The sequence below is a fragment of the Posidoniimonas polymericola genome (genome assembly GCF_007859935.1).
In the GTDB taxonomy this organism is placed as follows: Bacteria; Planctomycetota; Planctomycetia; order Pirellulales; family Lacipirellulaceae; genus Posidoniimonas; species Posidoniimonas polymericola.
In genome coordinates, this window is sequence record NZ_SJPO01000007.1 from 1 (window position 1) to 55,765 (window position 55,765).

Sequence of the window (55,765 nt, forward strand, 5' to 3'; positions counted from 1 at the left end):
ACCTCGACTAGATCGCCTCGCAGTGACGAATTGGCGTGCGCAAATCGCGTGCCGAACAGTATTGGGACAGGTCCAGTTTGCATAAACGCAATGCTTAAGAGCCCCACCCGTAGCTGCGTAACTGGACCTGTCCCCGTTTTACTCCAACCTCGACTAGATCGCCTCGCAGTGACGAATTGGCGTGCGCAAATCGCGTGCCGAACAGTATTGGGCCTGTCCCCGTTTTAATCCCGTGCTAAATTCTGCGTGGTTTTCGGCGGAAATGAGCCACCCGGTCGGCGAAAATGCAGATGCAGTGTGTACGCATCGGTACATTCGCCATTGAAACCCCAACCACAGGGAGCGAGCATGGGTCGGCCACGGGTGCTGGATGAGGGGAAGCAGCGGGAGGTTTGTGCGTTGCTCACGGCGGGGATGACCGTCGGTGAGGCGGCCGCGTATGTCGGCTGCTGCGAGAAGACGATCCGGCGGGAGCAGCGGCGCGATGAGGACTTTGACGAGCGGGTGCGGCGCGCCCGGGTGGCGGCGCGGCTGGGGCCGCTGCAGGCGGTGCGCAACGCGGCGGCGACCCACTGGCGGGCCGCGGCGTGGCTGGTCGACCGACAGGATCGCCAGGAAGAGCGCGAGCGGCGGGCGCGGCGCGATCGGGCTAAGCTCACGCAGCAACGGGCCGATGCCAAACCGACCAAGCCGCCCCAGCCGTGGAACCTCGAGCAAGAGATCCAACAAATCGCTTCCGCCCGGCCGCCGGCAGTTAAACCGACTCCCCACAACCGAACGTTGCCTCCCACGAGCCCCCGGCCTGAGCCGGGGGAGCCGGTCAGCGCCGCCACGCCGCCTCCCGCCCTCACGAAGAAGCGGCCTTCGCCGGTCGCCGCGGCGCTCAGCGAAATGGCCAGCCAGCTCGCCGCGTCGGCCAACAGGCAGTTGGACGGTCAGGAGAAGGTCGAGTCCCAGCGAGCGGCGGCGCCTGTGCGTCGGACAAAACCCGCAGCAGGTGGTTCGGCCGGGACCACCATAGAGCCGACCGTCGAGCCTCGGGGAGAAGGCAAGAACGAACCGAGCGAAGGCTCCAGCGGTCGGAGTTTTGTCCCCTCGCTGCGGATATTCGGACAAAACGCGGGCGACCCAAAAACGTTGATCTGCCCTGAGCCTCCGGCGTTAGCCGGGGGAGCCGAACCGAAGCCGGCGGCGTGCCGAGCGGGTCGTTGCTCCGGGGGCTGACGCCCCGCGGCTCTTGTTACGCGAGGATCAGTGTTTGTCGGAATCAGTCGTCAAAGCGGATCTCGAGGACCTCGAACTTGTTGACGCCCGCCGGCACTTCGATCTCGGCCACCTCGCCGACCTTCTTGCCGATCAGGCCCTGGGCCAGCGGGCTGGTGACGTTGATGCGTCCCTCGTCGATGTCCTCCTCGCCGGCGCCGACCATGGTGAACTCCTCGGTGTCGCCGAAGTCGAGATCCTTGACCTTCACGGTGCAGCCGAAGACGACCTCGTCCTTGGGGAGCCGCGACATATCGACGATCGACGCCTTGGCGAGCTTGGTCTTAAGCGAGTTGATCTTGGCCTGCAGCATGCCCTGCGACTCGCGGGCGCCGTGGTACTCGGCGTTCTCCTTGAGGTCGCCCTCGGCGCGGGCCTCGGCGATCCGCTTGGTGATCTCCGGCATCTGCACGTCTTCCATCTGTTCCAGCTCGGCGCGGATCTTCTCGTAGCCGGCGCGGGTCATGGGAACGGCGTCGCTCATAGCACAGCTCACTCGGTCGGGTCGCAATCGGACGGTTCAAAAAAGAAGCAGGGCCTTCTCCGTCAGAAGGCCCCGCTGGTGGAATCTATTTTGGGGGCTGCCCGGGCCGCTGTAAAGGCCGATCGGGCGGGGTTCGTGGGGCCGGCGGCGGCAGAATGGGGGTCTAATCCGCCAGGTAGAGCACCGCCCCGCACGACTGGCAGAAGGCCGGGCGGGACATGGCCAGCGTGTTCTGCATGTTGAGGGTGACCTGATTCCCGCAGCCGGTGCAGGTCTTGTTCTCAACCGCCGACATGCCGCTGGCGCCCTTGGACTTGATAACCCGGCTGTACTCGGCGCGGAAGTCGCCCGGCAGCTTTTTTTCGGCCGCAACGCGTTCGCCCTCGATCCGGGTGATCTCCGCGCGGATCGAGTCGGCCGAGTCTTCGACGTGCTTGGTGACGCGGGCCAGCTCCTGCTTGCCCTGCTCGAGGTTGGCGTCGGCCTGGCCGGCGGCCTCGACCAGGGTGTCGACCCGGCCGAGGGCCTCGAGGATCTCGTCCTCCATGACGCTGTTGGCCATCTCGGCGGCGGCGATCTGCTCGGTCAGGGCGTGGTACTCCTTGTTGCTGGAGCACTCGTTGAGCTTGACTTTCCAGTTGCCGATCCGGTCCTCGCAGCTCCGCAGGTCGAGCTGCTTGGCGTCGGCCGCCATGCGGGTCTGCTTGACCAGCTCGTGGGCGGCGGCGGCGGCGGCCTCGAGCTTCGCGACGCTCGCCTTGTGCGCCTGGATCTGCTTGGGGCCGCGCTCGAGCCGGCCGCTCAGGTCGGCAAGCTGCTCCAGCAGCCGGTGCAGCTCCTGGAGCGTTTCGGCGGGCACCGTGGTTGTCGACATCGAGAAGCCAATTTCGGAAGGAGGAGTGGCCGGCAACCGAGCCGGCCTCAAGTAGTAGTTTTAGGCTCTGGGGCTCGGGTTGCCAATCGCCGACGCTACGGTGGGGCAAATCCAATCGTGGCCCGCAGGGGGCGGTGGTTGGATCCGGCGGCGTCGCCGACCCAGGTCGACTCGCACGCCAGGTCGGTCGTCAGCAGGCACTGGTCGATCGGGATGCCGATCAGGCGGCCGACGATCGGCACATCGCCCGGGTAGGTGTAGGTCAGGCCGCGTTGCAGGGAGGTGTCTCGCAGGCCGGTCTGGGCGACGAACTCGCTCAGCCGCGGGCACCACGGCGTTTGGTTGCAGTCGCCGACCAGCACGGCGGGCAGCGGGCTGGCCTCGAGCCACTGCTTGACTACTTGTGTGCGGTAGTCCTGGCAGTGGCAGCCAAAGCTCGAGGTAGGCCGCGTGTCGTGGGAGCAGAGCAGGCGGATCTCTTGCTGCTGGAACCGCACCACCGCCGCCAGGCAGTTTGGCGGTCGTGGCAGCCCAGAGGTGAGCAGTTCTACCGGGCCTCCGTTGCGGACCGCGACCGCGTACTCGTCGTGCACCCGCGTCTGGTAGCCAGGGATGTCGAGTCGCTGCTGCTCCCGCAGTTCGTCCGGCAGCTCGCAGAGCAACGCCACATCAACGCCGCTGTCGCGCACCGCCGCGATCGCCGCGAGGGGGTCCGGGTGATCGCGCCAGGTGTTCCACGAGAGCAGCGTGAATGTGGCGTCGGGGCGGGCGCCGCTGTGGGGCGTCAGCCACGGCCAGATCACCCACAGGTTAACAGCAACGGCCGCCAACGCGACGAATCGGGTCGGCCAGCCGCTACGCAACCACCACGCCGCGGCGGCCAGCCCCAGGCCGAGCAGCATCAGCTGCGGGCGGAACGGCGTCACCATGCGTGCCGACCAGTGGTGCTGGTCGCAGAACGCAAACACCGACGCCGCCACCGTTGCACAGGACAGCAGCAACACCAGCCACTTGGCGAGCCACGGGAGCAGTCGGAAGGGGGGGCGGTCTGGTTCGGGCAGCGGGGGGAGGTCGTCCGGCATACCGCGGCTCGGCTAACCCAGCAGCCGCTTGACGCTCTCGATCAGCCGGTCCATCGGGAACGGCTTGCGGAGGTAGTCGTCGACGCCAAGCATCTCGGCGTAGGCCTTGTGGCGGCTCCCCTCATTGGCCGTGATCATGATCACCCGCGGCGGGTCTTCGCGTGTGCGGCGGAGCTTCTCCAGCACCAGGAAGCCGCTCCGCTTCGGCATCATCATGTCCAGAATCACCAGGGACGGGTTCTCACGCTCGGTCAGGGCCAGGCCCTGGTTGCCGTCTCGCGCGACGAGGACCTCGTAGCCGTTTGACTCGAGGGCGAGCCGCAGCGACTCAATAATCTCGGCGTCGTCGTCAACCAGCAGCACGCGTTTGGCTTCGCCGTCGGTGGCGGATTTATTGGCCATTGCTTTCCATCGTAGGCGTCACAGGAACCACGCGGCCGCCGGCGCCGCCGGCAGGTCCTCGCAGGGCCCCTAAATCAATGCGGGGATAAGCCTTTAGATATATCGGGTGGGGGGCCGTTTTCAAAGGCGCCTGCACCCTTTGCGAGCGGATTTCCGCGATCCGCTGGGCTAGGCCGCCGCCCGGACCGAGCCCAGGCCGAGCAGCCCGGCGCAGATTTCAGCGATCCGCAGGGCGGCGTCGGGCCGGGAAATCGCCTCGCTGGCCTTGGTCATCTGGGCCCGCCGGAGGTCGTTTGTCAGGAGCTCGGTGAGTTGACGTGACAGGCCAATTTCTAGCGGCTCGCTGGCATTCTCCATCGCCGACACCGCACAGCCGGCCGCGACGTGATTCGCCGCGTTGGCCGCCTGCTGGTTCTCGGGGGCCGCGGGGTCTGGCACCAAAATCGAAGGCAGCCCGGCCGCGGCCAGCTCTGCCAGGGTCGACGCCCCGGCCCGGCAGATCGCCAGGTCGCTTGCGGCAAACGCCGTAGCGATCTCGTCGAGCTGCGTCACAACCAGTGCGTCGAGGCCCGAGGCCTGGTACGCCTGCTCGACCTTCTGCAGCTGGCCTTGGCCGGCCTGGTGGACGATCCGCCAGCCCTCGAGTTGCTGCGGGACCTGCGTGAGGGCCGCGACCACTCCGCGGTTGAGGTTCTCGGCCCGTTTGCCGTTCGCCCCGGCCATGACGAGCAGCTGTTTCTGGCCGGCGTGTTCGGCGACCAGACGCGGGACGCCGTCGAAGTCAGCGCGGGTCGGCGTGCCGGTCACGACCAGCGGCGTCTCGACCGGCATGCCGGTCTGCGACTCGGGGTGCGACAGGCAGACCGCCTCGGCGAAGCCGCCGAGCGCGCGGGCCGTGCGCGACGGGCGGGCGTTGGCCTCGAGCAGCACGAACGGCGTCCGGCGGCTGTGGGCGGCCCGCGCCATCACGGCCGAAACTGGCCCGCCGAGCGCCAGCAGCAGGGAGGCGTTTTTCTCGCCGAGCAGCCAGCGGGAGGCCCAGTAGCCCGCCGCGTTGTCCGTCAGGTAGCGGATCCCCTCGAGCGGGCTCCGCGGCATCGGCTGGGCCGGCACCGACAGGTAGTTGTGGCAGACCGTGAGCGCCTCGTGACGCTCGCTCGGCTCGCCGCTGCCGACAAACGAGAGCTCTAGCTTGGGGCAGAGCTGCGAGAGCTGCTTCGCGACGGCGAGGCCCGGGTACAGGTTTCCCAGGCAACCACCGCCGGCAAGGACCAGGTGCGGGCTTCGGATCATGGCGGCAGGCAAGGACAAAGGAAAAGGGCCGGGCGAACGCCCGGCCCAAGGGGGGTGTATCCGCTGAGTCGCCGGGGCGGCAAGCCGCCCCGGCGCTCAGCGCGTAAGCTTCATCGTGAAGCACCACAAGGAGCGGTTGACCCAGTTACCGCGGTCCCTTGTGGCAGCAAGCTCCAACCCAGGGGAGGGTGGCGACGCTAGACCCCGCAATCTGGCGCCGGCCGACGATGAAGCTACAGCATGGTTTGTGTTGCGGCGTGTGGCCGCGTTATGGCATGGTGACCGGCTCCCGGGTGTTGGCGATTCGCAGCTCCAGGAGTTGCTTGACCAGCCCCTCCTCGGCGCGGCGGCAGGCGGGCGGCTTGGGCACACCCGCCAATACCACGGTGTCGCCGGGATCGGCCAGGCCGAGCGCCAACGCGATTGCGCTGAAGCGGTCTTCGACTTGTTTCGTTTGGCACGGCTCGCCCGAAGGCTCGCCGTCGCGGGGCAGGATGACCATGTCGCCCAGCGAGGTCGCCACCGTGCACACCGCCGCGGGCGGGTTCTCCGGCAGCACCACGATGACCCGTCCGGTCGTGGTCCGGCGGGCGGCGTTGAGCGCGGCCCGGACCCGCTCGGGCGTGGCGCCGCGGTCTAGTTGGACAGTGAACGACTGGCCGCACGTCGTGGGCTGCATGATCCCCGGCGGGTGCGGCGCCGCTTCGGCTCCGGTCGCGGCCTTGTCAAGCGCCAAGCCCAGAGCGTGGGCCGAGGCGATTGCGGCCAGGTAGTCGAGCGCGAACGCTTCGCCGCCGATCGGCAGGCTGACCGCCGTGGTCGTGCAGCCGATGGTGACCATCAGCACCTGACCGCCGGCGCTGGATTCGATGATCGTGCCCTGCACGTCCGCCGGCTTGTCGAGGCCGTACGTCATGGTCAGCCCGTCGCGCTCGGCGGCCAGCTTGACGCAGTGGGGGTCGTTGACGTTGGTGACCAGCGTCGCGAACGGCGGCAGGTCAGCGACGAGCCGCGCGGCGAGCTGCCGCTCGTCCTCGGGGGAGCGGCCGCTGGAGCGATCGAAGTTTTGATTGGTCAGGCAGAGGAGGCCGAGCCGGACGCCGGCGTGGCTGTGCTGACGCAGCGAGCGGGGCGAGAGCTCGAGCACGGCGGCCTGGCAGCCGTCGGCGTCGCAGTCGCCAAGCCAGCGGGCCAGGCGGGCGGCGCCGGGCGCCGGGTGGTGGTTCTCGTTGGCGACCGAGCCGTTGAACTCGAGGTTGTCGACCAGGCAGCCGCAGCGTGTGCCGGCGTGCTTGAGGATGCTCGTGAGCAGCCGCGATACGGTTGACTTGCCGTGGGCCCCGGCAACGCCCGCCAGCGTCAGCGAGCGGCTGGGGTCGCCCACCAGCTGTTGGCAGAACTCGCCGTAAGCGACGCGGGCGTCCGAGACGACGAACTGCGGCACGTCGAAGATCGGCAGGTACTGATCGGTGACGATCGCCTTGGCGCCGCTCTCCACCGCCAGCTTGGCGGCCGCCGCGACGTCCTCGACGAAGCTGTCTACGGCGAAGTAGACGTCGCCGGGACGCGTGTCGGTGGCGTCGGTGGTGCAGCTCTCAGCGTAAATGCCCCGATCGCCGAACACCCGGGCATCCGCCAGGGTTTCGAGCAGGCATACGCCGGCCGGTTGTCTAAGACTGGTCTGCACGCGCGGCCTCCTTGCCTGCGTGAGTGGCTGAATTGATGACCCCGTCCTTGGGGTGCGTGGATGTTCCGCGAATCCCCTACTGGCGTCAAGGGAAGTTCTTCGTGATCGCGAAACAATCTCTCAAGTCGTAGTTTGGCAAGCACTTGCGAGTCGCTGGCGCCGCAGTCCGGCGACAAAAAAAGCCCGCCCCGGCGGGCTGCCGGGGCGGGCTTGGTGGACGCTTGTCCGCACGGAGTGGTCGTTACTTCGTTGACGACCAGATGCTGGCGTCGGACTTGATGTGACGCGGTGCGGGGGCCGGACGCTGGACCGCGGCCGAAACCTGCTGGACCCGGTTGTCCTGCTTGTAGACGGCGTTCCACACGGGGGCCGAAGGCGCCCGGGTCACGCGGTCGTTGCCATTCGGGGCGTACAGCTCGGGCGCGCGGAAGTAGGTCGCCTCGTCACCCTCAAGGACGCTGTCCTCATTCGGATTGGCCTCGGCGGGCGGCTTCTGACGCTGCTCGCGCACCGCGGCGTTCGGATCGATCGCCGGTGCGGGGGTCGGCTCGTTGCCGTACGACTGGCCGTAGTCTTGGCCGCCGTAGTTCGACGGCGACTCGGTGTAGATCGCCTGACTCGCGCCGCCGGCGCAGTTCGGGCAGCTCGACTCGTAGCCGGCCTGGACCGCCCCGCCGCAGCTGCTGCACGCCGAGCAGCCGGTGTCGCAGCAAGGGCTGACCGGCGAGAGCGTCACCGCGCGGTAGCCGGCCGTGTAGCTCGTGGGTGCGTAACCAACGCTGTAGCTGGCCGGTGCGTAGCCTGCGTTGTACGCCGTGGGGGCGTAACCAACATTGTACGAGGCGGGCGCGTAGCCAACGTTGTAGCTGGGGGGATAGGTCGGTTGGTAGGCGGCGGTGGCGTACGTGGTGCTGACGGCCGGGTCGCCCATGCCGAACAACCGACGCAGGTACATCCCGGGGTACCAGCCAGGAGTGGTCGTGGTTTGGTAGACCGGCGAGTACGCCGGCTGGGCCGCGGGCATGTAGGCGGTTTGTGCCACGGGTATGTACGCGGTCTGGGCCGCGGGGGCGTAGCTCATCGCTGGTTGTGCGCAGGTCGAGCACTGGGCCGAGGCGACGCCGGCAGAAGCGGCTACGACAATGGCGACGCACAAGGCGGCGAGGCGGCGGATCGTGGCGGCGCTGGAAAGCATGGTTCGAGCTCGTAGCATGGTGAAGGCAGTCTTTCTCATATATTGATGTAACCCCCAAACCACCCCTTGGGCAACCGATTACTGCCCCGGCTTGAACATTTGGAAGCAGATTTGTTCTGCACGGTTTGGGCCGGATGTAACGGTTACCGACAACTCGAGGGCCAAGGAGCACGCGGCGAAACCCAGTTTACGCTGGGACCTGCCGCGCAGGTAAAGATTCCTCATCGCTCCGCCATGCCTGCAGAGCATTAACCACCGTCCAGAGCGGGGTTACGCGTTCGCCCGACCCCTGAAAGCGGGGCGAGCCAGCACGCGACATTCCTTGCCATCCTCTGCTACGCACCGGCCGCCGAAGGGTTCAGATTTCTCTGCCGCTGCTCGTGCCGGTCGTAGAGGTCGAACCACACCTCCCGCACGTTCCCCTCGTGCCGAGCGAACGCGTTACGCAGGTCCGTTCGGGTGACCGGCGTGCTGCGGTCCTGGGTCAGCAGCCCAAAGCACCGCTCGATGTCGGCCAGCGTCGGGCGCAGCTCGGCCAGGGCCGGCAGGCGGTCGCGGCCGTGGGTCGTGACCACCACGCCCCACGGGTGGCGGCGCCACTGCCGCCGGCGCCAGCGGCCGAGCTCCTCGAAGCTGTCGATCAGGCATACCCGGCCGCGGAACTGGGCGGCGGTCGCAGGGGCCGCGTCCCGCCCGCCACGCAGCCACGCCGTCGGCACGCCGGCCTCCTCCAGCGAAGCCTGCAACGCCCTCAGCAGCGTGCTCTTGCCGGCTCCGTGCGGGCCGACAATCTTGCCGCGCATCCCGTTCCCTCGCAGGACCGCCAGGCAGTGGTCGACGCTCGCCTGGTCGGTGGGAAGGAAGGGCAGGGCGCCGGGCCGGGTCCAGCAGGTGGCGAACGGGTTGCTCGCCGCGGTCGGGATTGGGTCGGGCCGCGTCACGCCGGCGCCTTCGCTTGCGGCGCGCCGACCGCCCCCAAGCGGAACGGCGCCTCAGTGACGTGGGTGCGGTAGCCGCCGAGGCTCAGACGCAGCCTCACGCTCCAGCAGATCTTGACGCTCACGCCGTCGTACGAGAGTGGGCTGTCGGGCAGGGTCGCCTCGATGAGGTACGGCTCCGCGAAGGCGGCGGCGTCGCCCAGCAGCCGCTCAAAAAAGTGGACCTCGAGGTCCTCGTCCCCCTTGCCGACCGTCCGCCAAACGACCGACACCTCGGCGCTGCGGCACTCCAGCTGATCGGCGTTCAGCACCGAGACCGACGCCGACAGGGTCTCGCCGGCGTCGAGCTCCCGGCGCGAGTCGGCAAACCGGATCACCACGTCGGGCTCGAGCGGAGCGGTCGGGTTGCTGCTTAGCTGGGTCACTTGCGGCGCCTATCGGTCTGCTGTTGTCAACGGGGGCTCCGCCGCGGCGGCGGCCTCCTGGCGGGCCGGGTACACGCACACCAGGTAGCTGCGGCGGAACGGCGGCCACCGCAGCGGCGTGACCCGCACCTCGAGCGACCAACGCACCTCGTTGTGCGGGGCCTTGAACGAGTGCATCGCCCCCACGGGGATCTCGAAGCCGAACTCCCGCTCCAGCGGCTTGCTGGTGCTCACCTCCGACCGCGGCTCCTGCAGCACCACCTGCCGGAACACCTCCTCGACGCTGGTGCGGGTGTCGGTCCCCTCGCAGAAGGTGGCGATCTCTTCGCAGATCAACGCGACGCTCAACGCCCGGAACTTGAACTGGCCGGTTTGCATCATCAGCCCGCGGTACCGCCCGCCCGGGTAGAAGGGGTGGTCGCTGACCTCCACGCTGGTCAGCCCGATGCCGGTGGAGGAGCGGGCCTCGTGGTACAGCAGGGCGACCATGTAGACGCCGCCGATCGCCAGCGGCGCGATGGCCAGCGACAACGCCCACTGCGGGCGGCCCATCCAGAACTCGATGCCGAGCCCGGTCATGAAGAACACCACCAGCAGGTTCCAGGCGACGCAGATCGTGGCCAGCGTGGCGATCCGCCAGCCGGGGTCGCCGAGCGAGGGCAGCCGGTACCGCTGCCGCACGCCGGGGCTGTCGGTCACCTGCGAGGTGTCGGGCAGGCCGGTGCCGACCGGGCTGCCCGATGAGCCGAAGGCCGCCTCCCAGCGGCCGGCCCGCTGCGCGACCGACTGCCGCCTCTCGGGCGAGACGCCCGCCGACATCAACGAACGCACCATGCCGACCACGCCGAGCACCATCAGCGAGAACGGGATCAGCGTCACCAGCCAGATCCACCACCGTCGGTGCTGCGTCAGGGTGACCGTCTGCGGGTTGTCGGGGTCGAACCAGCAGGGGTGCTCTGCGCCGACCTCAAACCGCTCGAGGCTCTGCTCGGCGTCCGCCCGGTTGGGCGAGGGCTCGTCGGCCATCGCCCAAACCGGCGGGAGCCAGCTCGTCGGCTGGAGGGGGCCCTCCTGCCGCAGCTGCACCTGGCACTCGGGCTGGTGCTCCAGGCCGGTCGGCCCCTGCTGGGGCTGGCACTTTTTCTGGACCACGCGGCAAACGCTTGGCTGGTACTCGGCCAGCTCGCTCCGCAGCACCCAGTGCGGGATCAGCACGTTCTGCACGTGCAGCCACAGGGCCACCGCGCCGACGCCGACAAACACGACGTGGTACAGCAGCTCGGCGGCGAGCGCGGTGCGCGGCGAGCCGCTCCGCCGCGCACCACGCTTTTTCAGCCACAGGCGGAATCGAGAACGCATCGGCGCGGCCCTGGCGGAGGGCGGAGTCAGAGGGCGGCGTCAGTGGGGGCGACCCGCCACAGTCCGACGAGCCCTGCCGCGTCGGGCGGGGCTACTTGGCCTTACGCTGCGACGGCAGCGTGGCGCGGCCGGGGCGGTAGAAGCCTACATTCTCTAGTGCCTTGTAGACCTCTTCAAGCGTCTTCTCGCCGAAGTTCGAGATGCTCAGCAGGTCTTCCTGCGTGCAGTGCAGCAGGTCGTGCACGGTGAAAACGCCCTTCTCTTCCAGGCAGTTCGTCGTGCGGACAGCCAGGCCGATCTCGGCCGTGCTCATCTCCAGGCGGTCCTTAAGCTCTTCCGACTGCGCCTGAGCGCGGTCCAGCGGGATGCGAGTAGCCATCGTTCGGGGTCCCTCCCAATGTGTGCAGACGGTCCTGTCATCAGGACCGTCGTTGATGCAATCGGGTCCTGCAAAGGGCCGCCCTCCAGACTCATGCAAGACCGTCTTGGCCTCGATGGCGTGCGTCTGGCGTCGGGCGATCCGTTGCGCCGATGCGGGGGAGTATAGCGAATCAAGTCCAGAAAATGTAAGGATTACGGCAAAAAATCGGGCGACTTATCGCCACGTGCTAGCACTTGCCGCGGCCGGCGGGCCCGTCCCACCGCGGGGTCGCCGCGGTAGAATGGTGGGTTCGCCCCTCCCGCCCACCGACCGCCAACGCTGCCCACGCCGTGGACCCGCTCCTTCAAAAACTCAACGCCGCCCAGCGCGAGGCGGTGCTGCACGTCGACGGCCCGCTGCTGATCCTCGCCGGACCGGGCAGTGGCAAGACGCGGGTCGTCACGCACCGCATCGCCCACCTGCTCAAGCAGGGCGTGCACGCCTCGCAGATCCTGGCGCTGACCTTCACCAACAAGGCCGCCCAGGAGATGCGCCGCCGCGTCGAACAGCTCGCCCCCGGCGAGCGGGTGTGGGTCAGCACGTTCCACCGCTTCGGCGCCCGCCTGCTCCGTGAGCGGGCCGACCTGGTCGGCCTCGGCCAGAACTTCACGATCTACGACACCTCCGACTCGCGGCAGACGCTCAAGCGGGTCATCGAGGCCGAGAAGATCCCGACCATGCACTACACCGCCGACCGCATCGCGGCCGGCATCAGCTCCGCCAAGAACAAGCTCATCACCGCCGACGAGTACCAGCCCCGCAGCAGCAGCCCGCTGTCGAGCGTGGTGGCGCGGGCGTACCCGGCGTACCAAGAGCGGCTGCTCGCCTCCAGCGCGGTCGACTTCGACGACCTGCTGCTGCACGTCGCGAAGCTGCTGAAGGACAACCCCGAGGTCCGCGCCGAGCTCGACAGCCGCTTCCGCTACGTGCTGGTCGACGAGTACCAGGACACCAACCGGGCCCAGTACGTCATCCTCCGGGCGTTGTCGCTCGACTACCCCAACCTGGCCGCCACCGGCGATCCGGACCAGTCGATCTACGGCTGGCGTGGCGCCGACCTCAACAACATCCTCGACTTCGAGAAGGACTACGGCCAGGCCAAGGTGATCCGCCTGGAGCAGAACTACCGCAGCACCAAGGCGATCCTCCGCGCCGCCGACATGCTGATCGGCCACAACCAGCGCCGCAAGAAGAAGGCCCTGTTCACCGAGAACGACGAGGGCGCCCCGATCCGCCTGGTGACCTACGCCGACCAGGACGCCGAGGCGTCGGCCATCGCCCAGCAGATCCGCGCCGCCATCGACTCCGGCGAACGCAAGGCGAGCGACTTCGCTGTCTTCTACCGCATCAACGCGCTCTCCCGCTCGGTCGAGCGCGCGCTGCGGGCCCACCGCGTGCCGTTCCAGATGGTCCGCGGCCAGGAGTTCTACCAACGCAAAGAGATCAAGGACGTGCTGGCCTACTGCCAGCTGATCAACAACCCGAAGGACGACGTCGCGTTTGTGAGGACGGTCAACTCGCCGACCCGCGGCATCGGCAAGAAAACCCTCGACGCGCTGAACGACCACGCCTACCGCTACGGCACGCCCCTGCTCGATGCGGCCCGCGAGGCCGGGCTGATCGAGGGGCTGGCTAAACGCTCGGCCACGAAGCTCTCGCAGTTCGTTGCGCTGGTTGAGAAGCTCGCGAGCCGCGCCGCCGGCCCGGTCGAGGAAGTCATCGGCAGCGTGATCACCGAGTCGGGCTACCGCCAGCGGCTCGTCGACAGCGACGACGAGGAGGACGCCAGCCGGCTGGCCAATATCGAGGAGCTGCTGACCGACGCGCGGCAGTTCGACGAAGAATCCGAGGGCGAGTTCGAGGGCGGGGCCGGGCTCGAGGAGTACCTCGAGCGGACCTGGTTGGTCAACGAGACCGACAACTGGGAGGACGACTCCGACAAGGTCACGCTGATGACGCTGCACGCCGCTAAGGGCCTCGAGTTCCCGGTGGTCTACCTCGTGGCGGTCGAGGACGGCATCCTGCCGCACGAACGCAGCTCGATGGACACCCAGCAGCTGGAGGAGGAACGCCGGCTGGCGTTCGTCGGCATCACCCGCGCCGAACAGCAGCTCCAGCTCAGCCTGGTCCGCCGCCGCGACTTCCGCGGCCAGCGCCGCATGGCCGTCCCCAGCAGCTTCTTGATGGAGATGCCGACTGCCGAGATGGACACCGACCACGGCGGCCAGACGTTCGAGATCGACCCGTGGGAGCAGTTCGAGCTGCCCCCCGAGGAAGAGGTCTGGACCGACCCCAACGCGGCCGAGCCAGAGGAGTCGAAGCCGTCGATCTCCGCGGCGATCACCACCGCCGCGGAGCTGAGTGGCGAGGCCGCCCCCAAGCCGTCGCACCCCCCCCAACCGCACACCCGGTTCTCGCCCGACGACTTCTCGCTCGACATGACCGTGCGGCACCCCGAGTACGGGCTTGGTAAGATCAAGTCGCTCAGCGGCGCCGGCAAACGCCGCGCGGCGACCGTCGAGTTCGCGCTCGCCGGCGAGCGACGCATCGTCCTCGCCCACAGCCCGCTCGAGCCGGTGGGGAACAAAGGCTGATGCCGCCGAGAGACCGAGGGCCCATAGAATTCCCCTCCCTCGCAGGGAGGGGCTAGGGGAGGGTGAAACTGTCGCCCCGTCAATCCGTCCCCAACCAATACCCAACCTAGCCTACAGCAATGGCCCAACGGGCAGCGCTACGTAGCGCGCCCCTTCCGGGCTTCGAAAAAACAATCCAACCCCTACCCAGGGCTACGCCCTGGGCTGTGAAAGCGCGCCCCGTTGGGGCTCAACCACGAAGACACCCCCGATGCTAACCAGCCAGTACCTCTTCGCCGCCTGCCAGGCAGGCGCCCAGAACGCCCTCAAGCAAGAGGTCGAGTTCCGCGCGCCCGAATGGCGGCTGTCGTTCAGCCGCCCCGGCTTCGTCACGTTCAAGGCGCCCGGGCCGGTCTCGCTCGCCAGCGAGGAGATTCCGCGCATGACCTTCGCCCGCACCCGCGGGCTGTCGCTCGGCAAGGCGACCGGCACCGACCAGCTCGACGAGCTGGTCGGTCAGGTGTGGGCGTCCGAGCAGGTCCAGCAGCTGGTCGCCGAGCACGCGCCGCTAGCCGTGCACGTCTGGCGGCGGGACGAGGTCGTGCCCGGCGCCGACGGCTTCGAGCCGGGCCGTGACGAGCTGAGCGCGATGGTCCGCGCGGCCCTCTGCGCGGCCGCGCCCGAGGGCGCCCTGCACAACCCACAGACCCCGCCGTCCGAGGGCGCCGTGCTCGACGTCGCGCTGGTGGCGCCGAACGAGTGGTGGCTGGGCGCCCACCTGATGAAGTCCCGCGTCGACCGCTGGCCCGGCGGCGTGCCGAACCTCAAACTCCCCGAGGACGCCGTCAGCCGAGCGTACCTCAAGATCGAGGAGGCCCTCCGCTGGGCCGCCCTGCCGACCCACGCCGGCGACGTCTGGGTCGAGATCGGCTGCGCCCCCGGCGGCGCCAGCCAGGCGCTGCTCGAGCGCGGCATGGGCGTGATCGGCGTCGACCCGGCCGATGTCGACCCGCTGCTCGACGAGCACCCCGACTTCATGCACCTGAAGATGCGGGCCGGCGACGTCCGCCGCAAGGAGTTCGAACCGGCCCGCTGGCTGGCGTGCGACGTGAACGCCGCCCCGCAGTACACGCTCGACGCGGTCGAGCCGATCGTCTCGCACCGGGAGGTCTCGATCCGTGGCATGATCCTCACGCTCAAGCTGCCCGACTGGTCGCTGGCCGAACCCGCCGCGCTCGACGCGATCGTCAAACGCGTGAAGGGCTGGGGCTACAAGGACGTGCGGCTCCGGCAACTGGCCTTCAACCGCCGCGAGTTGTGTTTGGCCGCGCTGCGGAGCCGCGGTCAGCGGCGGCTGCGGCGGTAGTTTTCCGGCCGGCTCATTCTTTATAAGGGTGCCGGGGGCGCTCCCGTCAGGGCAGCCCCCGAGACGTACTAGCCGTCGCTCGCACACAGCCGGGGGCTTCCGCTACCGCGGAGCGCCCCCGGCAGCCGTCCTGCAGTGAACTGAGGCAAACTAGAATGCCCCACGCCAAACCGAACCTTCCAACCAAATCCTGCGCCCACTGCGGCAGGGACTTCGCTTGGCGGAAGAAGTGGCAGCGGTGCTGGGAGCAGGTACGGTACTGCAGCGAGCGGTGCCGCAACGCGGCGAAGGCAGAGCGGCGCTAGTCGTTTCGCAGCACTTGCTTCTCGGCGCGGCGCCAGTAGCGGCTGAAGCGTTTGAGGTCGACGCCCTCGGGCAGGGTCACGATTGGCTCGGGGTCGATCCAGTCGACTGTTAGCTGCGTTGCTAGCTGGGCGCCCTGGCGTTTGAGGCGGGGCAGGGGGCTGCGGGCGGTGACGATGCGGGTGGCGTGGTGCTCCTGGGCGAATCTCGTGACCTCGGCGACGACGTTCCCCTTGCGGATCTCGACGCCGGGCATCTCGAGCAAACACTCGTACATAAACACGATCCGTTTGAGCGAGATCTGCTCTGTTTCAATCCACTGCTCGTCGAAGATAAACACGGACGGCGTTTCGGGCGACTGCCACGCGGGGCTCAGCATCTCGTCGTGGACCCAAGTGATCGCGTTGCTCATTGCGGGGTGGCTCCTGGGAACAGCCGGGCGTTGAGTTCGTCGTAGCTGTCGGCGAACGGCGAGGCGCCGTCGGCGTCGGCGCCAGTGAACCGGCCGCAGGTGACGTGCTGCAGGTTTTCCTGGTTGAAGATGTACGGCTTGGCCGCGAAGGTGCTGGCGACCCACTGCCACGACAGGTTGTTCGAGGCGAGGTCGCCGTCGAGCAGGTGCGACAGCATCCAGGCGGCGCCCGCCTGCCAGCGGACGCGCCGCCAGTGGACCAGGTAAGCGGCGATCTTCATCCGCAGCTGGTTGTGCAGGTAGCCGGTCTCGTGCAGCTCGCGGACGACGCCGTCGACGAAGTCGTTGCCGGTCTCGGCGTTCACGAAGTCATCGGGCAGGGAGTCCTGGTAGTAGTCGGCGTCGAAGCCGGTCTTGTACGGCTCCTGGTCCTCCCACACGTCGTCGCCAATCTCATCAAGCACCCTTCGCCAGTAGTCACGCCAGGCGAGCTCCTGGAGCAGCTTGTAGGCCGACTGGGGCGAATCGACCTGCTGCTTCACGCGGCTGATCGTCTCGGCGAGCCCCAGCACGCCGTGGCGGAGGTAGGGCGACAACCCGGTGACCGCCCCATCGAGCGAGTTCCGCGTCCGCCCGTAGGCGACCGGGTCGACGGCGTCGAACTGCTGCTCGGCGGCTGCCAGGCCACCGCGGATGTCGGACACGAAGTCCGAAACCGCCGCTGCCTCCGGAAACTCCGTGCGGACGTAGTCGATGAGCTGCTCTCGGTTTTCGAAATCGCGTCGCATATCGCGTGCTGCTCTTGCTGCTGCCCAATTCGCTGTAGTTCCCAATCATAGGCACGCGATGGCATTCGGCGACCCGCCGGCAGTTTCTCGCTGCGGCGGCAGGGAGCGGCGTGTGCACGTGGGGGCCAAGTTGAACAGGCATGCGGTCCATTTTGCTGTCGAAAAGAGCCACCCGGCGCGGTCCAATTGGGGCGTGGAGAGTGCTCGAACAAGCATGGTCCAGGCGCGTCTCCGTCGCATAGCTACCGGTGGAAGCCGGCAGCTTGTGCGGTTGCGCGTTGCGGGACGCCTCACACCCCGGCTTCCGCCGGAGGTTGCTTCGAGGCGCCTGATGCAGCGATGGTGCGGGGTCGCGAAAGACTTTTGTCCCCGCTGCGTGCAAGATCGGACAAAAGTCGGAGCGTAGAACGGGAGGGAAAGCTCGCAGCCACTGCTATAGCAGGTTCAACTGGCCCTTGCGGCCGGCGGTAGCGCCCGACTTTTGTCCCTATCAATCGATGTCGCTACAGGGGACAAAACTCAGCAGGGACAATTGTTCCGCGAGCCGCGCTCGGCTACAGCGTCACCTCGTCGCCCGAGCTGCCGACGCGGATCGTCTTGCGGCCGAGGTCGTGGTAGGCCTCGACGCGGCGGACGGTGCGGTTGCGGGCCCGCATCAGGATCGACGTCGTAACGGCGTGGTGGTTGCGGTAGCGGATGCCGGGCAGCATCGGCGAGTCGCTGATGCCGGTGGCCGCGAAGATGATGTGCTCGCCCGGCGCCATCGACTCGACGTCCCACACGCGGGCGAGGTCGTCGGGGGTGCAGCGGTGCTCGGCTTTGAGCGTGGCGAGCTCGTCGTCGGACTTGGGCCACATGCGGCAGAGCTGCTGGCCGCCGAGGCACTTGATGGCGGCCGCGGCGATCACCGCCTCCGGGCTGCCGCCGACGCCGACGTACGCGTCGACGCCCGAGTCGGGCAGGCTCGGCGCGATCGCGGCCGCGACGTCGCCGTCGGGGATCAGGCGGACGCCGCAGCCGACCCCGCGGAGTTCGGTGATGATCGCCTCGTGGCGGGGGCGGTCGAGCACCACGACGACCAGGTCGCGGACCCGCTTGCGGAGCTGGCCGGCGACCGTGCTGAGCGTGGCCCGCAGCGGCGCGTCGAGGTCGACGTGCACGTCGGACTCGGCGACAATGGGTCCGACCGCCAGCTTCTGCATGTAGTGCGAGGGGATCGCCGGGAACAGGCCGGATGGGTTGTCCTCGGGCCGCGTGCAGGTCGAGGCCGCGATCACCGAGATCGCGCCGGGCAGGCCCTTGGCGGTGAGCGTGGTGCCGTCGATCGGGTCGAGCGCGATGGCGGCGGGGATGTGGTCCTCGCCCCAGGCGCCGAGCCGCTCGCCGGTGAAGATGCCGGGCGCGTCGTCCTTGCGGCCCTCGCCGATGCGGACCAGGCCGCGGCACTCGATCAGCTCGAACATGCCGCGGATGGCGTCGGAGGCGGCGTAGTCGGCCGTGTTCTTGTCGCCCCGGCCGAAGTGCTTCCAGGCCGCGAGCGACGCGTTCTCGGTGCAGCGGACCAGGTCGAGGTCGATGGCGCGTTCTGGGTCGTGTCGGGGCATAGCACACCTGCGGGCCAGAAGAGAGGGAGACGCTCCCGAGGGCGGCTCTACCAGAAGTATACGTCACGTGGGGCCGTAGCCACCGCAACGTGGTCCGCGGGAGGATGCAGAGTCGGTGAGAACAGAAGCGGAAAGGCAACCGGAGAGGGGAACGCCGCGCAGGGGCAGCAATCTTCCCCTTTCGGCATTCGCCTTTCCCCTTTGACACCTCGGCCCGGATCGGCCGGCAGCCACGCGATTCGGGCGAGTTGCCTACGCCGTGCCGCCCGGCTTGCGGAACACGACGCCGGTGTCGACCTGGGTGAAGTCCATGCCGCGGTAAAGGTTGAGCGCCGGCTCGTTGTCCTGCATGACGTGCGCCTCGAGCAGGGCGACGCCGCGCTTGCGGAGGGTCTTGAACGATTCATTCAGCAGGAACGAGGCGAGCTTGCGGCGGCGGTGCTCGGCCGGGACGTGGAGCTCGCGCAGGCCGGCGGTGCGGATCCCCCAGCGGGTGGCCAGCGGCTCGATGTCCCAGAACTCGACGCGGGCGAGCGTGTCGAGCGTCCGCCGTGGCGTGAGGCGGAACACCTGGCGGTCGGCGTCGGCCAGCCGGTTGGCGTCCCACCAGTTGGTGACTGCCGGCGAGAAGTTCTGCTGAAACTGGGTCTCGCGTTTGAGCAGCCGCTGCTCGCGCGAGACCGCGGGGCGGTGGCGGGAGAGCTCGTGGTGCAGGACCAGCGCGCGGGCGGCGACCTCGTAGCTGGACTGCTGGAAGGCGTCGGTCATCAGGCGGTCGGACTCGAGCACGCCGGAGAGCTCGCTGCCGCCGTACAGGCCGAGGTAGAAGCCGTCGAGCGGCCGCATGCCGCCGCCGTACAGCACCTTGGCCCCGCGGGACCGGAGGTACTCTTCGGAGGCCGCCAGGAGGTCGGCGATCAGCTCCGGGGAGCGCATGGTCGGCAGCGTCATCAGCATCTGGGTGGCGCCCATCGAGTAGTCGATGCTGCTGCCGTCGTCGCTGGGGCCGAAGCCGCCGTGCGCGAACCCGATCGGCCGGCCGTTGCGGCACGCGACAATCATCCCCTCCGGGTCGAACGTCTGCTTGGAGAACAGCAGCTGCTCGAGCAACGGCGAAGAGACCGGCTGCACCAAGCCCCGCTGGGGCGGCTGCCGATTCCATACCTCCGCGATGGCGGGGGGGTCCGAGTTTCTAAAACTGCGCAGTTGGAACAACGCGCTGCCGCGGAGTATGAGTGCTTGAGTCGTGACAGGGCAGCCGTGAGTCGTGGCAGGGCAGCCGTGAGCCGTGACGGGGCAGCCGTGGGCCGTGACGGGGCAGCCTTGACGGGGCGGCTTCGCGTCGGCGCCTTAGGCCGGCGGATCGAGGCGTACCCATATCCTATCGCTACGGACCTGGACCGCAAAGGACGCCTGGCGGATGGTCTGGCTGAGCTGCTGGCGGCCGGTGCGGACATCGTACTGCCAGCCGTGCCAGGGGCAGGTCAGCGTGCAAGCCTCCAGCCGGCCCTTGCCGAGCGGGCCTCCCTGGTGGGCGCAGATCCCGTCCAGGGCCAACAGCTCGCCGTCGACATTGGCGACCGCCACGATCCGGTCGCCCGCGACCGCCTCGATTACCTCGCCGGGCGGGAGCTGGTGGGCGGGGCCGAGGTCGTGCCAGCCGGGGCCTGCGGTCTGCGGGTCGTCAGGCATCGGCGGTGGTCCCTTGGGGGGCGGTTGTCTCGGTGGCGGCGGCCTGCCCTTGAGTTGAGGCCTGTTGGCTCAGGCGTTTCAGGGCGCGGGGCGGCGGCGTTCCCTTCCAGCGGCGGTGGACCCACCAGTACTGCTCGGGGGCCTTGAGGATCATCCGCTCGAGCTGGCCGGTGTACCACTCGGTCAGGGCCGGCACCGAACCGTAGGGGAAGCCCTCGGCGAGTGGGTCGACCTGGTCGGCGAGCTCGATCTCGAACTGCAGCGGGCCGCCGATGCGGCGGGTCGCCGTGACGAGGGTCGGCGCGTCGTACCCTAATGTGAACAGCGCTACGGCCTTGTGGGTCGACGCCGGCTTGCCAAAAAAGTTGACCCAGCACGCCTTGTCGCCGGCGGCCTGGTCGCCGAGCAGCGTCAGCGTGCCGCCGCTAGAGAGGAGCGTCTCGATCGCCTCGCGGCTGCCGTGCTTGGGGAGCATGTGCTGGCCGGTGCGGCCGCGGAAGTCGTTGACGAACCTGTCGACATAAGGATTGTCAAGCGAGCGGGCGACGGTGTGCGAGGGGAAGCCGAACAGCCCGAGCATGAACCCGCCGAACTCGAAGTTGCTGTAGTGGCCAGAGATGACCACCTTCGGCCGGTCCTGCAACAGCGTGGCGACAGTTTCGCGCATCTGCCTTACGCGGCAGTGCCGCCGCCAGGTGGTGCGGTGCACGGCGCGGGGGGCGTGGGCGATCTCGGCGACCATCAGGAACAGGTGCCGCCACATCGCCTGGGCGACCACGCGGCGTTGTGCCGGGGTCGCTTCGGGCAGCGCGAGCGTCAGGTTCTCGTCGACCAGCCGGCGGCGGAAACCGAGCAGGCCGCCGACCAGCTTGCCGAGCATGTCGGCGGCCTGCTCGCACGCCGACAGCGGCAGCGCCTGGATCACCGCGATCACCACCCGCAGCACGGCGTACGCCGCGTAGTCGGCGGCGGCCTTGGTCACGGGCGGGCGGCTGGCGTGGGAGTTCATTCCGCGATTGTGACAAAGACGCCGTTGGCCAGGAAGCGCGATTCGCGATTGCCGCGGCGGCTAGCCGAGCTTGACGGTCTTGCCGGTTTTGGCCGACTTGTAAATGGCCTCGATAATCGCGACGCTCTTGCGGCCCTCGTGCCCGTCAACCGCCGGCGTGCCGTCCTGCTGGATCGCCTTGACGAAGTCTTGGATCTGCAGGGCGTGGCCGTGGTGGCCAATGGCCGACGGGTCGGCGGCGCCGCCGCCGGTGCTCTTGGATTTTTTCATCTCGGCCAGGATCTTTTCGTCGGCCTTCAGACGCTTCGCGAAGTCCCAGGTCTTGAGGTCCTCCTCCTCGAGCACCGCGGTGCCGTGCGACCCGTGCAGCTCAATCCGCTTGAGGTAGCCGGGGTAGGCGGCGGTGGTGGCCTCGATCACGCCTAGCGCGCCGCTGGCGAAGCGGAGCGTCGCGACCGCGGTGTCCTCGACCTCGATCCGCTCGTGGGCCAGCGTGGCGGTTTGGGCCTGGATCTCGGCCACGGGACCCATCAGCCACTGCAGCAGGTCGACCGTGTGGATCGCCTGGTTCATCAGGGCGCCGCCGCCGTCGAGCTTCCAGGTGCCCCGCCATGCGCCGCTGTCGTAGTACTCCTGCGTGCGGAACCACTTGACGTAGGCGTCGCCGAGCGTGACGCGGCCAAAGCGGCCCTTGTCGATTGCACGCTTCATCTGGACCGACGAGCCGTGGAACCGCGACGGGAAGATCGCGGCGAGCTTCACACCCGCGGCCTCGCAGGCGGCGATCGCCTTGTCGCACCGCTTCGTGGTGACCTCCAGCGGCTTCTCGACAATCACGTGCTTGTCCGCTTTGGCGGCGGCCACGGTCGGATCGAGGTGGGCGCCGCTCGGGGTGCCGATCGTCACCGCGTCGATGGACGGGTCGGCCAGCATCTGCTTGAGGTCGGCGTAGGCAGTGATCCCGAACTCGCCCGCTAGCCGCTCGGCGTTCGCCGGATTGCGGTCCACACAGCCAACCAGCTTGGCGCCCCGCACCTCGTTGATGGCGCGGGCGTGAAAGCGGCTGATCATGCCGCAACCGATGATTCCGAATCCGATAGGCATAGCGTGCGGTGGGTACCAACAGGGGATGAGTTCCAGGGGCTCGAGCGGCTAGTATAAAGGGGCCCCGTGCTGTGTTCTACCCGCCGGCCTCAACAACGACTTTCCCCTTGCTATGCCCGATCCGACTCCAGCGACCGACCCCTACGAGCCCCGGCTGCACGTGGTGCTGTACCAGCCCGAGATCCCCTACAACACCGGCAGCGTCGGCCGGACGTGCGTCGCGCTGGGGGCCAAGCTGTGGCTGGTCCGCCCGCTCGGTTTCCAGGTGGACCACCACAACCTCCGCCGGGCGGGGCTCGACTACTGGCAGCACCTGGCGTGGGAGGTTGTTGACGACTGGCGGGCGCTGACCGAGCGGCTGCCGTTCGAGCGGTTCTGGTGCTTCACCAAATTCGCCAAGCGGAACTACACCGACGCCCGATTCCAGGAGGGGGATGTGCTGCTGTTTGGCCGCGAATCCCAAGGGCTGCCGGAGGAGATCCGCACCGCGGCGGGCGACCGGGCCGTCTCGTTCCCGACCCGGTCCGAGGTGCGAAGCCTGAACCTGTCGAACTGTGTGGCCATTGCCGGGTACGAGGCGCTGCGGCAGTGGGAGTCGGCCGGTTAGCGGACCCCGCGGCTATTTTCCCGGCGAGCGGCCTTTCCCTAGAGGGTACAATCACCTCCAATAGGTTGGTCTCGCTACAGGTCCCCATTCCCGTTGCCGCTATGTCACTGGCTACCGACTTCCAACACATCCTCACGCCCCAGGCTCCCATCGCCGAGCGGACCTGGTTCCGCACCGGCGGGGCCGCCGAGTTCTTCGCCGAGCCGCAGAGCGTCGAACAGCTGCAGGAGCTGGTGAAGCGGTGCCACAGCGAGGGGCTCACCGTGCGGGTGCTCGGCGGCGGGTCGAATATCCTGATCCGTGACGAGGGGGTCGGCGGCATGGTGATCAGCCTCGCCGCACCCGCGTTTGCGGCGATCTCCGCCACCGGCACGTCGATCAAGGCGGGCGGCGGGGCGGTGCTGGCCGAGGTCATCAGCGAGTCGGTCCGCCGAGGCCTGGCGGGGCTCGACCCGCTGGTCGGCATCCCCGGCGTCGTGGGCGGGGCGCTGCACGGCAACGCCGGCTCGCGCGGCGGCGACATCGGCCAGTGGACCTGCTCGGCCACGGTGATGACCCGCTCGGGCGAGATCGCCACACGGACCCGCGACGAGATGGTCTTCGCGTACCGCAAGAGCAGCCTCGATGAGCTCGTGATCATCGACGCCGAGTTCCAACTCGAGGAAGACAACCCCGAGCAGCTCACCAAACGCCTCCAGAAGCAGTGGATCATCAAAAAGGCGAGCCAGCCGATGGTCGACGAGCGGACCGGCAGCATCTTCAAGAACCCCCGCGGGATGAGCGCCGGCATGCTGATCGACCAGGCCGGGCTCCGCGGCGCGAGCGTCGGCGACGCCCGGGTTAGCGAGAAATACGCCAACTTCATCGTCGCGGGCGCCGGCGCCACTAGCACCGATGTCCTCAAGCTGATCGACACCGTCCGCAGCCGGGTGGCGGAGCGGCTCGGAGTCGAGCTGGAAACCGAGCTCGATATCTGGTAGACACCCACCCGTGGCGCCTGTGTCAGGGCGGCGGCGGGCAGGAGGCCTGTCGCAGCGCACCGTTTTCTAGCGGCGCCACCTGATGCAGGGAGGCGCCCCGTGGCGGAGCCTAACAGCGGCAACCTGATCTCCGCCATTGTCACCTCGGTGGCTGCGCGCCGCCGCGTGCTGCTCGGCGGAGCCGTGCTGGTGGGTCTCGGTTGGGTCGGCTCGACCGCCTGGCGGGTCTCGCAGGGGCCGCTACGCAACAGCCCGCACTATCAAATCTCTGTCGAGTCGGTGCAGATCTCCCCGCCCCCACCATGGGTGCGGGTCGACATCCGCTCGACTGCCATCGACCGCGCCGCCATGCAGGGCCCGCTCTCGGTCATCGACCCCGAGCAGAGCATCGCCCGTATCGCCCAGGCGTTCCGCGGCGAGCCGTGGGTCCGCAAGGTCAACCGTGTCGAACTGCAGGCGCCCAACGGCGCCCGCGTCGACCTCCAGTGGCGTCAGCCGCTGGCGGTGGTCGAGCTCGCCACGGACGCCGGCCTCGTCCTCACGCCGCTCGACGCCGAGTCGGTCCGCCTCCCGTCCGCCGGGCTGCACGACGGCGAGCTCCGCCGGCTGCCCCGCATCACCCACATCCAAGACGCGCCGCCCGAGGGCGAGGCCTGGGCCAACCCGCAGGTCAACGGCGCCGTCGCGCTCATTAGCAGCCTTGGGCCCGCCTGGACCAGGCTCAGCCTGGCCGACGTGGTACCTAGCCGCATGCCCGAAATCCGCGGCGACCAGCAGTTCTACCAGTACGAGCTGCTGACCATCGGCGGCACGCGGATCTACTGGGGCGCCGCGCCCGGCGTCCCCGCGGACGAGCCAGCCTTCAATGCCAAGCTCACCACGCTGCAGCAGTTTGTCCAGCGCGAGCAGGTGCGGCTCGACTCGGACTACTCTCCTAAGACCATCGACCTCCGCCACGGCTTCGACACGACCAAACGGATCGCGAAGAAAAACGACGGCAAGCGTACCGCCCAGGCGCCCGACGACCCGGACAGCGAGGTCGTTAAGTAGGAATCGCCGCCGGGGCTAAACCGCTTCGGGATCGATATCGAGCGCAGCCGCGTCTTGGCGGCGGAGCTCTTCCTCGGCCGCGATCTGCTCGGCCAGCTCTTCGCGGACCACCGGCATGTTCGCCGGCGCCTCGATGCCGAGCCGCACGCCGCCCGGTCCGGCCTTGACCACGGTCACGACAACCTGGTCGCCAATCAGCAGACGCTCGCCAATTTTGCGGGAAAGGACTAACACCGGGGAGGGATCCTTGTGAGGGGCCGGCTTAAATCCATGCATGCCGGTTGACGACAGCGTATCGACTGGTCGCGCAGAATGCAACGAGCCAAGGCCATCGAGTCAAGCGGAGTTTTCTGCCGAAACGACGCCCTACCGTTGGGTTTGGGTGGTTTAGGTTGTCTGGTGCGGACTAGCTAGGCGGCGGCTCCTTTGCCAGACCGCTGATTGTCTTAAACGCTGCGGCGCTCGAGTCGACGCACCACTCGAACAGGGCAGCCTCGGTGGTGGTCGGCGTCACGCCGGCGGCCGTCATCCGCTGGAGCGCCGTCTGGTGGTCGACCGGACTCCGCGAGCCAACCGCGTCGACCGCCAGGTAGACGCGAAAACCGGCGGCCAGCAGGTCGAGCGCCGTCTGCTGCACGCAGACGTGGGTCTCGAAGCCGGCGAGCAGCACCCGGTGTCGGCCCGATGCTTGCCACGCGTCGAGCACGTCACCGCACTCGCGGCAGCTGAACATCCGCTTGGGGCTGGTCTGCTGATCTCCGCAGGCCGCGGCCAGGTGTCCGGCTAGTTCGGGGACGGTTGGGCCGAGTTTTTCGGGGTACTGCTCGGTCGCCGCGGCCGCCACGCCCGTCGCCGCTGCTCCCCGCAGTAGCCGGCCGCAGTTCCAAGTGATTCTTGCCGATTCGCCCACCGCCGGCGCCAACCGCTCCTGCACGTCGATCACGAGCAGGGCCGTATCGTCGACGTTCATCAGTTCTGGGCTGCGAGGCAGGGGAGCGGGCATTCGATCGGTAGTTGGTTAAAGGGAGACCAGTTGCTCGAGGCTGGGGCTGTTAGAATAGTGCCCCAACGCCCCACCGCCAATTCACCACCCCCGCGGTCATCCGCCGCAGAAGGCAGCACCCACACCTATGGCCTCGGACGCCAAGACGCTCTGCGACTGGTCGAAGAAGGACTTCGCCAGCAAGTTTGACCTGCTCAAGACGATTGTCGCCGACCCGCGCTTCGCGTGCATAAAGTGCGGCCGCGCCGCGTGCGACAAGAAGTGGCTCTGCAAAGGCAAACCGCTGGAGAAGTGAGGCTCTAGGCAAGCCGCGCTGCCCGCCCTTCTCCGATGGGTTTTGTCCCTGCCGAGTTTTGTCCCGTTAGGCGACATGCAATTCTAGGGACAAAAGTCGGGCCCCATCTCGGCCGAGGCTCTCTGTAAGTCGTTGCGGTGGTAACCATTGCGAAAATCGCCTTCTTTCCCGACCGGCGACTTTTGTCCGTTTGTGCGCGCCGGCGCGGACAAAAGTCGCCGAGTCTCACTGCCGCTACTGCCGTGCGGCTACCTTCAATCGCCTCCCCTATTGGACCGCGCGGCGTGGCTCTTTTTGACAAAGATCGATAAGACTGTAGCAGCACTCTCCGAGTGGTCCCGCTCGATGCCGCGCACCCAGAAAGACTCGGCCGTGCGGAACAGTATCCAGCAACTGGCGGCGGAAGCCGGCAGTGCGTCCACCGCGCACCGCAAGCATGGGCCAGGGAGTCTTGAGTGACGCACCAGAACGGCGCTACTGAGAGAGTAGAACGACCATGGCGCCGCGGACGGTCGGTCCGCAGGTGTTGGCGCCCGGTGTGAAGATTTGCGGAAGATGGTTCCTATCTGTTCGGAACGCGGTAGAGTGCGGGGGTTTGGGCCCCGGAGTGTCGTCGCTGGGCCCCTCGTGTACAACGGCGGGCGGACTGCCGCCGCTCGCTCTTGAGCGTGCCCCGCGTTTTCCTGGAGCCTGTCGAATGCTGCGTCGACCGCAACGGTTACTATCGAGCTTCGCCATACTGCTGCTGGCGGTAGGAGCCGGCGCTTTGGACGCCGCCGCGCCCGCCGCCGATAACGCCAAGGTGGGTCCGCAGCCGAACGGGCAGGGCGTCACCCCGGTGAACCAGATCCTCACGCCGCACGGGCGGCAACTTCACCTGCCGGGCATGCGGCCGCAGGCGGTCGCGCTGTCGCCCAATGGCCGCATCCTGGTCACCGCCGGCAAGACGAACGAGATCGTCGTCGTCGACCCCGACAGGGCGGTCGTGGTGCAGCGGGTGGCGCTGCCGGCCAAGCTGCCCGAGAACCGCTCCCAGCCAGAAACCAAACAGGCAGTCGTCCCCACCGACACTGATGGCCAGCTCAGCTACAACGGCCTGATCTTCTCGCCGCAGGGCGACCGGCTCTACATGAGCGACGTCAACGGCTCGATCAAGGTTTTCGACGTCGACGACTCCGGCCACGTCGAGCCGTCGTTCGCTTGGAGCGTGCCCGACGCCAATGCGCCGCGTCGCAAGGCCGAGGCGCCGAGCGGACTCGCGGTTTCGACGGACGGATCGCGGCTCTACGTCTGCGGCAACCTTTCTAACCGGCTGTTCGAGCTCGACACCGACACAGGCGAGGCATTACGGGTGTTCGACGTCGGCGTCGCGCCGTTCGACGTCGTTCTGATGGGCGAGAAGGCGTACGTCAGCAACTGGGGCGGCCGGCGTCCTGAGCAGGGCGACCTCACCGGACCGGCAGGCCGCGGCACCGTCGTGCGGGTCGACCCCGTGCGGCACATCGCCAGCGAGGGCTCGGTCAGCGTCGTCGACCTCGCCTCTGGCCAAGTTCGCAACGAGATCATCACCGGCCGGCACGCTAGTGGGCTCGCGTCTTCGCCCGCCCACCCTTACTTGATCTGCTGCAACTCAGAGAGCGACCACCTCAGCGTCATCGACACCCGCACCGACTCGGTCGTCGCCACCCTGTGGACCAAGGCGAGCCCGGCCGACCTGCTCGGCGCAGCGCCGAACGCGGCGGCCTTCGACGCCGCGGGCCGCCGTTTGTATGTCGCCAACGGCTCGCAGAACGCGGTCGCCGTCTTCGACTTCGACGCCGACGAGCCAGAGGAGTCGAAGCTGATCGGGCTGGTCCCGGTCGGCTGGTACCCCGGCGCGGTGCTGGTCGACGACGCCCGCAACACGGTGGTCGCGGCGAACATCAAGGGCCTTGCCGAGCGGCCGAAGGACTACGGCGGCGGCGCCGTGCCCGACGCCAAGGGGTTCAACTCGCACCACTACCACGGCTCGCTCTCGCTGTTCGAGATCCCCGCTGACGAGCAGCTGGCCGAGCTCTCCGAGCAGGTCTCGCGCAACCTCCGCACGCCGCGGATCGCCGACGCGCTGCTCCCCGCCCGCCCCGATCAGTCGCCGCGGCCGATCCCCGAGCGGATCGGCGAGCCGAGCCTGATCAAGCACGTGGTGTACATCATCAAGGAGAACCGCACGTTCGATCAGGTGCTCGGCAAGATCGGCCGCGGCGACTGCGACCCGTCGCTGTGCATCTTCGGCCCCGAGATCGCGCCGAACCACTACAAGATTGCCCGCGACTTTGTGCTGCTCGACAACACCTACTGCTGCGGCATCCTCAGCGCGGACGGGCACCAGTGGAGCACCACCGCCTACTCGACCGACTACATGGAGAAGAGCTTCGCCGGCTTCCCCCGCAGCTACCCCGACGGCATGGGCGTCGACGAGGACGACGCGCTCGCCTACGCGTCGTCGGGCTTCCTCTGGGACTCCGCGATCAAGCACGGCGTGTCGATCCGCAACTACGGCGAGTTCATGGGCCCGTCGGTGCGGTGGCGGGACCCGAACCGGCAGGGGAGCCCCGACTTCACTGCCTGCTACCAGGCGTGGAAAAACGGCACGGACGATGTCGTGTTCGCGTGCTGGCCGAGCGTCGAGACGCTGCGCGACATCTCGCCGCTGGACTACGTCGGCTGGGAGATGTCGGTGCCGGACCAGTACCGGGCCGATTTCGTGCTGCGTGAGCTGGCCGAGTTCGAGAAAAAGGGCGAGTACCCGCGGCTGACGATCATCTGCCTGCCCAACGACCACGCCAGCGGCACGCGGCCCGGCTGCCCCACGCCGGCCGCCTGCATCGCAGACAACGACCTGGCGTTCGGCCGGATTCTGGAAGGCCTGAGCCACTCTAAGTTCTGGCCGGAGATGGCCGTGTTCGCCATCGAGGACGACCCGCAGGCGGGCTGGGACCACGTCAGCGGTTACCGCACGATCGCGTTCTGCGCGAGCCCCTACGCCAAGCGGGGCGCACTGGTCAGCACGCAGTACAACACGACCAGCGTGCTGCGGACGATCGAGCAAATCCTCGGCCTGCCGCCGATGAACCAGTTTGACGCCAGCGCCACACCGATGTTTGACTGCTTTGTCGATGAGCCGGATCCGACGCCCTACGACGCGGCCCCGGCGCTAGTGCCACTTGACCAGATGAACCCCGACCCGGCGGCCATCACCGACCCGGTGCTCCGCGAAGATGCCCTAGTATCGGCGTCGTTGGACTTTGAGGGCGTCGACCGCGCGCCGGAGGACGTCCTCAACCGCATCCTCTGGCGGGCCATGCGGGGGACCAGCGAGCCGTACCCTGAGTGGGCCATCACCGCCGGCGCCGACGAGGACGACGACGATTGATGGCCGCAAAGTAGCACGACTCTCCTGAGTCGTGTCGCTCGATTCGGAACTAGCGAGCGGCGCACCTGTCCGTTTACTGCCGTCCCTAGCTGCCGGCGAGAGCCGGCAGATCGAGCGTCGGAGATATTCCACACAGGAAGAGGCCACACGTAGATCAGGCTCGAGCGACCCTACTCGGAGAGTAGGGCTATTATGGACTAGTGGGGGCCTCCTATGCCCCTTGGCCTCGGCCTCCTGTCAGCCGACAATGGCGGGTATGGCAGAGAACCTCCGACCCCGCATCCGTTCCACCACGATCCTGACTGTCCGCAAGGACGGCGTTGTCGCCATGGGGGGCGACGGCCAGGTGAGCCTGGGGGACACGGTGATGAAGTCCGACGCCCGGAAGATCCGCCCGCTGATGGACGGCCGCGTGCTGACCGGGTTTGCGGGGAGTGCGGCCGACGCGTTTGCGCTCCTGGACCGGTTTGAGGCCAAGCTGAAGGACTACCCTCGCAACATGCCGCGGGCGGCGACCGAGCTGGCCAAGGACTGGCGTACCGACCGCGCGCTGCGGCGGCTCGAGGCCCTGCTGGCCATCTGCGATGAGAAAGACACATTACTGGTCAGCGGCACCGGCGACGTGATCCAGCCGTCCGACGGCATCCTCGGCATCGGCTCCGGCGGCAACTACGCCGTGTCTGCCGCCCGGGCGTTGGTCAAGCACTCGAGCTTGTCGGCCGAGGAGGTCGTCCGCGAGGCGCTCACCATCGCCGCGGACATCTGCGTTTACTCTAACCACAACATCGTTGTTGAGACGCTTGGTTAGTCCGTTGCCAGTGGTCCGTTGTCCGTTGCAGCAGCGGGCCGGCCCTGCCATCGAACCAATCTCGGCCTGCGGAACGCGAATAGCCCCAGCAAGCGGCATTGCCGAGGGCAGCAACGGACAACTGACGACGGACCACTGACGAACCTATGAAAGAACTTACCCCCCGAGAGATCGTTAGCGAGCTCGACCGTCACATCGTTGGCCAGGCCGACGCGAAGCGGGCCGTGGCGGTTGCGATCCGCAACCGCTGGCGGCGGCAGCGTGTCGACGAGTCGCTCCGCAAGGAGATCGCTCCGAAGAACATCCTGATGATCGGCCCGACCGGCGTCGGCAAGACGGAGATCGCCCGGCGGCTGGCGACGCTGACCGGCGCGCCGTTCATCAAGGTCGAGGCGACCAAGTACACCGAGGTCGGCTACTACGGCCGCGATGTCGAGAGCATGGTCCGCGAGCTGGTGGAAAACGCGATTGGCATCGTCCGCGAGCAGGAGACCGCCGGCGTTGAAGAAGAGGCCAAGCGGCGGGCCGAGAACCGGCTGCTCGACCTCCTGGCGCCGGCGCCCAACTCGTTCCACGTCGGCGCGGGCGAGGACGACTCGGCCGAGCGCTACGAGCGGACCCGCGAGAAGATGCGGGCGATGCTCGCCGGCGGCGAGATGGAAGAGCGCGAGGTCGAGGTCCAGACCGAGAAGAAGACGCAGGCGATGATGATCCCCGGCATGGGCGGCGGGGAGGGGGGCGGCATGGACATCGACATGCAGGGCATGCTCGACAAGATCCTGCCCAAGCAGGTGGTCCGCTGCAAGATGGCGGTGAAGGACGCCCGTCGGGTCTTGTTCGAGCAGGAGTGCGAGGCCCTCATCAACCAGGAGAAGGTCAACGCCAAGGCGGTCGAGCTGGCCGAGAACGTCGGCATCATCTTCCTCGACGAGATGGACAAGGTGGTCGCTACCGAGGGCGGCAAGGGCGCCGACGTCAGCCGGCAGGGCGTGCAGCGGGACCTCTTGCCGATTGTCGAGGGCACCACGGTGCAGACCCGCTACGGCTACGTGAAGACCGACCACATCCTGTTTGTCGGCGCCGGCGCGTTCCACAAGGTGAGCCCCAGCGACCTGATGCCCGAGCTGCAGGGCCGGTTCCCGATCCGCGTCGAACTGAACGACCTGACGCACGACGACTTTGTCCGTATCCTGACCGAGCCGCGCGCCAGCCTGACCCGCCAGTACGCCGAGCTGATGAAGACCGAGGGCGTGACCGTCAACTTCACCGACGACGCCATCGACCGCCTCGCCCAGCTGGCGTTCGACGTCAACCAAACCACGCAGAACATCGGCGCCCGGCGGCTCTACACAATGATGGAGCGGCTGCTCGAGGAGCTTAGCTTCGAGGCGCCCGACATGAAGATGGGCACGGTCGACATCAACGCCGCGTACGTCGACGAGCGGTTCAAGGAGATTACTGGCGACGAAGATTTGAGCCGGTTTATTCTGTAGCGCACTCGCCACGAATCGGGTGCCGGGGGCGCTCCGCGGCAGCGGAAGCCCCCGCGATGTACGGGCCGAGGCTGGTGCTTCTCGGGGGCTTCCCTGGCGGGAGCGCCCCCGGCACTCGCATCCCCGAGTCGTTTGTCAGCTACAGCAGCGTGTCGTCGAGCTCCCACACCGAGCGGTAGGCGCCTTCGATCTGGAAGTACTCCAGCACCGAGGCGTAGAACGCGTCGCCGCCCAGGGTGGCGCTGTCGCCGATCGCCCGCAGGGACCGCTTGGCCCGGGTCAGGGCGACGTTCGAGCGGCGGGCGTCGGCGAGGAAGCCGATCTCGCCCATGGGGTTGCTGCGGACGAAGGTGAGGATGACGGCCTCCTTCTCGCGGCCCTGGAAGCCGTCGACGGTGTCGATCTCCAGCCCGTCGATCCGGAGCCGGTTCCGCAGCAGCCGGACCTGGGCGGCGTAGGGCGCAATCACGGCGATCTGCTCGGCCTCGAGCCCCGCGTCGAGCAGCTGCTTGACCTGCGTGACGACCCAGCCGGCCTCCTTCGGGTTGCGTTTGCTCTCGCCGTCGGGCTCGAGCTCCTCGTCCCAGCCGGCTCCGGCGGTGTCCCAAAACTCGAGGATCGGTTGCTCTTCGGCCGTGTCCGTCGGCAGGATGTCGGCCAGCGTGTGCTGCTTCACGGAGACGTCCGCCACCAGCTCGCCGTTGTAGAAGTGCTCGCTCGAGAACCGCATGATCGACTCGTGCATGCGGTACTGCACGGTCAGGCGGCGGAAGATTGCATCGCCGAAGCGGCCGACCAGCCGTTCCATTGGGCTGATGCGGAGGCCCTCGTGGGCGGCCTCGCTGGAGAGCACCGTGGGGGGCAGCTGGCAGTGGTCGCCGGCCAGCACGATGCGGTCGGCGCGGAGCACCGCCTGCCAGAGGGCGGGCTCGGTCGACTGGCACGCCTCGTCGATGACGACCAGGGGGAAGCGGCGGTCGCCGAGCAGCTCGTCGTCGATGGTCATCGTGGTGCAGATCACGTCGGCCGAGTCGAGCACCTGCTGCACCACGTGCCGCTCGAGCTGCCGGGCGTGAGAGCGGAGGGTCTTGGCCTCGCCGAACAGCTCGCCGCGGCGGCGGTACGCGTCGCGCGAGCGGGAGATCTTCTCCGCGCTGCAGATCAGCTGCTCGGCCTCGCGGTACATCTCCTGGATGATCTTGGTCGACTCGTCCGCCTCGACCAGTTCGTCGAGTGTGTGGCCGCGGAGCGCCTCGAAAACGCGGGCGGGGTGGCCCACCCGCACGACGGTCGGGACCAGCGGCACGAGCCGCTCGAGCAGGTTGTCGACCGCCGTGTTGCTCGGAGCGCAGGCCAGCACCTTGTCGCCCGCGATCACTGCCTGGTGGACGACCTCGGCGAGCGTGGTCGTCTTGCCCGTGCCGGGCGGGCCGTGCAGGATCGCGAGGTCGCGGGCGGAGAGCGCGAACCGGACGGCGTCCTCCTGCGGCGGGTTGAGGTGGGTCGAGAACCCCACCAACGGCTCGGGGCCGAACCGCGGCTCCTGGAGGCCGAGCAGGGTTTCTGCGAGGCGGGCCTGCGAGCCGGTCACCTGCCGCGTGCGGGCGATCGCCCCCTGCTGGCGGATGCGGGTCCGCTCGTCGGGCGAGAGGTCGATGCGGCAATGCTTGGCGTCGGGCCAGTTTTCGAGGGCGACCTGGATGGCGGTCGATGTGCGGCGGCTCACGACGCCGGGCTGGCCGGCCTCGCCGAGGTTCTTCTCGTTCGAGACCACCACCGGCGAGCCGACCTTGAGCCGGTTCATCGGCAGCCGCTCGCCGGCCGGTTTGGTGAAGTCGATCAGGTAACGCCCGCCCAGGCCGGAGCGGTGGTCGGCGATCCGCAGGTTGACGATCGTCTCGCCCGACCGCTCCGGATCGCCTGACCGGCCCTGCTGCATCCGCTGGGTGAGCCGCTGGCGCTCGGCGGCGCCTTCGAGTTCAAGCCAACGCTCTAGCTGGTCGAAGTAGGCATCGGGGGTCGCCCAGGCCATGCGGTGCTCGGTCGCGGAGGTAGTGGTCGTGGAGGTCCCAGGCAGAGCCGTATAGTGTACAAATTGGTGCTGCGGTGTGTCAGGCGGCGCGACCGCCCCGGCCAGAGGAATCGACAGAGATCAGCACCTTGAGCGACAATGTCTACCGTCCCGGCCCGAGTGACCGCACCGTTTGCGACGCAGCAGGAGCCGTACTGGATGTGCCCGCAGGCTGGAGTCTCTTGCCGCCGGGCGATGCGGCCCTGACACGCCGGGTGAAGGCCGCGGGCGAGTTCTGGCTGGTGCAGGAGAAACGGGGCCGCCGGATGTTCTCCCGTGGCGTGTGGGCGCCCGCCGCGACGATCGAGCGGATCCAGGCCGAACTGGAGGGCGAGCGCTCGACCGACGCCTACGCCAAACGCCGCGAGGCGGACGCCAAGCGGCGCGAGCAGGCGCAGTCCGACTACGTCGGCGAGTTCACCACCGCGGTCCGGCAGTACCTGGCGTTCCACCCCAAGCACGCCGACCTGGGCGACCGGCTGGCCGAGGCGGTCGCCCGGCACGCCACGCCGGTCGGCAGCGGCACGGTCGCCCGGACGAACCGGATCCCGGTCGAGCAGCGGGCCGAGGCGGCCGTCATTGCCTGGATGCGGCACCAAACTACGGCGTACGACTCGCTGAAGATCCCCCGCGTGAAGGGCAAGCGTCGCGAGGTGCGGCGGATGCTGGCCGCAAAGTCGAAAGAGCTGCTGCACCAGTACCGCCAGGGGCAGCCCGCGAGCGATGACTGTGTGCTGCGGGCAGCCCTGCGGAACTGAACCAGGTCTGGGGAGGCAGCCGGCGAGTCGAAAGGGGGGGCTGGCTTGCCGCCGCGTTCTGGTGCGGCGCACGGGAACGGTTTCGATGCGACGTGCCGGAAGCCTTTTTGACGGACCAATAGCGTCCCCCGCTTGAGATGGGGACTGGCACGCGACCGCGGCCCAGTTCTAACCACGGCGTCGGTCGGCGGTGCGGTCGAGCGCCAGTCCCCAATTCAAGCTACCCAAACGATGCAGAGCTAGGCGCTTGCCCTCAGCGCCGATTCGAGCGCCGCCCGCGTATCATCTGGCAGGCCGGTGATGGTCACGTGCCGCGCCTCGCCGTCGAGCGTCTCGATGGCGACCGTAACCGCGTCTGCCGGCAGGCAGGCCTCGACCAGATCGCCCCACTCCACGAAGGTCAGCCCGTCGCCCTCGAAGTACTCGTCGGGCCCGAGGTTGAGGAACTCGTCGTCGTCCTTCAGGCGGTAGGCGTCGAAGTGGTAGACCGGCCGCTGGCCGGCGGTGTACTCGTTGAGCAGCACGAAGGTCGGGCTGGTGATCGTGTCGCGGTTGTTGCCGAGCGCGGCCGCCGCGGCCTGCACCAGCCGCGTCTTGCCTGCGCCGAGCGTGCCGATCAGCGAGACGGTCGTGCCGGGCGGCAGCACGGCGGCCAGCGCCTCGCCGAGGCGGTCGGTTTCGTCGATCGTGGTGATAGAGATTTCGAGCGGGGTCACGATTGCAAGTTGAAGGTGTTGATGGGTGTCTAGTGCCAGTAGCCGGTGGGCTCTAGGGCTTCTTGTTTACCATCGGCGGTGCGAAGGGTCAGCCCCTGGCCCTCCGCCATCTGGCCGACAATGGTCAGTCCGCACTCGACCGGTCTGTCGGCGACCATCGCCTCGGCGACCTCTTGCGGAGCGGTGAGAAGCAGCTCGAAGTCCTCGCCGTCCGAAAACGCGTGGCTAAGCGCGTCGCCGCCGGAGGCCGCGGCGAGCTGTTCGGCGGCGGCAGAGATCGGAATCGCCTGCTCGTCGAGCACGGCGCCGCAGCCACTCGCAATGCACAGCCGGCTGAGGTCGAGCGACAGGCCGTCGGTGATGTCCATGCCGGCGTGCAGGTCGTACCGCTCGTGCAGCAACAGCGCCTCGGCGACGCGGGGGATAAAGTCGAGGTGATGCCCGGTGATGCTGCCGCCCAGCTCTCCGCTGACCAGGATCGCGTCGCCCGGCTGGGCGCCGCTCCGGAGGAGCGGGCCGCGCTCGGTGGTGCGGCCTAGCGCGGTCACCGAGACTGTCAGCGGCCCATCCCAGCAGTTGGTGTCCCCCCCAGCGATGGCCGTGTCGAACCTTTCGGCCAGCGGCAGCATGCCCGCGTAGAGCCCGCGGGCCAACGCCACGGGGTCGGCGTGGCTGCGGGGCAGCATCAGCGACACCACGACCGCGGTCGGGCGGGCCGCCATCGCGGCCAGGTCGCTGAGGTTGGCGGCCAGGCACTTGTGGCCGACCCAGCGGGGTTCGACTTCGGTCAGCAGGAAGTGCGAGCCGTCGCCCAGCGAGTCGGTTGTGACCACCAGGTCGCCACCCTCGGCAGCAGACCGCTCGCGGGCAATCACGGCGGCGTCGTCCCCCAGGCCGACCCGCAGCAGCGGGTGTCGGGGGAGCGTCGCGCGGAGCCAGTCGACCAGTTCTCGTTCCATCCCGCGAGTTTCGCCGGCCCGGCTCCGCTGTGCAAGCGACCCGTCGCCCGGCAGCGGCCGCCGGCTAGCGGCGGCGGGCCGACTCGCCGCAGGCGATGTGACCAAACAGCGTCTCGCCGTCGCGGAGGATGTAGAACTTCACCGGGCCCCGCGAGGCCAGGTTGGCGCGGGTGGTGATGTAGCGGAGGTCCTGCTCGCTGGCGGTCTCCCACTCGTGCATGCCGACCAGGATGTCGCCGGCACGGATGCCCTGCTTTTCTGCCGGGCCGGTCTCGCGGACGTCCACCACCCGCATGCCCCCGCGGTAGCGGGTGCTGAACTTCTCGAACTCGCCGCGGGGCACCGTCTCGAGGTCCATGCCGAGCAGGTCCCAGGCCCGCTCGTCGTGGCGGTCGGCCGAATCGGTCGGAGCGGTCGACGCGACCTGGACGCGGCGGCCGCGGGCGGCCAGCGAGAGGTTGATCTCAACCGGCTCGTCGTCGCGGATAACCTCAACCGGGATCGACTTGCCGAGGCCGGCGCCGAGCAGGGCCAGCTCGACGTCCAGCGGACGCGAGGTCTTGCTGTGGTTGATGCTGCGGACGACGTCGCCCGGACGCAGGCCGCAGGCCGCCGCGGGGCCGCCGTTGGCCACCCGACGCACCACCAGGCCGTCGCCGTCGGTCGAGTAGGCGGCGGTCTCCATGCCGTGCCAGGTGTTCTCCATCCGCTCGATGCTCAGCAGCTGGGCGGTGATGCCGAGGGCGGCGTCGACCGGGATCGCGAAGCCGATCCCCTGGGCGCCGGCCCGCACCGCCACGTTGACGCCGATCATCTTGCCCTCGATCGACAGCAGCGGCCCGCCCGAGTTGCCCGGGTTGATGCTGGCGTCGGTCTGGATGAGGTCGTCGTAGGACTGGGTGTCGCTGACCTGCACATCGCGGTGCAGCTGCGAGATGATGCCGCGGGTCACGGTGTGCTCGTACCCGTAAGCATTGCCGATCGCGATGACCGACTCGCCGGTCATCAGGTCGCTCGAGGTGCCGAAATCGATGGTCGGCAGGTCCTGGCCGGCGTTCACCTTGATGACGGCCAGGTCGGTGCGGGCGTCGTGGGCGACCACCTTGGCGATGTAGTGGCGGCGGTCGGCAAAGGTCACGTTGATCTGGCGGACGCCGGCGACCACGTGGTGGTTGGTGAGGATGTAGCCGCGGGGGTCGATCACCACGCCGGTCCCCATCCCGCTCACCTCGCGAGAGGCGTTGTTCCCGGCGGTCGCTCCGGCGGCCGGCACGGTCTTCTGCCCCTGGATGTTGACGACCGACGGCGCCGCCGCTTCGACGGCCCGGACGACGGGCGTCATCCGCAGCTCGGAGACTTCTGCCAAGCCAGGCGTCGGCGCCGCCAGCAGGGTGACAGCAGACAGGAACGCCAGACGGGCAGCGACGGATGGCAAGCGATGCATCGTGCGGGTAACTCGGGCGGGTGCTAACTGTGGTTCCGCACATGCCAGCAAGGGCAGGGCGCCGGATGGCACGGCGCGGAGGCCGTGGCACGAAGGTTGGGATCGGCCCGGTCTCACGATCGGCTTGATCGGCACAATCTGGCCCCGTCACAGTTAGCCCAGATTGCCACTGGCTTCGAGTGGTTTGTGGTGAAAAGTGAAGAGTTGGTGGTGATGCTCGTGTTGGCCCGGTCGTGACTGCGTCCCGCCGCAGCGATTTCAATACGGCGGCGGCATCGCCCCGTAGTAGCCCATTTCAGGCCGCGGCTCGAACACCGGACGCACCGGTACCGGCAGGAATCGACCCGGCGGACCGGGGTCGACGTACATCGGCTGCGGCGCACCGCGCGGCAGCGAGACATTCGGGATCAGCGGGCAGTCGTGGCACGGCGGGCCGTGCTCGCACGGGGCGCACGCAGATGACAGGTGTTCTTCGCTCAATGGCGGCGACGCTAGGGGACGCTGGACCATCGGTGGTTCGGCCGCGGGCATCGGCCGCGGCGGCGCAAGCTCCTCGGACGCGCTGGTCACAGCGACCTGCGCCGAGCGGCGCCGCGGAGCAGCCTTGGCAGGCTGGGGCGCCGGGGCCTTGGCGTAGTGGTCCGAGGGGCCCTGCAGCGGCTCGATCCAGTTCTCGTTTAGGTACGCGACGCAGTCCGCCGTGATCGAGGGCTCGATCGGGCCGCGGGGCAACCCCACGGCGCAGCCCGAGAGCAGGACCACGGCGCTAAACGCCAGCAACAATGGATTGAGTTTCATCGCGTAACGCCATCTGGAACCGAGCGGCTATCCCTGCGCAGGTTCCCCCCGTACCTCTCGATCGGTAGCCCCCCGCCGTCGGCGTTAGCCCAAGCGGCAAAGTTTGCCTAACCGGGAAGCTGCGAGGCTGGCGTTGCTAGCAGCGGTTTGAGCTGCTTCCACGGCAGGGTGTTGGCCACGTCCGCGGCGGTCAGGCCGGCGCGGCGGGCCTGCTTGACGCCGTACGGCAGCACGTCGAGCCCGCCGGTGTGGTGGGCGTCGCTGCTGACTACTATCGGCACGCCGGCTCGCTTCGCCAGTGCGCAGTGCGAGTCGTCCAGGTCGAGCCGCGCGGGGTTGGCGTTGAGCTCCAGCAGCTTGCCGTGCTGCCTGGCCGCGGCGATCAGCTGGTCGACGTCCAGGTCGTACGACTCGCGGCGGTTGATCAGCCGCCCGGTGGGGTGCGCGATGATCGACACGCTCGGGTGCTCCACGGCGAACAGCAGCCGCTGCATGATCTTCTCGCGGGGCTGCTTCTGGCCGTAGTGCAGGCTGGCGATCACCCAGTCGGCCTCGGCGAGGACTTCGTCGGGCAGGTCCATCTCGCCCGACTCGAGGATGTCGCACTCGATCCCCTTCAGCACGACGATGTCGTCGTAGTCGGGGCGGAGGGCGTCGATCTCGGCCCACTGGGCCCGCAGCCGATCGGCGTCGAGCCCGCCCGCCATCGAGACCCGCTTCGAGTGGTCGGTGATGGCGATGTACTCGTGGCCGCGGTCGCGGGCGGCGTCGATCATCTCGCGGAGGGTCGCCTTGCCGTCGGTCGCGGTGGTGTGCATGTGGAGGTCGCCGCGGAGGTCGCCGACCTCGACTAGCCTGGGCAGTTCGCCCTCCTCAGCAAGGTCGAACTCGCCGCGGGCCTCGCGGAGCTCGGGCGGGAAGGTCGGCAGTCCGAGCGCTGCGTAGACCTCGTCTTCGGTCGCACCGGCGACGCGCTCGCCCTGCTCGCCATCGTCAGTGGTGCGGAAGACGCCCCACTCGTTGACCCGCAGCCCCTGCTGCTTGGCCCGGCCGCGGACCTCGACGTTGTGCTCCTTGCTGCCGGTGAAGTACTGCAGCGCGGCGCCGAACGACTCGCTCGGCACCACCCGCAGGTCGACCTGCAGCTGGCTGTCCAGCCGGACCGACATCTTGGTGTCGCCGCGGGCGATCACCTCCGCGACGGCGGGGAACTCGCCCAAGCGGTCCATCACGGCGTCCACGTCCGTCGCGTCGGCCAGCAGGTCGATGTCGCCGACGGTCTCCTTGCCGCGGCGGTAGCTGCCGGCGGCCTCGAGCTGCTTGATCGCCTTGACGGGGCGGAGGTGGGCGAGCAGCTCCTGGACGATCTCGTCGGCGGCGGACCAGTAGATGCGGTCGGTGGCGCGTTCGGCGAGGGCGATGCCGGCGAGGATGGTCTCCTCGGTCTTCTTGCCGAAGCCCTTCAGCTCGCGGACGCGGCCCTCCTCGCATGCGGCGCGGAGCATGTCGAGCGAGGTGATCTTGAGGTCGTTGTAGAGCGCGGCGGCCTTCTTGGGGCCCAGCCCCGGCACCCGCATCATTGGCAGCACCGAAGCGGGGACCTGCTGCTCCAGCTCGGTGAGCATCGGCAGCGAGCCGGTCTGGACCAGGGTCGCGATCTTCTCGGCCAGGTCCTTGCCGATGCCGTCGATGGCGGTCAGGTCGGCGTCGTCCGCCACGAGCCGCGACAGCGGGTCCGCCAGGTCTTTCAGCTTGCGGGCGCCGTTGCGGTACGCGCGGACGCGGAACGGGTTGGCGTTCTGAAACTCGAGCAGGTCGGCGACCTGATCGAAGACAGCGGCAATGTCGCGGTTGGTCATGCCGCGGATTATATCAAAAGCGGTCCGGGCGGCGACCGCTCCGCCCGCTACACGATCGGCGTCGATGGCGACTCGGTGGCGAGCTCCGACAGCGTGGTCAAAATCGGCAGGGTCGACTCCTCGGCGTCCGCCGCGGCGTCGAGCTGCTCGACCTCGCGCCGCTCTTCCTTGGCGGGCGCTGTGGGGCTGGTGTACGCCAGGCGGATCTTGTTGAGCCCGTCGAGCGCGGCGACCTTGTAGCACTCGGCCATGGTCGGGTAGTTGAAGACGGTGTCGCGGAAGTACTCGATGGTGCCGCCCAGCCGCATCACCGCCTGGCCGATGTGCACCAGCTCGGTGGCGGCGTCGCCGATGCAGTGCACGCCAAGCAGCTGCAGGGTCTCGCGGTGGAACAACAGCTTCAAGAGGCCGGTGGTGTCGCCAATGATCTGGCCGCGGGCGATCTCGGAGAACCGCGCGACGCCGGTCTCGTACGGGACGCAGTCCTTGGTCAGCTCCTCCTCGTTCTTGCCGACGGTCGAGATCTCCGGCACGGTGAACAGGCCGTAGGGGATGCTGTCGCACGGCTGGAAGGGCTGCTTGAACGCGTGGCTGGCGGCCTGCCGGCCCTGCTCCATGGCGGCGCTGGCCAGCGCCGGGAAGCCAACGATGTCGCCCACGGCGTAGATGCCGCGGACCTCGGTCTGGAAGTTCTCGTCGCAGGACAGGCGGCCCCGCTTGTCGGCGGTCAGGCCGGCCGCCTCGACGTTGAGGGCGGCGGTGTCGCCCTGGCGGCCGACGCTGAACAGGACGGTCTCGCCGACGATCCGCTTGCCGCTGGCCAGCTCGACCGCGACCGAGCCCTCGTCGATCTTGTGGATGTTCTCGACCGCCTCGCCCAGTCGGAGCGTGACGCCGAGCGAACGCGCGTGGTAGACCAGCACGTCGATGATCTCGCGGTCGACAAACTCCAGCAGGTTAGGCCGGCCGTCGATCAGGGTCACCTTGACGCCGAGCGTGGCGAACATCAGGCCGTACTCGATGCCGATCACGCCGGCGCCGACCACGACCATTGACCGCGGGATGTGGTCGAGGTTCAGGAACTCGTCCGAGTCGAACACGGTGACGCCGTCGAACGGGATGTGCTTCGGGCGGGCCGGCTTGGTGCCCGGCGCGAGGATCACGTTGTCCGCGTGGATAATGTAGTGCTCGCCCAGCGCGCCGATGCGGATCGTCTGGCGGTCGACAAACGAGGCCTCGCCGGCGTGCACCTCGACCCCGTTGCGGTCGAACTGGTCCTGCAGCACCTCCCACTCGGTGCGGCTGACCTGCGCGAGCTTGCGGCGCAGCTCGTCCATCGTGATCTGGCGTTTGTTGCGGTACAGGTCGGGGTAGGCGCCGCGTTGGCGGAAGCCGGTCAGGTGCAGGATCGCCTCGCGGATTGTCTTCGACGGGATCGTGCCGGTGTGCAGGCAGACGCCGCCGACCAGCTGCTTGGCGCGTTCCACGATCGCCACCCGCTTGCCGAGCTTCGAGGCGGCGATGGCCGCCTTCTGTCCACCGGGGCCGCTGCCGATTACCACCAGGTCGTACCGCATGATTCGTCCGCTTTCGTCTGCGTAGGGATTGGCGCCTATGGGGCGACGCCGCAGACAAGCGTAGGTGGCTCCAACCGGCGCAGGACGCCCTTGCAACGGTGGGTTGCCGTGATTCCCGTCGGGGTATGCCGGCTGTAGCGGTGGCGCCAGTTCCGACGCAGGCCGGGCCCTCAGGAAGCGGGCTACTCGGCGATTTCCACCGCATCCCCCACGCGGAGCGTGGCGGGCACGCCGGTCAGCCGGGTGTTGATGGCGGCCCGGTAGTAGTGGTCGAACGCCGTGCGGGGCGACTCGGCGGGCAGCTCGGCCTCGCGCTGCTTGGCGAACCGCTTCTGGAAGCCGGCGGTTGTCTCGCCGGTGAGCGAGTCGCGGACCGGCACGGCGCAGCGCTGGCAGACCCCAGTAGCGGCGAAGCGGATGGTCCCCAGCATGAACTCGCGGCCCGCCAACCGGTCCTCCCAGAACGCCGAGCGCGCGTCGATCTCGATATTGGCCCGCAGCCGGCGGCGGGCTTCGTCGACTGGCAGGTCGAACCACGCGGCGATCGCTGCCAAACTCGCGGTGCTGATTAGCGTCGGGCCGGGCGCGTCGGTGTCGTCGGGGAAGCCGCGGGACGGGTTCTCGTCGAGCGTGCACGCCTGCCCGAGCCGCTCACCGGCCCAGGCGGCCGCTTCCTCGCGTTGGTCGGGCAGCTCGAGCCAGTCGCTCGATGCGCCCTGGTGCTGCAGCCGCACCGCCGCGGCGTCCGGGCGGAACTCGGAGCGGAGCCGCTGAATCGCCGCTGTCCGCTTGGCGTTGACGGTCTTGTCGTCGGCGTCGCGGAACGCGTACCGCCGGTCGTGCCGCAGGGCGCCGCTGGCGAGCACCCGCGCCTCGGCCAGGTCGAGGCCGTCGAGCGACTTGATCGGGTAAACGGTGAGTCGGGCGATAGTGATCATCGGCGTGGTCCGGCGGGGCTAGTCGAAGCATCGCAGGATCGGCGCGACGTCCTCGAGGCTCTCGACAAACAGGTCGGGGCTGGCCTGCCGCAGCTGGTCCGCGGTGGCGCCGCCGGTGGGGACCGCCACCGCCTTGGCGCCGACCGAGTGCGCGCAGGTGACGTCGTGCTGCGTGTCGCCGATCACGACGATCGTGTAGGGCGGCGTGCAGTGCGCCGGCGCCCGCTCGACCGCCTCACGGACCGCGGCCGCGGCGATGTCGTCGCGGTTGGTGCAGACGTCGCCGAAGCCGCCGAAGTCGAAGTGGTCCCACAGGCCGTAGTGGGCCAGCTTCAGCTCGGCGGTCTGCTCGAGGTTGCCGGTTAACAGGCCGATGAGCACATCGCCGCGCTGCTGCAGGGCGTCGATCAGCGACGGCACGCCCGGCAGCACCTGGCCGACGCAGGCCGCGAGCGCGGCCGGCAGCCGGGCGGCGTAGCCCTGGCGGAAGCTCTGCCAAGTCTCCTCGTTGACGTCGATGTCGTGCGAACGCATCAGGTCCAGCGCGATCGCCCGGTCGCTGCGTCCGGCGAACGAGACCGAGTTGGTGATCTCGTCGACACCGAACACCTCGTCGAACGTCTGCGCGAACGCCACCTGACCGGCGCCGCCGGTCTGGATCAGGGTGCCATCGATGTCAAACAGGCAGGTCTTCATAAGCGGTGCGGACGGTTGAGTATTCGTAGGGGAGTCGCTGGGCGTGGAACAGAGATTGTAGCCGCTGCGCCGACGCTTCCGCAGGGGATGCAGGCCGAGTGCCTGGCGGCGCTAGCGCAGGGGACGCAGGCCCAGGGCCTGGCGGCGGTCGTTGAGCAGGGCGAGGGCGGCGGGCTCGAGCTGCAGGAACCGGACCAGCTGCGTGCGGGTGATCGAGAGCCGCTCGGCGGCGGTGCGGTCGTCCCACTCGCTGGCCGAGAGCACGTCGAGCGCCTCGGCGAGGAGGGCCGGGAAGTCGGCGTGGGCGGGGTTGATCGCGAGCTTGCCGCCCCGCAGCCGCGACCGCCACAGGTCGCTCGGGTACTGAGATTCAGTTGCAGCTGCAGCGACCCGCGTGGCGATTGCCAGCTTTACCCTCAAGCGGAACAGGGCGGAGGCCAAATTGTCTGCCTGGCTGCGGCGCTCGTTTGCCTCAGCCGCGATGCCGGTCGGCCCGTGCGTCAGGACGACCGCGGTCTCGACCTTGTTGCGGTGCTGGCCGCCCGGGCCCGACCTGCGCAGGCGTTGCGTCTGGCACGCCTGGCGGAGCTGGTCCTCGGGGAGTGTGGCGGGGTGGGGCGAACCGACGTCCATTTCCTGCTAATCCGTATGGTGGGGCACAATCGATCCTCGTAGGGGCGCCGATAACTACCGACACAAAGCCATCGAACCAACGATTCTAACGGAGTCTGCTAGCAATGACACGTCGCGCACTTGCCCTGTTCGCCCTGCTTATCATGACGCCCTCGTCCGCCGCCCTGGCTGGGCCGGTTGAGAACGCGCCGGCCCACAACGCGCCGGTGTTCCGCCACCCGTCGGTCGACGCGGCCTGGCAGGCGGCGCAGAAGACGAAGCGGCCGATGCTGTTGTTCGTCAGCTCCGAGAACTGCACCTACTGCGTCAAGATGCTGCGGGACACGTACTCCAACCCGCAGATTGCCGCCGCGCTAGCTCAGAGCTGCGAGCCGGTGACCGTGATGCGGGAGGACAACCAGGCGCTGGTCAAGAAGCTGCAGGTCCGGGCGTTCCCGACCACGGTGATCGTCGGTTCCGACGGCAAGGAGATCGCCCGGGTCGAGGGCTACCAGCCCCCGCAGAAGTTTGCCGAGCTGATGTTCGGTCCCCCGCCGCAGCCGCAGGCGACGGTGCGTCCCGCGTCGGCGGTGACGACGACCCGCTGAGCGTAACCACGAGCAGACAGTCGCGCCGCTAGTTGACCGGCGCCAGCGATTCGACCTCGGCGAGGCTGGGCATCGGCACGATGATCGGCGCCTCGTGGTCCGTGCCGTCGAGCAGCCGATAGCCGTTCGGCGAAGCCGGGTCGATCTCGAACGACACCGGGTACTCGTACCCCTGGGGCGGGTTCGGCGCGAGCCCGGGCAGCCGGCGGCAAACCCGCAGTGCAGCCTCCTTAGCCGCCGCCCCGAAGCCGTCGAGCCGGGTCGAGTGGAACGTGCCGCCGAGCAGGTCGCGGAAGTGACGATTCGCCAGGTAGACGTTGTTCTTGCGGACCGCACGCCGGGTCATGTGCTCGGTCGACAGCGAGATGTTCAGCCCCGAGGTGTTTACCACCCGGTGCGGCGTGTGCTGCGGCCAGGTGATCATCTGACCCGGCTGCACGTCGTACACCTCGGCGATCTCGTCGAGCTCGGCGCGGTACTCGACCTCCTCGGCCGAGTCGCCGATCAGCACGCTCTCGATGGTCGAGTCGGGCAGCACGCCGGTCTCCAGCGGGTAGACCCACACCCGCTTCTCACCGCGGATGTGCCACAGCATGTTCACCGGGCAGTCCATGTGGTAGTAAACCAGCGCAGTCGGTGAAGAGATCAGCAGGTTCGCCGAACGGTTGAAGGTGTTCAGCCCGGGCGAGATCTGCTCGAGCTCGTCGTACAGCTGGTTGACCAGGTGGTCGTACTCGGGGTGGAAGTCCATCACGCGGCGGAGGTTCAGCCACAGGCGCCCGTCCTTGACCGCCTGCAGCATGGTCGCGGCGTCGAGCTCGCCGGCGGAGCCCTCGCGCCAGTCGCCGCGGTTGGCCGGATCGTCGCCCATGGTGTTGACGCCCAACGCGCTCCGCGGGTGCGAAGCGAGCGTCTGGATCAGTCCCTGGTCGCTAAACAGGTCGAGCTGGTGCAGCTTGTGTCCCGCCACGAGGTTGCCGCGGTTCAGGAGCGCGGTTTGGGCGTGGGTCCAATTGTCCAGCAGACGGGGTTCGGAAGACATGCGGCGGTCCAGGGTGAGCGGCGAGGCTTTTAGGCAAGTCTAGTACCTAGAAGCCCGGAGGCGCGGTGGTCGTAATCCACTTAACTGTCCCGACAGCTACAACTGCTCGAAGGTTGCCTGGTCGGTGCGCGACCACTAGACTAGCGGCGTGCAGCGGATTGCGGGGAAACGTCCCTGGTGGCTTGGCGACTGTCGTTTTTTGTCATCACTCAGGGTTCCCACCCCGCCGGTCGGTCCCTACAGCTTTTCTGCAGGAGCTGGATTCGTCGCACCACTACCGTATGCCGGCCGCTTCTAGCTCGTTTGGCATACCGGTTGCACCCTGGCTGCTGCTTGACCGCGGGCGAGTCACCACGCCTTCGATTCCCCTTGAGCCGCCCCACAACCTCCTCACCCGCTTCGCTCCGCCCCCAGCAACTGCATGACTGCATTCGACACCGCTACTTCCCACCAGATAGTCGATTCGGGCTTCGCCGCCGACGTGCTTGCTGGGTTGTCGGACAACCCCAAATGGATTTCGAGCAAGCACCTGTACGACAAGCGGGGCTCGGAACTGTTCGACAAGATTTGCGGGCTCGACGAGTACTACGTCACCCGGGCGGAAGCAGAGATCATGCGGGCCAGCTCGGCCGAGATCGTTGAGCAGTTGGGCGGGCCGGTCAACCTGATCGAGTTTGGCAGCGGCAGCAGCATGAAGACGCGGTTGCTGCTAGACCACCTTGATCCGGCGTCGGTCTACCTCCCGGTGGACGTCTCGCGTGAGCACCTTGAAGAGAGCTGTGAGGCGCTCGCCGCGGACTTCCCGGAATTGGCGATCGAGCCGCTCCCCGGCGACTTCACCCAGCCGATCGAGCTGCCGGAATGGGCCGACAACGGGCTGGCGAATGTCACGTACTTCCCCGGTTCGACGCTCGGGAATTTTGAGGAAGCCGACGCCATCGGCCTGCTGAAGAACATGCGGTCGCTCTGCGGCGACGACGGTCAGGCCCTGATCGGCGTCGACCTGCAGAAGGACCCGCAGGTGATCCACGCCGCCTACAACGACCGCGAAGGCGTTACTGCGGAGTTCACCAAGAACCTGCTGCGGCGTATCAACCGTGAGCTCGGCGCTGAGATCCCGGTCGACGACTTCGACTACCACGCCCACTACAACACCGCGAAGGGCCGCATCGAGGCCGCGCTGGTCAGCCGGTGCGACCAGCGGCACGAGGTCCGCGGGCGGGAGATCAGCTTCGGCCGCGGCGAGCCGATCCGCACCGAGTACTCTCACAAGTACACGATCCCGCAGTTCGCCGCGATGGCGGATCAGGCAGGATTTGAGCTGCGCCGCCAGTGGAACGACCGCCGCCGCTACTTCGCCGTGCTGCTGATGTCGCCGACCAAGACGTCCATCTAGGCCGTCCGCCATCTACCACGCCCAGGTATCCACGCAAACGGGGAGCACGCGTGTCACTGCTCACGACAACGCCAGGCAATACGAAGCCCAGCCTTTCGGAACGCTACGCCGGGGTCCGCGGTTTTACCGATCGGCTCACCGCCGACCTCGGTCCCGAAGACGCCACCGTTCAGTCGATGTCGGACGCCAGCCCCGTGAAGTGGCACCTGGCGCACACCACTTGGTTCTTTGAGACCTTCGTGCTCGCCAGGCTCGACGGCTACCGGCCGGTCGACGCCGCTTTCGAGTCGCTCTTCAATTCGTACTACAACACGGTCGGGACGCCGTTCCCGCGGGCTCTCCGCGGGGTGCTCAGCCGGCCGACCCTCGACCAGGCACGCAGGTATCGTCGGGCGGTAGACGAGTCATTGCGCGGGGCGCTAGACGCGGGGCTCACCGAGCGCGACCCCGACGCGGCTGCCATTATCGAGCTCGGTCTGCACCACGAGCAGCAGCACCAAGAGCTGATCCTGACCGATATCAAACACGCGTTCTCCATCAATCCACTGCAGCCGGCGGTGATTCCCGGAGGCCTTGACCAGGAGCCAGCAGTTGCGGCGCCCGACACTGGATGGACAACCTTCGACGAGGGGAACTACGAGGTTGGGCACGCCGACGCGGGCTTCGCCTACGACAACGAGTCGCCGCGGCACCGCGTGTGGCTCGACGCGTACCAGCTGCGCAACTCGCCCGCCACCTGCGGTGAGTACCAGGCCTTCATAGCCGACGACGGCTACTCCCGGCCGGAGCTTTGGTTGTCGGAGGGCTGGGCGACGGTGCAGGGCGAGGGCTGGGCCGCGCCGATCTACTGGCGCAACGATGGCGGCGATTGGAGTGAGTTCTCGCTCGCCGGTCGTATCCCACTGCAGGCCGACCGGCCGGTGACGCACCTCAGCTACTTTGAGGCCGACGCGTTCGCCCGCTGGTCCGGCGCGCGGCTGCCGACCGAAGCCGAGTGGGAAGCCGCCGCGGCCGCGCAGCCTATTGTTGGCAACTTTGCCGATGTGCTGATGCAATCCGGGCTGGCGCCGCACCCGGCCGCGGAGGTGCGCCATGCCGAGGACGACGTGGGCCCGCTGTGCCGTCTCTACGGCGACTCGTGGGAATGGACCAGCAGCAGCTACACCGCCTACCCGGGCTACCGCCCGCCCCCCGGGGCGCTCGGCGAGTACAACGGCAAGTTCATGTGCAACCAATACGTGCTGCGCGGCGGTTCGTGCGCGTCGTCGTCGGATCATCTCCGCGCGACGTACCGCAACTTCTTCTCGACCGCCGCCCGCTGGCAGTTTTCGGGCGTTCGGCTGGCGAGGCTCGCCTAGTTAGCAAGCCGCCGCGGGCGAGGGCCGCCTTTCTGCCCGGAAGGTCCGCACGCCATTGACGGCCGATCGGCGGGGCGGCGGCAAGCAATCTCCGCGTGTGCAGGCGCCGGCCGCCGCGCCATGGTGGTCTCGCATTGGCTCGCTAGCAGCGTTGGCGGTCGTTCGCGAGTCATTGGCTCGGCGACCGCGCATCGATCCTACTGGGTCTTTGGCCGCCATTGTGTCGCCGGGCATCCTGTGTATGCCGCGGCGCGGGTTGCCGCGGGAGCGTCAACTTCACATTTGTGCGGGTAAGAGCGGTCGGTTGCCAAGCAGTGTGCGCCTTCTGCCCTCGTGGTGCGCTGCTTTCCGGCGTCGCGTGCCGAGTGGCATAGCGGTTGCAATTTCTACAAGCCACGAAGCGGCAACTGCTCAGAGCAACAACGGCGAGCAACCTCGACGGGCGGACTCGCAGGGCGGCTGCCATAAGCAACACGATTACGAATATGATTGGAGAACCTCATGCGTATGTATTCTTTCTTCACCTCGATGCTGATTGCCGGCGTCATGACGACGAGCGGCTACGGCCAGAGCGTTGTCGATAACGTTGGTCGCGACGTGAGTCGCGGCGCCCAGAACTTGGCGGGCAAGGCCGAGATAACCGGCGACATCGCCCGCGAAGGCGTCCGCAACACCGCTGACGCCGCCCGCCGCGGGGTCGACTCGCTCCGCAACGGCCGAGTCGACGCCAACGGCAACCTCGGCAACCGCGGCCGCCTGAACCGTGAGGACCGTGAGGACCGTGGATCCAACTGGGACATGGATGGCCAGAGTCGACTAAACCGCAGCAACGCCAATATCGACTCTCGTGAGAGGGACCGGGCTTCGCGTGACTTCGACGATGCGGACCGCAACGCGAACTGGCGCTTCGTCGAGCGGAACGGCGCTTGGTGGTACCGCACCCCGATGAACACCTGGATGGTGCAGCAAGATGGTCGCTGGGTGAACTACTCCGGCCAGAACCGTATGAACCGCGGCTACAACGACCGTCAGGTTGTGAACGGTCAGTACGTGGACAACGGCCAGCCGTACGGCGCTCAGCAGGCGCAGTACACTGACGGCCAACCTGCAGGGGGCCAGCACCAGCAGGGCCAGCACCAGCAGGCCCAGTACGCTACGACTCAGCAGCAGGGCCAGCCGCAGGGGCAGCACCAGGAGTACATGTGCATCGACGGCAAGCGTCGCTTGGTGACCGTGATCTCGACCTTGAGCACTCAGGCCGCTCAGTCGAACCGCGACCAGCAGAGCCAGCATGGAGATCAGCAGGACCAGTCCGCCAGTCAGCAGAACAATGGCGATCAGGCTCAGCGCTACACCGCCGCCCGTCCTGTGACCCCGCCGCCGGCGCCGACCCCCGGCGACTTCGAGGACCGGAACGCGGACCTTCCGGAAGCCCCGTCGCGGGACGCGATCCTGGGTACCTCGGCTAACAGCGAGCAGGACGCCGAGTCTGGCCAGGCTGACCTGAATAGCAACGCCCAGACCGACGCAGCTGCTAGGGCTTCGGCGGAGGATAGCGGGCAGGCCGACGCCGATTCGGCTCCGAAGAGCGATGCTGACCAAGCTGACATCGATGCTGACGCCGACGCGAACGTAGATGCGGCCGCTGACGGCCCGGCCGGCAGCAACGCAGACGCCGACATCAAGGCCAGCGAGAACACCTCGGCCAACACCATGACCGAGGCGCCCGCCGTGATGGACAAGGAGTAGTCTGGCCCCCGAGTGATCGCCGTCGCCCGGCAACGTGCCGGGACGACGCGGTTGAACCCGGGCGGGTATCAAACCCGCCCGGGTTTTCTTGTGCGCCGACTACAATTCGTCTGCCACGCGAAGCAGTCGGGCGCTGCCGTTGTCCTCTGCCTGAACGAGCAGCAGCCCGCCGTCGGCCGCGAACGACATTGCCACGAGCCCGTCTGCTGCCAGGACCAGCGACGCGTCGCAGGTCGGCCGGTCGTGCGTGTCGAGCCCGGCGTCGAGTCGGTACAGCCCGGCCGGCCGGCGTCCCGGCTTCGCGGCGGAGCCTCGACCTTCCCCGAGCACGTACAGCAACCGGCTGTAGGGCCGCGGGGCCTGCCCATAGGCGACCGCCGAGATCTGATCGAGGCCCGTGTCGTAGGTGACCAGCGGGGGCGAGTCGGGCTCGGCCGGGTTGAAGAACACGATCGACGCGTCGACCGTCGCCAGCAGGTAGCCCTCGGGCGTTTCGCAGCATGCGGTTGCCGGCCGATCGAGCTGCGAGACAACGCGGAACCGGCTTAGCAAGCCCGCGTTGTGCCGGGCGCGGAGCAGCCGGGCGGGCGTGCCGCCGCAGGTGTAGAGGAACTTCTCGCCGCGCGCCAAGCAGGCTAGTAATGAGCCGCCGCCGGGAAGCTCTTCCGCGTCGAGTCGCCGGATGCTCTTGAGCCGCACCGAGTCGGACGGCGAATCGAGTGGATTAAACTCGTGCAGCGAAACGGCCGCGGCCGCGGCTTGGTCCCGCCACGCAACAACGAAGTGTGTGGGGGAAAGGAAAGCGATTGCGGTCGGCTTGGCCGCCGGGCTCTCTAGCTCGGCCGGCGGTCCTGCGACCAGGGGCTTCGCGTCGGTGTAGCCCGGCGCCCAGTAGGCCACCGCCGTGTCACCTCGCTGCTGGGCGATCAGCACGCCGCCCGACGCGGCGGGCGAGGCGGCCAGGTCGATTGCCCCGGCGAGACCGGCGACCAGCACCTCGGTCGGGCCGTCGCCTAGCACCGGCAGCGGCGCGGACAGGGCCAGCAGGAGCAGCAACGGGATGCGACGCGCCCGAAGGGCCCGGCCCCTGCTACGCGATGCCATGACTCGCCTCGTAGGCCGAGATCTTGTCTTCGTTTTCTAGCGTCAGGCTGATGTGGTCCAGGCCGTTCAGCAGGCAGTGGCGGCGGAACTCATCGACCTCGAACGAGGCCTCGAAGCCGTGCTCGTCGGTCACCTTCTGCGTGTTGAGGTCGGCGGTCAGCTTGTAGCCGGGGTGCTTGGCGGCCCGCTGGAACAGCTCCTCGACCTGCTCCTCGCTCAGCACGATTGGCAGCATGCCGTTCTTGAAGCAGTTGTTGTAGAAGATGTCGGCGAAGCTCGGCGCGACGATCACCAGGAAGCCGTAGTCCTCCAGCGCCCACGGGGCGTGCTCGCGGCTCGATCCGCTGCCGAAATTCCGCCGGGCCAACAGCACGCTGGCTCCCTGGGCCTCGGGCTTGTTGAGCTCGAAGTCCGGGTCCTCGCTGCCGTCCGGCTTCTTCCGCCAGTCCCAGAACAGGAACTCGCCAAAGCCGGTCCGCTCGATCCGCTTGAGGAACTGCTTGGGGATGATCTGGTCGGTGTCGACATTGGCCCGGTCCATGGCGGCGACCAGGCCGGTGTGTACGGTGAAGGGATTCATGAGAGAGCGATTTGGTTAATGGTGTGGTTTGCGCAATCGAGTCGATGGCGAGCGATTTAGAGGTCATCCATCCATCTAAACTCTTGTGACTCAGACGCGGTGAGTGGGATATCTAGACGTGGCTGCAGCCGATAACAGGACTCGTCACAATTCGCCTCAAACGGAAACTTACCGTGTGAGTCGGGCCAGAAAACTTGAACAACGTCTAAGCTTAGATTTGAAAGGCGACAGAAAGACATCGCATAGCCAGCGAAGACTGGGTGTTGCGATTCGTCTACTCTCCTAAACCCCACCTCGCTTGCAAACACTTCGTGATCCGAGGTTCCATCACAATCGAATCGTAGCCCCATACGGAGCCCTTCGACGAAATCGGATAGCAGTCGTTGGGCGGTACTCGGCTCAAGGCCAATCGTGATTGCTTCCGGGTGCTTGAAGGTCTTGGTTAGCCCTACGGTATACATGAAGGGAGGATCGGTGTCGGAGATGTTGATCGCCTGCCACCCATGGCGATCGACAGCTTCAAGAATCTCCTGATCCTCGCTCATGGCAGCCTACCTACTTCCACTCACGCACGTCGACAAAGTGCCCCGCACAAGCGGCGGCGGCGGCCATCGCTGGGCTGACCAGATGGGTCCGCCCGCCGCGGCCCTGGCGGCCTTCGAAGTTGCGGTTGGAGGTCGACGCGCACCGTTGGCCTGGCTCGAGCTTGTCCGGGTTCATCGCCAGGCACATGCTGCAGCCCGCCTCGCGCCAGTCGAAGCCGGCCTCCTTGAAGATCTTGTCCAGGCCTTCTTCCTCGGCCTGCTGCTTGACGATGCCGGAGCCCGGCACCACCATCGCGTCGACGTGCGAGGCGACCTTCTTGCCCTTGGCGACCTCGGCCGCTGCCCGCAGGTCCTCGATGCGGCCGTTGGTGCAGCTGCCGATGAACACGCGGTCGAGCTTGAGGTCGGTGATCGGGGTGCCGGCCGCGATGCCCATGTACTCCAGAGCCTGGGCGGTGGTCTTCTGGTCGGTCGGGTCGGTGAAGTCGGCCGGGTTGGGGATGCTGCTGTTGACGCTCGCCACCTGGCCGGGGTTGGTGCCCCAGCTCACCTGCGGGGCGATGTCGGCGCCGTCGAACGTGAGCGACTTGTCGTAGGCCGCGCCGGGGTCGGTCGGCAACTGCTTCCACTCGGCGACCGCCTTGTCCCAGTCGGCGCCCTGCGGGGCGAACTTGCGGCCCTTGATGTAGTTGAAGGTGGTCTCGTCCGGCGAGATCATGCCGGCCCGGGCGCCCGCCTCGATCGACATGTTGCAGACCGTCATGCGGCCCTCCATCGACAGGCTGCGGATGGCGTCGCCGGTGTACTCGATGCAGTACCCGGTGCCGCCGGCGGTGGTCAGCTTGCCGATCAGGTACATCACGAGGTCCTTGGCCGTCACGCCGAAGCCGAGCCCGCCGTCGACCCGCAGCTCGAGCGTCTTCGGCTTCGACTGCAGCAGCGTCTGCGTGGCTAGCACGTGCTCGACCTCGCTGGTGCCGATGCCGAACGCCAGGGCGCCAAACGCGCCGTGCGTCGAGGTGTGGCTGTCGCCGCAGACGATGGTCATGCCCGGCTGCGTGTAGCCCAGCTCGGGCCCCATCACGTGCACCACGCCCTGGTTGACGTGGCCCAGGCCGTAGTACTGGATGCCGAACTCGCTGCAGTTGGACTCGAGGGTGTCGATCTGCTGCTTGGAGATCGGGTCGGCGATCGGCAGGCTGCGGTCGGTCGTGGGGACATTGTGGTCGGCCGTGGCGATTGTCCGCCCGGGGCGCCGCACTTGGCGGCCGGCCAGCCGCAAGCCTTCAAACGCCTGGGCGCTGGTCACCTCGTGCACTAGCTGAAGGTCGATGTACAGGATGGTCTGGCGGCCCTCCTCGGAGTGGACGACGTGGTTGTCCCAGATTTTCTCAAACAGCGTGCGTGGAGCCGAAGCAGTCATGGCAGTCGGTAGGGAGGGTAGTTCGAGTGATCGCGGCCGGGCGTCATGCCCAGCCCCCCGTTTTTCGTAAGACCACCAGTGTAAACCGCGGGTTCGCCCTGGGGTAGCGGCCGGCCAAAGCAGGGCTAACACCCTGCGGCCATTACGGCTAAAATGCGAACCCCGCGGGGCCCGATGGGTCCTCGCAGAGGCTCCCCAGCGCCGGCCGCCCCCACCAGCAGCGGCCCCGCCCGAGCCGGAAGCAGGCGTCCATGAATCAGGCCGCCTTGAGAATGAGCCCGTAGCTCAGTTGGTAGAGCATCGGACTTTTAATCTTGCGTGAGCCCAACCGCTACCAACCACACCCTGCGTTTCCTTCGGGAATCGCAGGGTTTTTCATGCGCCTAGGATTGGCCAAGGTTGGCCGACGCGGGGGCAGCGTGGAGGGTTTCTGGAGGGTCAGAGGCTCGGGTTTTCCGATGTGTTATCTCCGGACGCACCGGGGGTACAATGGACCAGCCGGGCCGCGGCCGATCACCGCGGCGCCTCGCTGCAGCGACTGCCTCTACTGTGCAGCTGCTGCAGTTGCGGCCCCTGCCGGAGGACTACCGGGCGTCATCGACGGATGGCCCCGCGACTCGCGACGCCGTCGCCGCTACTCCCATCGCGGCGCGGCGTGCGGGTCGGCAAACGATGGGAGCTATCGATGCTTGACGCACAGAAAGTCACCAAACTCCGCCGCATGGGGGAGAATTGCCTGAAGCGGTATGGAGAGGCTCTGGACTACTTCCACGCTGGAAGTTCTAGCTTCGAGCTCTCAAGTCGGCTCGAACATATGGATGAGCTCTGGCCAGAGGCGCAGGCAGCTGGTGGAGCTATCGAGTACCTGCAGGGCGCCTACGGCTTCGCTGGTCAGGTGTATTCCATGTGCCTGGTGGGTCGGTCCGAGGTAACGGACCTCGATACGATCGAAGCTCAGATCGTCAACACTTTGCCTCCGATCAGATTCCTTGGGCAACCTTTCGCGACGGCATTCGAGGCGATCTCCCATCTCTCCCCGGTGCTCTGCTTCTGCGCTCGCGGCATGTTCTCGGCGGCGGTGAGCAGCGAGGAGCGGTTTCACGAAGCGACTGAAGCGATCTACTCGCTGCTGACGGAGGACCCAGAAGGGCTCGACGCTGAGAGGTGCGACATCTTGCAGGAAGATTACAGGGTAGCGAGCCAGGAGCTCGGCGTCCGGTTGACGCAGGAGTGGCAGATTTTGGTAGCGACAGCATCTGTTGCAGATCCGCCGCCAGAGGCCAGCAGGGAGCCCACCCGGAAGGTCGGAGGGAGGCCAGCCGGCACCAAGAAAACCATCAACGAGCGAATGCGAGACCTCCTGGAAAGTACCCCAGAGGCGGCTGCTTGGTCTGCACGGCAGTTCGCTACCGCGCTCGACTGCTCCGTGAGCACGATCCACGGATGCGAAACCTGGAAGAACCTGCAGCGCGTTCGCGAGATGCAGAAGCAGGACCGAATGAGCAGCTAAACCGAACGTTCGGTTAGAAAAACCGAACGGCGTCCGAAGATTCTCAGAATTTCTTGAGCCGGCATTCCCCGAGGAACGCCGGCTTTTTTCGTGCGCGAAG

Annotated in this window: 52 protein-coding genes; 17 read left to right on the plus strand and 35 right to left on the minus strand. The window is 67.9% G+C overall.

What is annotated here, in order from left to right; all coding sequences use genetic code 11:
- Positions 1–348 precede the first annotated feature (348 nt).
- Positions 349–1,224 (plus strand): hypothetical protein, encoded by an 876-nt coding sequence (locus Pla123a_RS14630; protein ID WP_146588225.1) that lies wholly within the window; start codon positions 349–351, stop codon positions 1,222–1,224.
- A 43-nt stretch (positions 1,225–1,267) separates the two neighbouring features.
- On the opposite strand, the gene greA is transcribed toward Pla123a_RS14630, so the two are convergent.
- The 11 genes from greA to Pla123a_RS14685 all read right to left on the minus strand — a co-directional run bounded on the left by greA (position 1,268) and on the right by Pla123a_RS14685 (position 11,381).
- A complete protein-coding gene (greA, locus tag Pla123a_RS14635) occupies positions 1,268–1,747 on the minus strand; it encodes a transcription elongation factor GreA (protein ID WP_146588227.1) in 480 nt (159 codons plus the stop codon).
- Between the two features lie 163 nt (positions 1,748–1,910).
- Entirely contained in the window at positions 1,911–2,621 is a 711-nt protein-coding gene (locus Pla123a_RS14640; protein ID WP_146588229.1) for a zinc ribbon domain-containing protein, read from the minus strand.
- Positions 2,622–2,716: 95 nt separating this feature from the next.
- A complete protein-coding gene (locus Pla123a_RS14645; RefSeq protein ID WP_146588231.1) occupies positions 2,717–3,703 on the minus strand; it encodes an endonuclease/exonuclease/phosphatase family protein in 987 nt (328 codons plus the stop codon).
- 12 nt (positions 3,704–3,715) lie between these two features.
- Positions 3,716–4,105 (minus strand): response regulator transcription factor, encoded by a 390-nt coding sequence (locus Pla123a_RS14650; RefSeq protein WP_146588233.1) that lies wholly within the window; start codon positions 4,103–4,105, stop codon positions 3,716–3,718.
- A gap of 168 nt (positions 4,106–4,273) precedes the next feature.
- On the minus strand, positions 4,274–5,398 hold the full coding sequence (locus Pla123a_RS14655; RefSeq protein WP_146588235.1) for a UDP-N-acetylglucosamine--N-acetylmuramyl-(pentapeptide) pyrophosphoryl-undecaprenol N-acetylglucosamine transferase: 1,125 nt from the start codon (positions 5,396–5,398) through the stop codon (positions 4,274–4,276).
- Positions 5,399–5,666: 268 nt separating this feature from the next.
- Entirely contained in the window at positions 5,667–7,085 is a 1,419-nt protein-coding gene (locus Pla123a_RS14660) for a Mur ligase family protein (protein WP_146588237.1), read from the minus strand.
- 241 nt (positions 7,086–7,326) lie between these two features.
- Positions 7,327–8,298: a hypothetical protein gene (locus tag Pla123a_RS14665; protein ID WP_146588239.1), complete on the minus strand. Its 972-nt coding sequence runs from the start codon at positions 8,296–8,298 to the stop codon at positions 7,327–7,329.
- Positions 8,299–8,615: 317 nt separating this feature from the next.
- Positions 8,616–9,221, minus strand: coding sequence for a hypothetical protein (locus Pla123a_RS14670; protein WP_146588241.1), 606 nt, complete (start codon positions 9,219–9,221; stop codon positions 8,616–8,618).
- Entirely contained in the window at positions 9,218–9,643 is a 426-nt protein-coding gene (locus Pla123a_RS14675) for a hypothetical protein (protein ID WP_146588243.1), read from the minus strand. The genes Pla123a_RS14670 and Pla123a_RS14675 overlap by 4 nt, the downstream gene beginning before the upstream one ends.
- Before the next feature lie 9 nt (positions 9,644–9,652).
- Positions 9,653–11,002, minus strand: a complete 1,350-nt coding sequence (locus tag Pla123a_RS14680; RefSeq protein ID WP_146588245.1) for a DUF3592 domain-containing protein — start codon at positions 11,000–11,002, stop codon at positions 9,653–9,655.
- A gap of 91 nt (positions 11,003–11,093) precedes the next feature.
- Entirely contained in the window at positions 11,094–11,381 is a 288-nt protein-coding gene (locus Pla123a_RS14685; protein WP_146588247.1) for a DNA-directed RNA polymerase subunit alpha C-terminal domain-containing protein, read from the minus strand.
- Between the two features lie 332 nt (positions 11,382–11,713).
- Here Pla123a_RS14685 and Pla123a_RS14690 point away from each other — a divergent pair, with 332 nt between their 5' ends.
- From Pla123a_RS14690 to Pla123a_RS25305, 3 genes are all read left to right on the plus strand, one after another.
- The gene (locus Pla123a_RS14690; RefSeq protein ID WP_146588249.1) at positions 11,714–14,017 is read left to right on the plus strand and encodes an ATP-dependent helicase; all 2,304 of its coding nucleotides are present in this window, start codon (positions 11,714–11,716) and stop codon (positions 14,015–14,017) included.
- A gap of 250 nt (positions 14,018–14,267) precedes the next feature.
- Positions 14,268–15,362: an SAM-dependent methyltransferase gene (locus Pla123a_RS14695; protein ID WP_146588251.1), complete on the plus strand. Its 1,095-nt coding sequence runs from the start codon at positions 14,268–14,270 to the stop codon at positions 15,360–15,362.
- Between the two features lie 155 nt (positions 15,363–15,517).
- Positions 15,518–15,667 carry a DUF2256 domain-containing protein gene (locus tag Pla123a_RS25305; RefSeq protein WP_146588253.1) on the plus strand — a complete coding sequence of 50 codons (150 nt, stop codon included), beginning with the start codon at positions 15,518–15,520 and terminating at the stop codon, positions 15,665–15,667.
- Here the strand turns inward: Pla123a_RS25305 and Pla123a_RS14705 are convergent.
- The 7 genes from Pla123a_RS14705 to Pla123a_RS14735 all read right to left on the minus strand — a co-directional run bounded on the left by Pla123a_RS14705 (position 15,664) and on the right by Pla123a_RS14735 (position 22,274).
- Positions 15,664–16,077 carry a deoxyribodipyrimidine photo-lyase gene (locus Pla123a_RS14705; protein WP_146588255.1) on the minus strand — a complete coding sequence of 138 codons (414 nt, stop codon included), beginning with the start codon at positions 16,075–16,077 and terminating at the stop codon, positions 15,664–15,666. The genes Pla123a_RS25305 and Pla123a_RS14705 overlap by 4 nt on opposite strands.
- Positions 16,074–16,865, minus strand: a complete 792-nt coding sequence (locus Pla123a_RS14710) for an FAD-binding domain-containing protein (protein WP_146588257.1) — start codon at positions 16,863–16,865, stop codon at positions 16,074–16,076. The genes Pla123a_RS14705 and Pla123a_RS14710 overlap by 4 nt, the downstream gene beginning before the upstream one ends.
- A 554-nt stretch (positions 16,866–17,419) precedes the next feature.
- On the minus strand, positions 17,420–18,469 hold the full coding sequence (gene glpX / locus Pla123a_RS14715; protein ID WP_146588259.1) for a class II fructose-bisphosphatase: 1,050 nt from the start codon (positions 18,467–18,469) through the stop codon (positions 17,420–17,422).
- Positions 18,470–18,721: 252 nt separating this feature from the next.
- A complete protein-coding gene (locus tag Pla123a_RS14720; protein ID WP_146588261.1) occupies positions 18,722–19,600 on the minus strand; it encodes a GNAT family N-acetyltransferase in 879 nt (292 codons plus the stop codon).
- Positions 19,601–19,819: 219 nt separating this feature from the next.
- A complete protein-coding gene (locus tag Pla123a_RS14725) occupies positions 19,820–20,161 on the minus strand; it encodes a Rieske (2Fe-2S) protein (RefSeq protein WP_146588264.1) in 342 nt (113 codons plus the stop codon).
- Positions 20,154–21,170, minus strand: coding sequence for a lysophospholipid acyltransferase family protein (locus tag Pla123a_RS14730; RefSeq protein WP_146588266.1), 1,017 nt, complete (start codon positions 21,168–21,170; stop codon positions 20,154–20,156). Before Pla123a_RS14730 ends, Pla123a_RS14725 begins: the two co-directional genes overlap by 8 nt.
- A gap of 60 nt (positions 21,171–21,230) precedes the next feature.
- Positions 21,231–22,274 carry a Gfo/Idh/MocA family protein gene (locus Pla123a_RS14735; RefSeq protein ID WP_146588268.1) on the minus strand — a complete coding sequence of 348 codons (1,044 nt, stop codon included), beginning with the start codon at positions 22,272–22,274 and terminating at the stop codon, positions 21,231–21,233.
- A 112-nt stretch (positions 22,275–22,386) separates the two neighbouring features.
- Between Pla123a_RS14735 and Pla123a_RS14740 the strand changes: the two genes are divergently transcribed.
- The 3 genes from Pla123a_RS14740 (at position 22,387) to Pla123a_RS14750 (ending at position 24,911) form a co-directional block, all read left to right on the plus strand.
- Positions 22,387–22,881: a tRNA (cytidine(34)-2'-O)-methyltransferase gene (locus Pla123a_RS14740; protein ID WP_146588270.1), complete on the plus strand. Its 495-nt coding sequence runs from the start codon at positions 22,387–22,389 to the stop codon at positions 22,879–22,881.
- Between the two features lie 101 nt (positions 22,882–22,982).
- The gene (gene murB, locus Pla123a_RS14745; RefSeq protein WP_146588272.1) at positions 22,983–23,861 is read left to right on the plus strand and encodes a UDP-N-acetylmuramate dehydrogenase; all 879 of its coding nucleotides are present in this window, start codon (positions 22,983–22,985) and stop codon (positions 23,859–23,861) included.
- A gap of 99 nt (positions 23,862–23,960) precedes the next feature.
- Entirely contained in the window at positions 23,961–24,911 is a 951-nt protein-coding gene (locus Pla123a_RS14750; RefSeq protein ID WP_146588274.1) for a cell division protein FtsQ/DivIB, read from the plus strand.
- A gap of 15 nt (positions 24,912–24,926) precedes the next feature.
- Here the strand turns inward: Pla123a_RS14750 and Pla123a_RS14755 are convergent, their stop codons facing one another.
- A complete protein-coding gene (locus tag Pla123a_RS14755; protein ID WP_146588276.1) occupies positions 24,927–25,145 on the minus strand; it encodes a carbon storage regulator in 219 nt (72 codons plus the stop codon).
- Between the two features lie 172 nt (positions 25,146–25,317).
- Positions 25,318–25,914 carry a hydrolase gene (locus tag Pla123a_RS14760; RefSeq protein ID WP_146588278.1) on the minus strand — a complete coding sequence of 199 codons (597 nt, stop codon included), beginning with the start codon at positions 25,912–25,914 and terminating at the stop codon, positions 25,318–25,320.
- 127 nt (positions 25,915–26,041) lie between these two features.
- Between Pla123a_RS14760 and Pla123a_RS24670 the strand changes: the two genes are divergently transcribed.
- The 4 genes from Pla123a_RS24670 to hslU all read left to right on the plus strand — a co-directional run bounded on the left by Pla123a_RS24670 (position 26,042) and on the right by hslU (position 31,922).
- Positions 26,042–26,209 (plus strand): hypothetical protein, encoded by a 168-nt coding sequence (locus Pla123a_RS24670; protein WP_197527982.1) that lies wholly within the window; start codon positions 26,042–26,044, stop codon positions 26,207–26,209.
- Positions 26,210–26,906: 697 nt separating this feature from the next.
- Positions 26,907–29,621 carry a bifunctional YncE family protein/alkaline phosphatase family protein gene (locus Pla123a_RS14765; RefSeq protein WP_146588280.1) on the plus strand — a complete coding sequence of 905 codons (2,715 nt, stop codon included), beginning with the start codon at positions 26,907–26,909 and terminating at the stop codon, positions 29,619–29,621.
- Between the two features lie 256 nt (positions 29,622–29,877).
- Positions 29,878–30,429, plus strand: a complete 552-nt coding sequence (gene hslV, locus Pla123a_RS14770; protein ID WP_146588282.1) for an ATP-dependent protease subunit HslV — start codon at positions 29,878–29,880, stop codon at positions 30,427–30,429.
- A 146-nt stretch (positions 30,430–30,575) separates the two neighbouring features.
- The gene (gene hslU, locus Pla123a_RS14775) at positions 30,576–31,922 is read left to right on the plus strand and encodes an ATP-dependent protease ATPase subunit HslU (protein ID WP_146588284.1); all 1,347 of its coding nucleotides are present in this window, start codon (positions 30,576–30,578) and stop codon (positions 31,920–31,922) included.
- Positions 31,923–32,061: 139 nt separating this feature from the next.
- Here the strand turns inward: hslU and Pla123a_RS14780 are convergent, their stop codons facing one another.
- Positions 32,062–33,954 carry an AAA domain-containing protein gene (locus Pla123a_RS14780; protein ID WP_146588286.1) on the minus strand — a complete coding sequence of 631 codons (1,893 nt, stop codon included), beginning with the start codon at positions 33,952–33,954 and terminating at the stop codon, positions 32,062–32,064.
- A gap of 128 nt (positions 33,955–34,082) precedes the next feature.
- Here Pla123a_RS14780 and Pla123a_RS14785 point away from each other — a divergent pair, with 128 nt between their 5' ends.
- Positions 34,083–34,751 carry a DUF2293 domain-containing protein gene (locus tag Pla123a_RS14785; protein ID WP_146588288.1) on the plus strand — a complete coding sequence of 223 codons (669 nt, stop codon included), beginning with the start codon at positions 34,083–34,085 and terminating at the stop codon, positions 34,749–34,751.
- A 239-nt stretch (positions 34,752–34,990) separates the two neighbouring features.
- On the opposite strand, the gene tsaE is transcribed toward Pla123a_RS14785, so the two are convergent.
- The 9 genes from tsaE to Pla123a_RS14830 form a co-directional block, all read right to left on the minus strand.
- Positions 34,991–35,467 carry a tRNA (adenosine(37)-N6)-threonylcarbamoyltransferase complex ATPase subunit type 1 TsaE gene (tsaE, locus tag Pla123a_RS14790; protein ID WP_197527983.1) on the minus strand — a complete coding sequence of 159 codons (477 nt, stop codon included), beginning with the start codon at positions 35,465–35,467 and terminating at the stop codon, positions 34,991–34,993.
- Between the two features lie 29 nt (positions 35,468–35,496).
- Positions 35,497–36,426 carry a thiamine-phosphate kinase gene (thiL, locus tag Pla123a_RS14795; RefSeq protein WP_146588292.1) on the minus strand — a complete coding sequence of 310 codons (930 nt, stop codon included), beginning with the start codon at positions 36,424–36,426 and terminating at the stop codon, positions 35,497–35,499.
- A gap of 64 nt (positions 36,427–36,490) precedes the next feature.
- Positions 36,491–37,861 carry a trypsin-like peptidase domain-containing protein gene (locus Pla123a_RS14800; RefSeq protein ID WP_231956484.1) on the minus strand — a complete coding sequence of 457 codons (1,371 nt, stop codon included), beginning with the start codon at positions 37,859–37,861 and terminating at the stop codon, positions 36,491–36,493.
- A gap of 267 nt (positions 37,862–38,128) precedes the next feature.
- The gene (locus tag Pla123a_RS14805) at positions 38,129–38,668 is read right to left on the minus strand and encodes a hypothetical protein (RefSeq protein ID WP_146588294.1); all 540 of its coding nucleotides are present in this window, start codon (positions 38,666–38,668) and stop codon (positions 38,129–38,131) included.
- Positions 38,669–38,775: 107 nt separating this feature from the next.
- Positions 38,776–40,527, minus strand: coding sequence for a DNA polymerase/3'-5' exonuclease PolX (gene polX, locus Pla123a_RS14810; RefSeq protein ID WP_146588296.1), 1,752 nt, complete (start codon positions 40,525–40,527; stop codon positions 38,776–38,778).
- Between the two features lie 47 nt (positions 40,528–40,574).
- Positions 40,575–42,104 carry a Si-specific NAD(P)(+) transhydrogenase gene (gene sthA / locus Pla123a_RS14815; RefSeq protein ID WP_197527984.1) on the minus strand — a complete coding sequence of 510 codons (1,530 nt, stop codon included), beginning with the start codon at positions 42,102–42,104 and terminating at the stop codon, positions 40,575–40,577.
- Between the two features lie 182 nt (positions 42,105–42,286).
- Positions 42,287–43,042 carry an MOSC domain-containing protein gene (locus Pla123a_RS14820; RefSeq protein WP_146588298.1) on the minus strand — a complete coding sequence of 252 codons (756 nt, stop codon included), beginning with the start codon at positions 43,040–43,042 and terminating at the stop codon, positions 42,287–42,289.
- 18 nt (positions 43,043–43,060) lie between these two features.
- Positions 43,061–43,738 carry an HAD family hydrolase gene (locus tag Pla123a_RS14825; RefSeq protein ID WP_146588300.1) on the minus strand — a complete coding sequence of 226 codons (678 nt, stop codon included), beginning with the start codon at positions 43,736–43,738 and terminating at the stop codon, positions 43,061–43,063.
- Positions 43,739–43,849: 111 nt separating this feature from the next.
- Positions 43,850–44,371 carry a peptide chain release factor family protein gene (locus tag Pla123a_RS14830; protein WP_146588302.1) on the minus strand — a complete coding sequence of 174 codons (522 nt, stop codon included), beginning with the start codon at positions 44,369–44,371 and terminating at the stop codon, positions 43,850–43,852.
- A 104-nt stretch (positions 44,372–44,475) separates the two neighbouring features.
- Between Pla123a_RS14830 and Pla123a_RS14835 the strand changes: the two genes are divergently transcribed.
- Entirely contained in the window at positions 44,476–44,958 is a 483-nt protein-coding gene (locus Pla123a_RS14835; RefSeq protein WP_146588304.1) for a thioredoxin family protein, read from the plus strand.
- Positions 44,959–44,986: 28 nt separating this feature from the next.
- On the opposite strand, the gene Pla123a_RS14840 is transcribed toward Pla123a_RS14835, so the two are convergent.
- Complete coding sequence (locus tag Pla123a_RS14840) at positions 44,987–46,000, minus strand: hypothetical protein (RefSeq protein WP_146588306.1); 1,014 nt, start codon at positions 45,998–46,000, stop codon at positions 44,987–44,989.
- Between the two features lie 421 nt (positions 46,001–46,421).
- Here Pla123a_RS14840 and egtD point away from each other — a divergent pair, with 421 nt between their 5' ends.
- The 3 genes from egtD (at position 46,422) to Pla123a_RS14855 (ending at position 50,503) form a co-directional block, all read left to right on the plus strand.
- Positions 46,422–47,396 carry an L-histidine N(alpha)-methyltransferase gene (gene egtD / locus Pla123a_RS14845; RefSeq protein WP_146588308.1) on the plus strand — a complete coding sequence of 325 codons (975 nt, stop codon included), beginning with the start codon at positions 46,422–46,424 and terminating at the stop codon, positions 47,394–47,396.
- Positions 47,397–47,446: 50 nt separating this feature from the next.
- Positions 47,447–48,754, plus strand: coding sequence for an ergothioneine biosynthesis protein EgtB (gene egtB / locus Pla123a_RS14850; protein WP_146588310.1), 1,308 nt, complete (start codon positions 47,447–47,449; stop codon positions 48,752–48,754).
- A 501-nt stretch (positions 48,755–49,255) separates the two neighbouring features.
- Positions 49,256–50,503: a hypothetical protein gene (locus tag Pla123a_RS14855; RefSeq protein WP_146588312.1), complete on the plus strand. Its 1,248-nt coding sequence runs from the start codon at positions 49,256–49,258 to the stop codon at positions 50,501–50,503.
- Positions 50,504–50,602: 99 nt separating this feature from the next.
- On the opposite strand, the gene Pla123a_RS14860 is transcribed toward Pla123a_RS14855, so the two are convergent.
- Genes Pla123a_RS14860 through leuC form a run of 4 tightly spaced genes read right to left on the minus strand, consistent with a single transcriptional unit; the run spans position 50,603 to position 54,155 of the window.
- Positions 50,603–51,607 carry a hypothetical protein gene (locus Pla123a_RS14860; protein WP_197527985.1) on the minus strand — a complete coding sequence of 335 codons (1,005 nt, stop codon included), beginning with the start codon at positions 51,605–51,607 and terminating at the stop codon, positions 50,603–50,605.
- On the minus strand, positions 51,594–52,187 hold the full coding sequence (leuD, locus tag Pla123a_RS14865) for a 3-isopropylmalate dehydratase small subunit (RefSeq protein ID WP_146588316.1): 594 nt from the start codon (positions 52,185–52,187) through the stop codon (positions 51,594–51,596). Before leuD ends, Pla123a_RS14860 begins: the two co-directional genes overlap by 14 nt.
- A 56-nt stretch (positions 52,188–52,243) precedes the next feature.
- The gene (locus Pla123a_RS25310) at positions 52,244–52,732 is read right to left on the minus strand and encodes a DUF4262 domain-containing protein (RefSeq protein ID WP_146588318.1); all 489 of its coding nucleotides are present in this window, start codon (positions 52,730–52,732) and stop codon (positions 52,244–52,246) included.
- Positions 52,733–52,742: 10 nt separating this feature from the next.
- Positions 52,743–54,155, minus strand: a complete 1,413-nt coding sequence (gene leuC, locus Pla123a_RS14875; RefSeq protein WP_146588320.1) for a 3-isopropylmalate dehydratase large subunit — start codon at positions 54,153–54,155, stop codon at positions 52,743–52,745.
- Positions 54,156–54,840: 685 nt separating this feature from the next.
- Here leuC and Pla123a_RS14880 point away from each other — a divergent pair.
- A complete protein-coding gene (locus Pla123a_RS14880) occupies positions 54,841–55,665 on the plus strand; it encodes a hypothetical protein (protein WP_146588322.1) in 825 nt (274 codons plus the stop codon).
- Positions 55,666–55,765 lie beyond the last annotated feature (100 nt).

What these genes read in the sequence shown, in the direction of transcription:
- Pla123a_RS14630 (WP_146588225.1), top strand. Translation starts at nt 349, where the DNA reads ATGGGTCGGCCACGGGTGCTGGATGAGGGGAAGCAGCGGGAGGTTTGT.
- greA (WP_146588227.1), bottom strand. Translation starts at nt 1,747, where the DNA reads ATGAGCGACGCCGTTCCCATGACCCGCGCCGGCTACGAGAAGATCCGC.
- Pla123a_RS14640 (WP_146588229.1), bottom strand. Translation starts at nt 2,621, where the DNA reads ATGTCGACAACCACGGTGCCCGCCGAAACGCTCCAGGAGCTGCACCGG.
- Pla123a_RS14645 (WP_146588231.1), bottom strand. Translation starts at nt 3,703, where the DNA reads ATGCCGGACGACCTCCCCCCGCTGCCCGAACCAGACCGCCCCCCCTTC.
- Pla123a_RS14650 (WP_146588233.1), bottom strand. Translation starts at nt 4,105, where the DNA reads ATGGCCAATAAATCCGCCACCGACGGCGAAGCCAAACGCGTGCTGCTG.
- Pla123a_RS14655 (WP_146588235.1), bottom strand. Translation starts at nt 5,398, where the DNA reads ATGATCCGAAGCCCGCACCTGGTCCTTGCCGGCGGTGGTTGCCTGGGA.
- Pla123a_RS14665 (WP_146588239.1), bottom strand. Translation starts at nt 8,298, where the DNA reads ATGCTACGAGCTCGAACCATGCTTTCCAGCGCCGCCACGATCCGCCGC.
- Pla123a_RS14680 (WP_146588245.1), bottom strand. Translation starts at nt 11,002, where the DNA reads ATGCGTTCTCGATTCCGCCTGTGGCTGAAAAAGCGTGGTGCGCGGCGG.
- Pla123a_RS14685 (WP_146588247.1), bottom strand. Translation starts at nt 11,381, where the DNA reads ATGGCTACTCGCATCCCGCTGGACCGCGCTCAGGCGCAGTCGGAAGAG.
- Pla123a_RS14695 (WP_146588251.1), top strand. Translation starts at nt 14,268, where the DNA reads ATGCTAACCAGCCAGTACCTCTTCGCCGCCTGCCAGGCAGGCGCCCAG.
- Pla123a_RS25305 (WP_146588253.1), top strand. Translation starts at nt 15,518, where the DNA reads ATGCCCCACGCCAAACCGAACCTTCCAACCAAATCCTGCGCCCACTGC.
- Pla123a_RS14705 (WP_146588255.1), bottom strand. Translation starts at nt 16,077, where the DNA reads ATGAGCAACGCGATCACTTGGGTCCACGACGAGATGCTGAGCCCCGCG.
- Pla123a_RS14710 (WP_146588257.1), bottom strand. Translation starts at nt 16,865, where the DNA reads ATGCGACGCGATTTCGAAAACCGAGAGCAGCTCATCGACTACGTCCGC.
- glpX (WP_146588259.1), bottom strand. Translation starts at nt 18,469, where the DNA reads ATGCCCCGACACGACCCAGAACGCGCCATCGACCTCGACCTGGTCCGC.
- Pla123a_RS14725 (WP_146588264.1), bottom strand. Translation starts at nt 20,161, where the DNA reads ATGCCTGACGACCCGCAGACCGCAGGCCCCGGCTGGCACGACCTCGGC.
- Pla123a_RS14730 (WP_146588266.1), bottom strand. Translation starts at nt 21,170, where the DNA reads ATGAACTCCCACGCCAGCCGCCCGCCCGTGACCAAGGCCGCCGCCGAC.
- Pla123a_RS14735 (WP_146588268.1), bottom strand. Translation starts at nt 22,274, where the DNA reads ATGCCTATCGGATTCGGAATCATCGGTTGCGGCATGATCAGCCGCTTT.
- Pla123a_RS14740 (WP_146588270.1), top strand. Translation starts at nt 22,387, where the DNA reads ATGCCCGATCCGACTCCAGCGACCGACCCCTACGAGCCCCGGCTGCAC.
- murB (WP_146588272.1), top strand. Translation starts at nt 22,983, where the DNA reads ATGTCACTGGCTACCGACTTCCAACACATCCTCACGCCCCAGGCTCCC.
- Pla123a_RS14760 (WP_146588278.1), bottom strand. Translation starts at nt 25,914, where the DNA reads ATGCCCGCTCCCCTGCCTCGCAGCCCAGAACTGATGAACGTCGACGAT.
- Pla123a_RS24670 (WP_197527982.1), top strand. Translation starts at nt 26,042, where the DNA reads ATGGCCTCGGACGCCAAGACGCTCTGCGACTGGTCGAAGAAGGACTTC.
- Pla123a_RS14765 (WP_146588280.1), top strand. Translation starts at nt 26,907, where the DNA reads ATGCTGCGTCGACCGCAACGGTTACTATCGAGCTTCGCCATACTGCTG.
- hslV (WP_146588282.1), top strand. Translation starts at nt 29,878, where the DNA reads ATGGCAGAGAACCTCCGACCCCGCATCCGTTCCACCACGATCCTGACT.
- hslU (WP_146588284.1), top strand. Translation starts at nt 30,576, where the DNA reads ATGAAAGAACTTACCCCCCGAGAGATCGTTAGCGAGCTCGACCGTCAC.
- Pla123a_RS14780 (WP_146588286.1), bottom strand. Translation starts at nt 33,954, where the DNA reads ATGGCCTGGGCGACCCCCGATGCCTACTTCGACCAGCTAGAGCGTTGG.
- thiL (WP_146588292.1), bottom strand. Translation starts at nt 36,426, where the DNA reads ATGGAACGAGAACTGGTCGACTGGCTCCGCGCGACGCTCCCCCGACAC.
- Pla123a_RS14805 (WP_146588294.1), bottom strand. Translation starts at nt 38,668, where the DNA reads ATGAAACTCAATCCATTGTTGCTGGCGTTTAGCGCCGTGGTCCTGCTC.
- polX (WP_146588296.1), bottom strand. Translation starts at nt 40,527, where the DNA reads ATGACCAACCGCGACATTGCCGCTGTCTTCGATCAGGTCGCCGACCTG.
- sthA (WP_197527984.1), bottom strand. Translation starts at nt 42,104, where the DNA reads ATGCGGTACGACCTGGTGGTAATCGGCAGCGGCCCCGGTGGACAGAAG.
- Pla123a_RS14820 (WP_146588298.1), bottom strand. Translation starts at nt 43,042, where the DNA reads ATGATCACTATCGCCCGACTCACCGTTTACCCGATCAAGTCGCTCGAC.
- Pla123a_RS14825 (WP_146588300.1), bottom strand. Translation starts at nt 43,738, where the DNA reads ATGAAGACCTGCCTGTTTGACATCGATGGCACCCTGATCCAGACCGGC.
- Pla123a_RS14830 (WP_146588302.1), bottom strand. Translation starts at nt 44,371, where the DNA reads ATGGACGTCGGTTCGCCCCACCCCGCCACACTCCCCGAGGACCAGCTC.
- Pla123a_RS14835 (WP_146588304.1), top strand. Translation starts at nt 44,476, where the DNA reads ATGACACGTCGCGCACTTGCCCTGTTCGCCCTGCTTATCATGACGCCC.
- Pla123a_RS14840 (WP_146588306.1), bottom strand. Translation starts at nt 46,000, where the DNA reads ATGTCTTCCGAACCCCGTCTGCTGGACAATTGGACCCACGCCCAAACC.
- egtD (WP_146588308.1), top strand. Translation starts at nt 46,422, where the DNA reads ATGACTGCATTCGACACCGCTACTTCCCACCAGATAGTCGATTCGGGC.
- Pla123a_RS14855 (WP_146588312.1), top strand. Translation starts at nt 49,256, where the DNA reads ATGCGTATGTATTCTTTCTTCACCTCGATGCTGATTGCCGGCGTCATG.
- Pla123a_RS14860 (WP_197527985.1), bottom strand. Translation starts at nt 51,607, where the DNA reads ATGGCATCGCGTAGCAGGGGCCGGGCCCTTCGGGCGCGTCGCATCCCG.
- leuD (WP_146588316.1), bottom strand. Translation starts at nt 52,187, where the DNA reads ATGAATCCCTTCACCGTACACACCGGCCTGGTCGCCGCCATGGACCGG.
- Pla123a_RS25310 (WP_146588318.1), bottom strand. Translation starts at nt 52,732, where the DNA reads ATGAGCGAGGATCAGGAGATTCTTGAAGCTGTCGATCGCCATGGGTGG.
- leuC (WP_146588320.1), bottom strand. Translation starts at nt 54,155, where the DNA reads ATGACTGCTTCGGCTCCACGCACGCTGTTTGAGAAAATCTGGGACAAC.
- Pla123a_RS14880 (WP_146588322.1), top strand. Translation starts at nt 54,841, where the DNA reads ATGCTTGACGCACAGAAAGTCACCAAACTCCGCCGCATGGGGGAGAAT.